Source organism: Amycolatopsis minnesotensis, assembly GCF_039529815.1.
In the GTDB taxonomy this organism is placed as follows: domain Bacteria; phylum Actinomycetota; class Actinomycetes; order Mycobacteriales; family Pseudonocardiaceae; genus Amycolatopsis; species Amycolatopsis minnesotensis.
This window is the reverse complement of the sequence record NZ_BAAANN010000007.1, coordinates 228866-282893: the sequence shown is the minus strand read 5'-3', so window position 1 is coordinate 282893 and position 54028 is coordinate 228866. Positions and strand designations below refer to the sequence as shown.

At 71.3% G+C, this 54028-nt stretch carries 55 protein-coding genes (1 of these 55 only partly in view); 35 read left to right on the top strand and 20 right to left on the bottom strand.

Annotated elements, in window-relative coordinates; translation table 11 throughout:
- Positions 1-206 precede the first annotated feature (206 nt).
- Together ABD256_RS11655 and ABD256_RS11650 are read left to right on the top strand one after the other, a co-directional pair.
- The gene (locus ABD256_RS11655; RefSeq protein WP_344416649.1) at positions 207-563 is read left to right on the top strand and encodes a rhodanese-like domain-containing protein; all 357 of its coding nucleotides are present in this window, start codon (positions 207-209) and stop codon (positions 561-563) included.
- 3 nt (positions 564-566) lie between these two features.
- Positions 567-1541: a DUF4328 domain-containing protein gene (locus ABD256_RS11650; RefSeq protein WP_344416647.1), complete on the top strand. Its 975-nt coding sequence runs from the start codon at positions 567-569 to the stop codon at positions 1539-1541.
- Between the two features lie 6 nt (positions 1542-1547).
- Here the strand turns inward: ABD256_RS11650 and ABD256_RS11645 are convergent, their stop codons facing one another.
- Positions 1548-2714, bottom strand: coding sequence for a cytochrome P450 (locus ABD256_RS11645; RefSeq protein ID WP_344416645.1), 1167 nt, complete (start codon positions 2712-2714; stop codon positions 1548-1550).
- Between the two features lie 44 nt (positions 2715-2758).
- Positions 2759-3322 carry a TetR/AcrR family transcriptional regulator gene (locus ABD256_RS11640; RefSeq protein WP_344416643.1) on the bottom strand — a complete coding sequence of 188 codons (564 nt, stop codon included), beginning with the start codon at positions 3320-3322 and terminating at the stop codon, positions 2759-2761.
- A gap of 96 nt (positions 3323-3418) precedes the next feature.
- Here ABD256_RS11640 and ABD256_RS11635 point away from each other — a divergent pair, with 96 nt between their 5' ends.
- From ABD256_RS11635 to ABD256_RS11615, 5 genes are all read left to right on the top strand, one after another.
- On the top strand, positions 3419-4624 hold the full coding sequence (locus ABD256_RS11635; protein WP_344416641.1) for an MFS transporter: 1206 nt from the start codon (positions 3419-3421) through the stop codon (positions 4622-4624).
- Positions 4625-4658: 34 nt separating this feature from the next.
- Positions 4659-5534, top strand: a complete 876-nt coding sequence (locus ABD256_RS11630) for a DUF5926 family protein (RefSeq protein ID WP_344416639.1) — start codon at positions 4659-4661, stop codon at positions 5532-5534.
- On the top strand, positions 5531-5878 hold the full coding sequence (locus tag ABD256_RS11625; RefSeq protein WP_344416637.1) for a DUF952 domain-containing protein: 348 nt from the start codon (positions 5531-5533) through the stop codon (positions 5876-5878). Before ABD256_RS11630 ends, ABD256_RS11625 begins: the two co-directional genes overlap by 4 nt.
- Before the next feature lie 212 nt (positions 5879-6090).
- Complete coding sequence (locus ABD256_RS11620; protein ID WP_344416635.1) at positions 6091-6603, top strand: SigE family RNA polymerase sigma factor; 513 nt, start codon at positions 6091-6093, stop codon at positions 6601-6603.
- The gene (locus tag ABD256_RS11615) at positions 6600-7439 is read left to right on the top strand and encodes a hypothetical protein (protein WP_344416633.1); all 840 of its coding nucleotides are present in this window, start codon (positions 6600-6602) and stop codon (positions 7437-7439) included. Before ABD256_RS11620 ends, ABD256_RS11615 begins: the two co-directional genes overlap by 4 nt.
- Before the next feature lie 84 nt (positions 7440-7523).
- Here ABD256_RS11615 and ABD256_RS11610 read toward each other — a convergent pair whose 3' ends face one another.
- From ABD256_RS11610 to ABD256_RS11600, 3 genes are all read right to left on the bottom strand, one after another.
- Positions 7524-8075 carry a ferritin gene (locus tag ABD256_RS11610; RefSeq protein WP_344416630.1) on the bottom strand — a complete coding sequence of 184 codons (552 nt, stop codon included), beginning with the start codon at positions 8073-8075 and terminating at the stop codon, positions 7524-7526.
- Between the two features lie 211 nt (positions 8076-8286).
- Complete coding sequence (locus ABD256_RS11605; protein WP_344416667.1) at positions 8287-9471, bottom strand: arginine deiminase; 1185 nt, start codon at positions 9469-9471, stop codon at positions 8287-8289.
- Positions 9472-9537: 66 nt separating this feature from the next.
- Positions 9538-10350, bottom strand: coding sequence for a CPBP family intramembrane glutamic endopeptidase (locus ABD256_RS11600; protein WP_344416628.1), 813 nt, complete (start codon positions 10348-10350; stop codon positions 9538-9540).
- A 22-nt stretch (positions 10351-10372) separates the two neighbouring features.
- On the opposite strand from ABD256_RS11600, the gene ABD256_RS11595 reads away from it, so the two are divergent.
- A complete protein-coding gene (locus ABD256_RS11595; RefSeq protein ID WP_344416626.1) occupies positions 10373-10837 on the top strand; it encodes a PPOX class F420-dependent oxidoreductase in 465 nt (154 codons plus the stop codon).
- Here the strand turns inward: ABD256_RS11595 and ABD256_RS11590 are convergent.
- The gene (locus ABD256_RS11590; RefSeq protein WP_344416623.1) at positions 10824-11621 is read right to left on the bottom strand and encodes a DUF2470 domain-containing protein; all 798 of its coding nucleotides are present in this window, start codon (positions 11619-11621) and stop codon (positions 10824-10826) included. The genes ABD256_RS11595 and ABD256_RS11590 overlap by 14 nt on opposite strands.
- A 336-nt stretch (positions 11622-11957) precedes the next feature.
- Between ABD256_RS11590 and ABD256_RS11585 the strand changes: the two genes are divergently transcribed.
- A complete protein-coding gene (locus ABD256_RS11585) occupies positions 11958-12635 on the top strand; it encodes a LysE family translocator (protein ID WP_344416621.1) in 678 nt (225 codons plus the stop codon).
- A 62-nt stretch (positions 12636-12697) separates the two neighbouring features.
- On the opposite strand, the gene ABD256_RS11580 is transcribed toward ABD256_RS11585, so the two are convergent.
- Positions 12698-13867, bottom strand: a complete 1170-nt coding sequence (locus ABD256_RS11580) for a homogentisate 1,2-dioxygenase (RefSeq protein WP_344416619.1) — start codon at positions 13865-13867, stop codon at positions 12698-12700.
- A gap of 84 nt (positions 13868-13951) precedes the next feature.
- Here ABD256_RS11580 and ABD256_RS11575 point away from each other — a divergent pair, with 84 nt between their 5' ends.
- The gene (locus ABD256_RS11575; protein ID WP_344416665.1) at positions 13952-14806 is read left to right on the top strand and encodes a hypothetical protein; all 855 of its coding nucleotides are present in this window, start codon (positions 13952-13954) and stop codon (positions 14804-14806) included.
- A 186-nt stretch (positions 14807-14992) separates the two neighbouring features.
- Positions 14993-15622: an IclR family transcriptional regulator gene (locus ABD256_RS11570; RefSeq protein WP_344416617.1), complete on the top strand. Its 630-nt coding sequence runs from the start codon at positions 14993-14995 to the stop codon at positions 15620-15622.
- On the opposite strand, the gene ABD256_RS11565 is transcribed toward ABD256_RS11570, so the two are convergent.
- Entirely contained in the window at positions 15619-16269 is a 651-nt protein-coding gene (locus tag ABD256_RS11565; RefSeq protein ID WP_344416614.1) for a DUF998 domain-containing protein, read from the bottom strand. The genes ABD256_RS11570 and ABD256_RS11565 overlap by 4 nt on opposite strands.
- Positions 16270-16399: 130 nt before the next feature.
- Positions 16400-16999, bottom strand: coding sequence for a TMEM165/GDT1 family protein (locus tag ABD256_RS11560; RefSeq protein ID WP_344416610.1), 600 nt, complete (start codon positions 16997-16999; stop codon positions 16400-16402).
- A gap of 167 nt (positions 17000-17166) precedes the next feature.
- Here ABD256_RS11560 and cutA point away from each other — a divergent pair, with 167 nt between their 5' ends.
- Positions 17167-17484 (top strand): divalent-cation tolerance protein CutA, encoded by a 318-nt coding sequence (cutA, locus tag ABD256_RS11555; protein WP_344416608.1) that lies wholly within the window; start codon positions 17167-17169, stop codon positions 17482-17484.
- Position 17485: 1 nt separating this feature from the next.
- Here the strand turns inward: cutA and ABD256_RS11550 are convergent, their stop codons facing one another.
- The gene (locus ABD256_RS11550) at positions 17486-18352 is read right to left on the bottom strand and encodes an NmrA family NAD(P)-binding protein (protein WP_344416606.1); all 867 of its coding nucleotides are present in this window, start codon (positions 18350-18352) and stop codon (positions 17486-17488) included.
- A 166-nt stretch (positions 18353-18518) separates the two neighbouring features.
- On the opposite strand from ABD256_RS11550, the gene ABD256_RS11545 reads away from it, so the two are divergent.
- The 5 genes from ABD256_RS11545 (at position 18519) to ABD256_RS11525 (ending at position 27816) form a co-directional block, all read left to right on the top strand.
- A complete protein-coding gene (locus ABD256_RS11545) occupies positions 18519-20015 on the top strand; it encodes a cytochrome ubiquinol oxidase subunit I (protein ID WP_344416604.1) in 1497 nt (498 codons plus the stop codon).
- 164 nt (positions 20016-20179) lie between these two features.
- Positions 20180-21187: a cytochrome d ubiquinol oxidase subunit II gene (gene cydB, locus ABD256_RS11540; RefSeq protein WP_344416602.1), complete on the top strand. Its 1008-nt coding sequence runs from the start codon at positions 20180-20182 to the stop codon at positions 21185-21187.
- Positions 21184-24426: a thiol reductant ABC exporter subunit CydC gene (cydC, locus tag ABD256_RS11535; protein ID WP_344416600.1), complete on the top strand. Its 3243-nt coding sequence runs from the start codon at positions 21184-21186 to the stop codon at positions 24424-24426. The genes cydB and cydC overlap by 4 nt, the downstream gene beginning before the upstream one ends.
- A gap of 14 nt (positions 24427-24440) precedes the next feature.
- Positions 24441-25580: a GAF domain-containing sensor histidine kinase gene (locus ABD256_RS11530; RefSeq protein WP_344416663.1), complete on the top strand. Its 1140-nt coding sequence runs from the start codon at positions 24441-24443 to the stop codon at positions 25578-25580.
- A gap of 64 nt (positions 25581-25644) precedes the next feature.
- Entirely contained in the window at positions 25645-27816 is a 2172-nt protein-coding gene (locus ABD256_RS11525; protein ID WP_344416598.1) for an AAA family ATPase, read from the top strand.
- Here the strand turns inward: ABD256_RS11525 and ABD256_RS11520 are convergent.
- Together ABD256_RS11520 and ABD256_RS11515 are read right to left on the bottom strand one after the other, a co-directional pair.
- On the bottom strand, positions 27794-29398 hold the full coding sequence (locus tag ABD256_RS11520) for a hypothetical protein (protein WP_344416596.1): 1605 nt from the start codon (positions 29396-29398) through the stop codon (positions 27794-27796). The genes ABD256_RS11525 and ABD256_RS11520 overlap by 23 nt on opposite strands.
- A gap of 26 nt (positions 29399-29424) precedes the next feature.
- Positions 29425-30051, bottom strand: coding sequence for a response regulator (locus tag ABD256_RS11515; protein ID WP_344416594.1), 627 nt, complete (start codon positions 30049-30051; stop codon positions 29425-29427).
- Positions 30052-30227: 176 nt separating this feature from the next.
- Between ABD256_RS11515 and ABD256_RS11510 the strand changes: the two genes are divergently transcribed.
- The 4 genes from ABD256_RS11510 to ABD256_RS11495 all read left to right on the top strand — a co-directional run bounded on the left by ABD256_RS11510 (position 30228) and on the right by ABD256_RS11495 (position 35600).
- Entirely contained in the window at positions 30228-31835 is a 1608-nt protein-coding gene (locus tag ABD256_RS11510) for a sensor histidine kinase (protein ID WP_344416592.1), read from the top strand.
- A gap of 83 nt (positions 31836-31918) precedes the next feature.
- Positions 31919-33274, top strand: a complete 1356-nt coding sequence (locus ABD256_RS11505; protein ID WP_344416590.1) for a DUF6880 family protein — start codon at positions 31919-31921, stop codon at positions 33272-33274.
- A 30-nt stretch (positions 33275-33304) separates the two neighbouring features.
- The gene (locus ABD256_RS11500) at positions 33305-34885 is read left to right on the top strand and encodes a hypothetical protein (protein ID WP_344416588.1); all 1581 of its coding nucleotides are present in this window, start codon (positions 33305-33307) and stop codon (positions 34883-34885) included.
- A 106-nt stretch (positions 34886-34991) separates the two neighbouring features.
- Positions 34992-35600 (top strand): glycoside hydrolase family 25 protein, encoded by a 609-nt coding sequence (locus ABD256_RS11495; RefSeq protein WP_344416585.1) that lies wholly within the window; start codon positions 34992-34994, stop codon positions 35598-35600.
- Here the strand turns inward: ABD256_RS11495 and ABD256_RS11490 are convergent.
- The 3 genes from ABD256_RS11490 to ABD256_RS11480 all read right to left on the bottom strand — a co-directional run bounded on the left by ABD256_RS11490 (position 35597) and on the right by ABD256_RS11480 (position 37644).
- Positions 35597-35752 carry a hypothetical protein gene (locus ABD256_RS11490; RefSeq protein ID WP_215548472.1) on the bottom strand — a complete coding sequence of 52 codons (156 nt, stop codon included), beginning with the start codon at positions 35750-35752 and terminating at the stop codon, positions 35597-35599. The two genes, ABD256_RS11495 and ABD256_RS11490, sit on opposite strands and share 4 nt — an antisense overlap.
- A 145-nt stretch (positions 35753-35897) precedes the next feature.
- Positions 35898-36830 carry a type I pantothenate kinase gene (coaA, locus tag ABD256_RS11485; protein ID WP_344416582.1) on the bottom strand — a complete coding sequence of 311 codons (933 nt, stop codon included), beginning with the start codon at positions 36828-36830 and terminating at the stop codon, positions 35898-35900.
- Between the two features lie 190 nt (positions 36831-37020).
- Positions 37021-37644, bottom strand: coding sequence for a macro domain-containing protein (locus ABD256_RS11480; RefSeq protein WP_344416580.1), 624 nt, complete (start codon positions 37642-37644; stop codon positions 37021-37023).
- Positions 37645-37734: 90 nt separating this feature from the next.
- Between ABD256_RS11480 and pheA the strand changes: the two genes are divergently transcribed.
- The 3 genes from pheA to ABD256_RS11465 all read left to right on the top strand — a co-directional run bounded on the left by pheA (position 37735) and on the right by ABD256_RS11465 (position 40371).
- Positions 37735-38640 carry a prephenate dehydratase gene (pheA, locus tag ABD256_RS11475; protein ID WP_344416578.1) on the top strand — a complete coding sequence of 302 codons (906 nt, stop codon included), beginning with the start codon at positions 37735-37737 and terminating at the stop codon, positions 38638-38640.
- Positions 38637-39251, top strand: a complete 615-nt coding sequence (locus ABD256_RS11470) for a histidine phosphatase family protein (protein ID WP_344416575.1) — start codon at positions 38637-38639, stop codon at positions 39249-39251. Before pheA ends, ABD256_RS11470 begins: the two co-directional genes overlap by 4 nt.
- A 484-nt stretch (positions 39252-39735) precedes the next feature.
- Positions 39736-40371 carry a DUF4232 domain-containing protein gene (locus tag ABD256_RS11465; protein WP_344416573.1) on the top strand — a complete coding sequence of 212 codons (636 nt, stop codon included), beginning with the start codon at positions 39736-39738 and terminating at the stop codon, positions 40369-40371.
- Here ABD256_RS11465 and ABD256_RS11460 read toward each other — a convergent pair.
- From ABD256_RS11460 to ABD256_RS11450, 3 genes are read right to left on the bottom strand one after another with little or no spacing between them, the layout of a single operon-like run.
- Positions 40350-41306: an SDR family NAD(P)-dependent oxidoreductase gene (locus tag ABD256_RS11460; protein ID WP_344416571.1), complete on the bottom strand. Its 957-nt coding sequence runs from the start codon at positions 41304-41306 to the stop codon at positions 40350-40352. The two genes, ABD256_RS11465 and ABD256_RS11460, sit on opposite strands and share 22 nt — an antisense overlap.
- Positions 41307-41311: 5 nt before the next feature.
- Positions 41312-41662: a metallopeptidase family protein gene (locus tag ABD256_RS11455; RefSeq protein WP_344416569.1), complete on the bottom strand. Its 351-nt coding sequence runs from the start codon at positions 41660-41662 to the stop codon at positions 41312-41314.
- Positions 41662-42630, bottom strand: a complete 969-nt coding sequence (locus tag ABD256_RS11450) for a septum formation family protein (RefSeq protein WP_344416567.1) — start codon at positions 42628-42630, stop codon at positions 41662-41664. The genes ABD256_RS11455 and ABD256_RS11450 overlap by 1 nt, the downstream gene beginning before the upstream one ends.
- A 112-nt stretch (positions 42631-42742) precedes the next feature.
- On the opposite strand from ABD256_RS11450, the gene ABD256_RS11445 reads away from it, so the two are divergent.
- From ABD256_RS11445 to ABD256_RS11410, 8 genes are all read left to right on the top strand, one after another.
- Positions 42743-43336: a hypothetical protein gene (locus ABD256_RS11445; RefSeq protein WP_344416565.1), complete on the top strand. Its 594-nt coding sequence runs from the start codon at positions 42743-42745 to the stop codon at positions 43334-43336.
- A 1-nt stretch (position 43337) separates the two neighbouring features.
- On the top strand, positions 43338-44504 hold the full coding sequence (locus tag ABD256_RS11440; RefSeq protein WP_344416563.1) for a glutathionylspermidine synthase family protein: 1167 nt from the start codon (positions 43338-43340) through the stop codon (positions 44502-44504).
- Between the two features lie 58 nt (positions 44505-44562).
- Positions 44563-45012 (top strand): DUF350 domain-containing protein, encoded by a 450-nt coding sequence (locus ABD256_RS11435; protein ID WP_215548462.1) that lies wholly within the window; start codon positions 44563-44565, stop codon positions 45010-45012.
- A gap of 54 nt (positions 45013-45066) precedes the next feature.
- Positions 45067-45972: a haloalkane dehalogenase gene (locus tag ABD256_RS11430; RefSeq protein ID WP_344416558.1), complete on the top strand. Its 906-nt coding sequence runs from the start codon at positions 45067-45069 to the stop codon at positions 45970-45972.
- A gap of 47 nt (positions 45973-46019) precedes the next feature.
- Positions 46020-47285, top strand: a complete 1266-nt coding sequence (gene serS, locus ABD256_RS11425; RefSeq protein WP_344416556.1) for a serine--tRNA ligase — start codon at positions 46020-46022, stop codon at positions 47283-47285.
- Positions 47286-47334: 49 nt separating this feature from the next.
- Positions 47335-48333, top strand: a complete 999-nt coding sequence (locus ABD256_RS11420; RefSeq protein ID WP_344416553.1) for a DUF3558 family protein — start codon at positions 47335-47337, stop codon at positions 48331-48333.
- Positions 48334-48487: 154 nt separating this feature from the next.
- A complete protein-coding gene (locus ABD256_RS11415) occupies positions 48488-49399 on the top strand; it encodes a DUF3558 family protein (RefSeq protein ID WP_344416550.1) in 912 nt (303 codons plus the stop codon).
- A 99-nt stretch (positions 49400-49498) separates the two neighbouring features.
- A complete protein-coding gene (locus ABD256_RS11410) occupies positions 49499-50503 on the top strand; it encodes a DUF3558 family protein (RefSeq protein WP_344416547.1) in 1005 nt (334 codons plus the stop codon).
- Here the strand turns inward: ABD256_RS11410 and lhgO are convergent.
- Positions 50478-51677, bottom strand: coding sequence for an L-2-hydroxyglutarate oxidase (gene lhgO, locus ABD256_RS11405; RefSeq protein ID WP_344416544.1), 1200 nt, complete (start codon positions 51675-51677; stop codon positions 50478-50480). The two genes, ABD256_RS11410 and lhgO, sit on opposite strands and share 26 nt — an antisense overlap.
- Before the next feature lie 192 nt (positions 51678-51869).
- Positions 51870-52814, bottom strand: a complete 945-nt coding sequence (locus tag ABD256_RS11400; protein ID WP_425546435.1) for a helix-turn-helix transcriptional regulator — start codon at positions 52812-52814, stop codon at positions 51870-51872.
- A gap of 62 nt (positions 52815-52876) precedes the next feature.
- Here ABD256_RS11400 and ABD256_RS11395 point away from each other — a divergent pair, with 62 nt between their 5' ends.
- The 3 genes in view from ABD256_RS11395 to ABD256_RS11385 are tightly spaced (at most 58 nt apart) and all read left to right on the top strand, a layout consistent with a single transcriptional unit that may run on beyond the window.
- Positions 52877-53449, top strand: a complete 573-nt coding sequence (locus ABD256_RS11395; RefSeq protein WP_344416540.1) for a DinB family protein — start codon at positions 52877-52879, stop codon at positions 53447-53449.
- Positions 53446-53907 carry a VOC family protein gene (locus ABD256_RS11390; RefSeq protein WP_344416537.1) on the top strand — a complete coding sequence of 154 codons (462 nt, stop codon included), beginning with the start codon at positions 53446-53448 and terminating at the stop codon, positions 53905-53907. Before ABD256_RS11395 ends, ABD256_RS11390 begins: the two co-directional genes overlap by 4 nt.
- 58 nt (positions 53908-53965) lie before the next feature.
- Positions 53966-54028 carry the 5' end (the start) of a TetR/AcrR family transcriptional regulator gene (locus ABD256_RS11385; protein WP_344416535.1) on the top strand. The gene runs 558 nt beyond the window's last position, so only the first 63 of its 621 coding nucleotides appear in the window; the start codon lies at positions 53966-53968; its stop codon lies beyond the right edge, outside the window.

Below are 54028 nucleotides of genomic sequence, written 5' to 3'. Positions count from 1 at the left end.
CCGCCGGCACCCTGCTCTCCACAGAACACAACAAAGCCAAATACGCCGAAATGGAAGTCCGCGCCCTCACCGGCGCCGGAGCCGAAAAAGCCACCCCCCACTGACACTCCCGCACTCCCGCACTCCCGCACTCCCGCACCCGCGCCCCGGGCCTCGAACGAGGTCCGGGGCACTTTCACGCGCGCCTGACGTGCTCGCATGGCAGCATGAACGCCGTGGTCTACCCAGAAGAAGTCCCGACGGCGTCGGTGCGGGACCTCCCGCTCGACGGCATGCTGCTGGACGTGCGCGAAGACGACGAGTGGGCTGCGGGGCACGCCCCCGGAGCCGTCCACATCCCGCTGGGCGACCTGCCTGCCAGAGTCGAGGAGCTCACCGAGTTCCCCGAGCACCAGCCGGTCTACGTGGTGTGCCGCACCGGCGGCCGCTCCGCCCGCGCCGCCGCCTGGCTCAACGCCAGCGGCTGGGACGCGGTGAACGTCGCGGGCGGCATGAAGTCGTGGCTGACCGAGGGCCGCCAGGTCGTCACCGATCGCCAGGACGCCGAGCCGGAGATCCTCTGACCCATGCAGCCCGGTCCGCACCCACCGCCCCCGCCGCAGACGCATCGCGGCGGGCCGGTGGCGTACCCCGGGCGACCGGCCGACCAGCCGCGGCCGCGGCTGCGGTGGGTGGCCTCGCCGCCGCCCGGCGCCGGGCCGCCGCGGCCCCGGACGCCGGACAACCGCTACCACGGCCCGCCGTCCTACCCGGTGCCGCCGCGCTGGGGGTTCCCGAGCCTCGTCTGGCGCCAGCCGACCGTGGTGCCCGGCACCGCGTCGAACGCCGTGCACCCCGCCCAGCGGGTCCGGCTGCTCTCGCGCAACACCGCGGCACTGCTGTGGACCGTCGGCTCGCTCGCGCTGATCGCGTCGGGCGGCGAGTTCTGGCGGTACGTGCTGCTCGTGCAGAGCCGGAACTCCGCGCTCAGCACGGGCGTGGTCGGCGCCTCCGACGCACTCGTCATCACCGCATCCCTGCTGACCAGCAGCTTCGGGTTGATCGCGCTCGTCACCACGCTGTGGTGGCTCTACGTGGCGCGGATGGCGGCCGCCGACGCCGTCGGTGAGGACCCGCCGCGGCCGCCGTGGCAGGTGGCGGTCGCGGTGCTGGTGCCGGTGCTGAACCTGGTGCTGGCCGGATCGGTGGTCGCCGAACTGGAGCACACCGTGCTGCGCAGGCCCGCCACCGAACGGCCGCGCCCGTCGGTACTGGTGCGCTGGTGGTGGGCGGCGTGGGGGGTCAACGGGCTGCTGCTGATCGTCACGCTGTGGTTCCGCTTCCGCGACGGCATCCAGGCGCAGGCCGACGCCGTGCTGATGAGCGGGCTGCTCGACCTGGCCGCCGCCGCGTTCGCCGTGCTCACCGTGCTGGTCGTGCGGCGGATGACCGAGCTGCTGGCCCCGATCGACGACACCGGGCTCCGCCGCATGCGGGTGCTGAAGGTGACCGGCGCGCCCGAACCCGCGCTGCGCGCCCGCCCGGCCGGTGCCGCGCGCTGACGAGGCTCAGCGCCGGGTGACCGGCAGCGTGCGCAGCCCCCTGATCACGAACTCGGGCCGCCGCGACGGTTCGCCCGCGAACCGCAGGTCAGGAAGCCGCCGGGTGAGCGCGTCCAGCGCGGAGGCCAGCTCGATCCTGGCGAGCGGCGCGCCGACGCAGTAGTGGATGCCCGCGCCGAACCCGAGATGCGCGTTCGGCGTCCTGGTCACGTCGAGGCGGTCGGGCTCGGTGAACACGAGCGGGTCCCGCGCGGCCGCGCCGAGCAGCGCGGCGATCTTGTCGCCCGGCGCCAGCCGGTAGCCCGCGATCTCGACGTCCGCGGTGGCGGTGCGTTCGAAGAGCTGCAGCGGCGCGTCGAACCGGATCAGCTCCTCGACCGCGACGTCGCGTGGCGCCCCGTCGACGAGCGACTGCCACTGGTCGCGTCGCCGCAGCAGGGCGGTGACCCCGTTCCCGAGCACGTTCACGGAGGCTTCGTGACCGGCCATCAGCAGCAGCGCACCGGTCGCCACCACTTCGTCGCCGGAGAGATCGCTCGCGGCCAGGTCGCTGATCAGGTCGTCGCCAGGGCTGGCCGCGCGGACGCGGGTGAGGTCGCGGAGGTAGCCGGCGAACTCGGCGGCCGCCTGCTCCGCGGCGCGCTTCCCGTCGTCGCTCAATCCGTACTCGTACATCCGGACGATGGCGTGCGACCAGGGCACGAGCAGGCCGCGGTCCGCCTCGGGCACGGCGAGGAGTTCGGCGATGACCTGCACCGGCAGCGGTTCGGCGACCTCGGTGAGCAGATCGCCAGCGCCGTCGGCGTCGATCTTCTCGGCCAGCCGCGCGACCAAGCCGTCGGCGAGCGCTGCCACGGTCGGCCGCAGCCGTTCGACGTGCCCGCGACCGAAGGCGCCCGCGATCGTGCGGCGGAGCCGGGTGTGCGCGGGCGGCTCGTTCTCGAGCAGGGAGTTCCGGTGCAGCAGGTTGAACGACGCGAACCGCTCCAGCGGCGTCGCGTCGGCCCAGATCCGGCCGAGCGACCGGTGCCGCAGCACCGCCGAGCAGGCGGCGTGCGAGACCGCGATCGCGAGCCCGAGCCCGTCGTGCCAGTGCACCTCGCCCCGCTCGCGAAGCTCGGCGAAGCGCGGGTACGGATCGGCCAGGAACCCGGGATCGCTCGTGTCGAACACCCGGCGAGCCTAGCCCCGGCCTGCGGTTAGCGGGCTAAACGTCGTCAGAGGACGTGGGTGACCAGGGTGCGCGCCCAGGCGGGGTCGCCGGGCTGCGCGGTGTAGGTGGCCCGGTAGTACAGCGGGCCGAGCACGAAGTCCTCGACCTGCTCGACCGACGGCGGCCGGCCGCCGCGTTCGGTTTCGCGCGCGAGCATCGCGGCGAGCTGCGCGCGCCGGTCGACGACGCACACGTCCGCGGGCCCGTTCTTCGACGCGCCGACGGTGGCCCGCATGAGCGCGGACACGTCGGGGTCGGCGAGGTCGGTGGCGACGTCGGTGGCCCACTGCTCGAGATCGCCGCGCAGCGTGCCGGTGTCCGGGACGACGAGGTCGCCGCTGAACCGGTTGATCGCGACGGCGGCGAGCAGCTCACCGACCGAGCCCCAGCGCCGGTAGACCGTGGTGGAGTGCACCCCGGCCCGGTCGGCGATCACGGGAATGGTCAGCGCTTCGACGGTGGACTCCGCCAGCAGCTCCTCGACGGCTCGGTGCACGGCGGCACGGACCCGCGCGGAGCGGCCGCCGGGGCGCGCGTCGCCGGGTGCCTTCTGGCTCGTCGGACTCACGGACATCTCCCCATTGTTGCACCGGTCAGCTAACGCAGCGATCGCTGCGCTCGTGCTATCTTCGCACCTAACGCAAAGATCACTGCGAGGAGTGGCATGACCGCCGTCACCGAGACCAGAACGACGACCAGCTCGCCGAAGGCCTTCGCCGCCGTCGCGGCGATCGTCGTGCTCTTCCTGGCCGCTTCCAGCGCGCCGTCCCCGCTGTACGTCGTCTACCAGCGGCAATGGGGTTTTTCGGCGAGTGTGCTGACGCTCGTCTTCGCCATCTACGTGGTCGGGCTGCTCGGCTCGCTGCTGGTGGTCGGCGCGCTTTCGGACCACGTCGGCCGCCGCCCGGTGCTCGCCGCGGCGATCCTGCTCGAAGCGCTTTCGCTCGGCGTCTTCCTGGTCGCCGGCGACGTCACGGTGCTCTGCGTGGCGCGCTTCCTGCAGGGCGTCGCCACCGGCGCCGCGACGACGACGCTCGGCGCCACCCTGGTCGACCTGAACCCGCCGCACGCACCCGGCCGCGCCGGGGTCGTCAACGGGATCGCGCCGGCCACCGGGCTCGCGCTCGGCGCGCTTGGCTGCGGCGCGCTCGTCGAATACGCGCCGGCGCCGACGCATCTCGTCTACGCGGTGCTGCTGGCGGGCATGATCGTCGCCGGGATCGTCATCCTCGCGATGCCCGAACCCGCGCAGCGCCGCCCCGGCGCGCTCGCGTCGCTGCGCCCGCGCGTCGGCGTGCCGTCGCACCTGCGCGCCGAGGTGCTGACCGTGGTGCCGGTGCTGATCGCCACCTGGGCGCTGGGCGGGCTCTACCTCTCGCTCGGCCCGTCGGTCGCGGCGGAGCTGTTCGGCCTGCGCAACCACCTCGTCGGCGGCCTCGTGGTGACGCTGCTGTGCGGATCGGCCGCGATCAGCGCGTTCCTCCTGCGCAAGCGGCCCGTGACCCGGCTGCTCGGCCCGTCCGCGGCGATGCTGGCGGCGGGCACGCTGGTCACGCTCGGCGGGATGCTCGCCGGGTCCGTGGTGCTCGGCGCGGCCGGGACGGCCATCGCCGGTGCCGGGTTCGGCGCCGCGATGCTGGCCTGCTTCGGCACCTTCGGGCGGATCGCGGCGCCGCACGAGCGCGGCAAGCTGTTCGCCGTCGCCTACGTGCTCGCCTACCTCGCGTTCAGCGTGCCCGCGGTGGCCGCCGGGTTCGCCAGCACGGCCGCCGGGCTGACCGGCACCGCCGAGGTCTACGGCCTCGGGGTGGCCGTGCTCGCCGGGGTGGCGCTGCTGGCCCGCCGCCGTGTGCCGTCGCCGGTTGGGTAGCGTCTGGCGCGAGCGGAACACGAGGAGGAACGCCGTGGGCAAGGCAGCGCGCAAGAAGGGCCCCAAGAAGGACCGGGCGCCGAAGGTACGCGACGTTTTCGTCGGCCAGCCGTTCGAGGGCCTCGCGGCCGAGCCGGAGCTGATCGCGCTCCGCGAGTTCATCCCCTCCGCCACCGTCGAACTGTCGCTTGTGGACAGTACCGATCGGACGGTCACGCTGGGCACCGTGCTGCCGATGGCCGCGGCCGCGTTCGTCCGCTCCGACGGCAGGGCCTACATCGGCACGCAGGTGCAGACCAGGTCCTCCGACATCAGCCGCGATCTCGGCAGGGCGATCCGCTGGGTGCTCGACGCGAAGCCGGGCGACGTGCTGTCCGTGCCGGACACCACCACCCCGCCCGCCGAGGGCGAGCGCCTGCAGGACCTGCTCGTCACCGGCGCCGAGCTGGAGCCGGAGCTGCACAAGGACTTCTCGTGGTGGCTGCCGGAGGACGCCGATTCCAGCGGTGAGGTCGGCGCGTCGCTCGAGCGCGCGAACGAGGCGATCATGCCGACCGAGCGGATCGGGCCCGGCGCCTACTGGGTGGACGCCGGTGAGAAGGCGCACCTGCGCTGGGTGCGCCCCGAGCAGGAGAACCTGCTGCTGCAAGCGCTTGCGCGGCTGTCCGCGGCAGGCGAGATCGGGCTCGGCGAAGGCTCGCGCTACGCCGGGTCGTTCCGGGCGCACGGCCTGCTGGTGCCGGTGTGGGACCTCGACCCCGAGGCGCACGCCCGCGAGTGGGAAGAGGGCGCGAAGCAGCTCGGCGAGCGGCTCGACGCCGCGCTGAAGTCGCTCGGCACCGAGCCGCTCAACGCCGCCGAGCGCCGTGCGCGCGACGGGCTGATCGGCCGCCAGCTGACCCTGCGGTGATCCTCCACATCTGCACGCGGGACGACTGGGCGGCCGGGCAGGACCCGTACCGCCCGGCGTCCCTCGACGACGCCGGTTTCGTGCACTGCTCGGATCCGGGCACCGCGCACCTCCCCGCCACCGCGCTTTTCCGCGGCCGCGAGGATTTGCTGCTGCTCGAAATAGATTCGTCAAGAATAGACGCACCTCTGCGGTGGGAAGTGGGTGATCCACCGCATCCGGCCGGAATCTGGTTCCCGCACGTGTACGGGCCCATTCCCCGCGAGGCCGTGGTCGCCGTCCATCCCTTCCCGCCGGACCAGGACGGATCCTTCTCGCTGCCGTCTTCGATCGCGAACAGGTAACCGCGAGCAACGAATATCTCCCCGGTACGTCCCCTGAACGAATTACCACCAGGAGACAACCCGCGAGGTTTGTGATGCGTTCTGCACGTGGAGCACGTGTAAAGCCAGGCAAACGTTCCGCGGAAGGGGGCGCTACCGTGACCGCAATGCTGCCTGTCGTCTCAGGGGGAGAGGGCGGGGCGGTCACAGCGTGGAGCGGGAGGGAATCCTCGGTGTCCGGCGACCTCGTGGACTTCTCCGAGTTCGTGCAGGCGAGCCTGCCCGGACTGCTCCGCTACGGGCACGCACTGACCGGGAACCCGCACGACGCGGCCGATCTCGTGCAGACCGTGCTGGAGAAGATCGGCTCGCGCTGGACGCAGGTGCAGCGCAAGACCGGCGATCCGCTCGCCTACGTCCGCAGATCGATGGCCAACGCCCACATCAGCCGGTGGCGGCGTACGAAACGGGAGAACCTGGTCGCCGACCTCCCGGAGACCAGCGCGGTCGCGGCGGTCGACCCGTTCGAACACGAACCGCTGTGGCAGGCGTTACGGGATCTGCCGCCGAGGCAACGCGCCGTCATCGTGCTGCGTTACTACGAAGGACTGTCCGAGGTGGAAATCGCCGCCGCCCTCGGCGTGAGCCAGGGCACCGTGAAGAGCCAGGCGAGCAAGGCGCTGGCTTCGCTTCGGGTGAAGATGACTTCCGTGCGCACGGACGCCGGAGGGAGGGACGACGGTTGAGCACTCCGGACGAGGAGCTCGACACCGAACTGCGCAGGCTGTTCGGTGACGAGCGGCTCGACGTCAGGCCGCAGGCGGGTGCCGAGCACGCCATCCTGGACGGCGCGCGCCGCATCCGGCGACGCCGGTCCGCGGTGACCGCGGGCGCCGGCGCGCTGACCGCCGCCATGCTGGTCGGAGGCGGGTTGGTCTTCGCGACCGCGCCCAGCCAGAACGCGGCCGCGCCCTCGGCGGAGGAGCTCGCCCGCGCGCAGGCGTCGTCCGCGTCCTCGGTCGCGCTGCCGCCGCAGGTGCCGTCGGTCGCGCCGCCGTCGAGCGTGAACATGCCGCCGGTGCCCCCGCCCGCCACGCCGCCCAGCACCGCGGCCGGGAAGCCGCCCGCGAAGGGCAAGCCGTCCGCTGGCGCGACCACACCGTCGAAACCGCAGGCAAGGTCGACCGGTGTGCTCGGGCCCAGCGGCTACGGCGCGTTGAAGATCGGGATGTCCTTCGACGACGCGATGACCACCGGCCTGCTCGGCGCGACCGCGAAGGCCCCGGTCGGCTGCGCGACCTACGACCTCGCCGAGGGCGCCGCCGCGGTGGACAGCGTCCGGATCTCGGCGACGGCGGGGGTCAACCAGATCTGGGCGACCGGCGCGGCGACCCCGGAGGGCATCGGCGTCGGCTCCACCGAGGAGGCCGTGAAGAAGGCGTACCCGTCGGCGGCGATGAACTCGTCCGGCCAGTACGTCGTGCCGTCCGCGCCCGGCGTGACCTACGAACTCGCCGTGCACAGCGGCACTGTGAACCAGTTCCACCTGACCAGCGAGAACCAGGACTGCTCCGCAGGCTGAGCCGTACTCGCGAACGGAAGAACCCGCGCTTTCCACAGGGGGAGAGCGCGGGTTCTTCGTGTGGTGGGAGCAGTGGCTTCGGTGTTACAGCTTGCCACCCGCGACCGGCGGCATGGCGGCGTCGTCGCCACCGTCGCCGACGCTTTCGCGGTGCAGGAAGTTCTCCACCTCGAACAGGTTGCCGTTGGCGCGCTTGATGATCGTCAGCAGCGTGCTCATCTGGGAGATCTCCTCGACCTGCTCGGAGATGAACCACTGCATGAACTGCTCGCCCTGGTAGTCGTCCTCGGCGCGGGCCGCCTTCGCGAGCGTCTTGATGTCCGCGGCGACCTCCTTCTCCTGGTCGAGCGCGAGCTGGATCAGCTCGGCGGCGTCGGAGAACTCGTTGCGGACCTCGCCGGTGCCGGGGATGTCCACGTGGTGGTCGGTGTCGAGCATGTACTGGACGAGCGCCATCGCGTGGTTGCGCTCTTCGACCGACTGCTTGTAGAAGTGCTTGGCCAGCTGAGGAAGGTCCGCGTTGTCGAACCACACCGCGAGCGCGATGTACTGCTGGGAAGCGTTGAACTCGTTGTGGACCTGCCCCTGCAGTAGTTCGTAGAACTTGGAGCGCGGTTCCTTTTTCGTGAGGGCCATGTCTTTAACGGTACGTCACACGAGTGCATTTCTCCACTGGGATCTGGTGATGTACCCCCCAATTGTGTAGCATTCTGAGCATAGGTATATCTAATTTCACTTAGGCTTTCCTAATAAATGCGGCCACTGCTTAGGCAAGCCTTTCTTTTGGTTAGGTAAGCCTTGATTGAATACGGCGGGGCGGTTGCCGCCCTCGTCTCACCCCGGTGGGTTACACCGGGTCGCGCAGCACCGGGCACGACATGCACCGCGGCCCGCCGCGGCCGGAGCCCAGCTCGGAGCCCGCGATCGCGAGCACTTCGATCCCGGCCTCTTCCAGCCGCGCGTTCGTCTCGCTGTTGCGCTCGTAGCCGACGACCACGCCCGGCGCGAGCGCGAGCGTGTTGTTGCCGTCGTCCCACTGCTCCCGTTCCGCGGTCACCGGGTCGAGGCCGGTGTCGATCACGCGGAGCCGGTCGATCTTCATCGCCTCCGCCGCCGCGGTGAGGAACGGCGCCGGCCCGTCCACGCGCACGCCGCCGCCGTCGTCGGGCCGCATCGTGTAGGCGACGAGCGAATCGCGCGCCAGCGGGTACATCACCACCGCGTCCGCGCCGACCATCGTGCACACGGTGTCGAGGTGCATGGTGGCGCGCTCCTGCTCGATCGGGACCGCGAGCACGGTGTGCACGACGTCGTCGGCGAACAGCGACCTGGCGAGCGACTCGGCACCGGCGGGGGTGGTCCGCTCGCCGACGCCGACGGCCAGCACACCCGGCGCCAGCAGCATCACGTCGCCGCCTTCGATCGGGGCGGAATGCGCGCCGTAGGCACGGGCCGCCTGCCGGAAAAGCGGGTGGTAGGCGTAGACGAGATCGAGGACCGCGGTTTCCCGGCGGCGCGCCGGCATGGTGAGCGAGGAAATGGCGACCCGGTCGCCGATCCACGCCGAGGAATCGCGGGTGAACAGCAGGTTGGGCAGCGGGTCGACCGCGAAGTCGTGCGGGGAATGCATTTTCCGCACCAGTGACGCGCCGTCGGTGGCGGGCAGTTCCTCGAACGTCACGCCCGACATCAGCACCTCCGCGAGCGCGCTCGCGCCGACGCCGGAAAGGTGCGAGCGCAGCGAGTCCGCGAGGTCGTTGCCGAGCCGCCGGTCGTCGACCGCGGCGTGCACCCCCGCCGCGTGCGCCCTCGGATCGGCCAGCGCGGCGCGCAGCGCGTCGGCGAGCAGCAGCACCTCCACGCCGCGGCCGCGGAGCACCTCGGCGAACGCGTCGTGCTCCTCCTGCGCGCGGTCGACCCAGGGGATCGAGTCGAACAGCAGCTGGTCGTTGTTGCGCGGCGTCAGCCGTTTCAGCTCGTTGCCGGGCCGGTGCAGCAGAACCGTGCGGAGCGGACCGACCTCGCTGTCCACCCTCGGGGTGGCGGATTCACTGATCACCCCCCGACCCTAATCAATGCGGGCCTGCCACGACACGTGCTAAGGGAGCCAGGACACGTGCCCGCGCAGCAGCGCGTACCCGACGAACGCGACCACGTCGAGCAGCGTGTGCGCCACGACCAGCGGCCACAGCCGGTTCGTCCGCTGCCACAGCCTGCCGAACACGAGCCCCATCACCAGGTTCCCGAAGAACCCGCCGATGCCCTGGTAGAGGTGGTACGAACCACGCAGCGCGGCCGCGGCGAACAGGGACGAGTTCTCCCGGAAGCCGAGCTGGCGCAATCTGGTCAGCAGGTAGCCGATCACCAGCACCTCTTCGGCGAAGGCGTTGCCGAACGCCGAGACCGCCAGCGAGATCGGCCGCCACCACGTGTCGTCCAATGTGGACGGTTGGACCTGGAGGTTGAACCCGAGCTGCCAGCCGACGAAGTACAGCGCCAGCCCCGGAATCCCGATCAGCGCGGCGAGCCCGGCGCCCCACAGGGCGTCGCGGCCCGGCCTGCGCCGGTCGAACCCGATCTCGGCGAGCCGCGTCCCGCCGCGCCAGAGCAGGTAGGCGCCGAGCGCGCCCCATCCGATCAGCTGCGCCGCGCTGAGCAACTGCTTGAGCAGGTCGATCAGATCCATCGCGGCCTGCGGCACGTTGAGCGCGACCTGCTGTCCCGACAACGGTTCCGGCCGGAGCAGGGAGTCCACAAGGGACAGCAGGCTGCGGGCGCCGGACAGGCCGAGGGTGATCGAGAAGACGATCAGGACCTCGATCTTGAGCCGGCGCCGCTCGGCGGGGTCGGTGACCACTTCCGGTGCGCCGGGACGGTCGGGGCGCAGCCAGGAGCGCACGGCGGAGGTCATGCGCGCACGCTACCGTCCCCTCATGCCGAGTATTGCTACTAACACCTCCGTGGAACGCGCCGAACTGGTCGAGTTCCTGCGTCCCCGCCACCACGCGATCCTGACCACCACGAGGGCCAGCGGGGGAGTGCAGCTTTCCCCGGTCACCTGCGGTGTCGACGAAGAAGGCCGCATCGTGATCGCGACCTACCCCAAACGTGCGAAGGTGCGCAACGCCCGGCGTGACCCGAATGTCTCCCTCTGCGTGCTTTCCGACGAATGGAACGGGCCGTGGGTGCAGGTCGACGGCACCGCCGAAGTGCTCGACCTGCCCGATTCGGTGGAGCCGCTGGTCGACTACTTCCGCGCCATTTCCGGCGAGCACCCGGACTGGGACGAATACCGCGAGGCGATGCGCAGGCAGGGCAAGAGCCTGCTGCGCGTGACGATCGAACGGTGGGGACCGGTCGCGACGGGCGGTTTCCCGCCCGAGCTCACTGCTGACTGACCACCGGGGCGGACAGGAACGGGCACCCGATCAGCCTGCGCAGTTCGACCGCGAGATCGGGCGGGCTCTCCACCGGACGAGAGAAGGCGAGCCGGACGTCGTGGTCGCCGGTGTCGGATTCGACGCGCAGGCGCAGCCCGTGGCGGTCGAGGCCGAGCGGGCGGATCCGGCCGTCGCGCAGTTCCTCCGGCAGGTGCCTGGCGAGCTGGCACACCACGTCCGCGTGATCGGTCTCCAGGTGGCGCAGCCAGTCGCGCTCGTAGCCGTGGAACGGGTCCGGCGCGGCGGCGGAGAACATGTGCGGGCGCAGCGACTGCGTGCCCTCGGCGTCGGCGAGCACGAGCGAGGCCGGTGTCAGGCGCAGCAGGCTGAGCCCGTGACCGAGGTCGAGCAGGCGCGGATCCGGTCGCTCGTCGGCGATGGAGACGGCACGCGCCCGCGCCGAAAGGTCGCTGAGCGGGCGGAGCCAGCCGGTGATCCAGAGCAGGCCCCTGATCGGTTCGCGCAGCTCGACCGGGGCGTGGTCGGCCAGCTCGAACATCACCGCGAGCTCGCCGCGCCCGGCCTGTTTCGCCGTGGCGACCAGCGCGTGGTCGTCCGGCAGCATGATGCTCACGCTGCCGCTGGCGTGGACGTGGTGGAGCACCGGCTCGACGCGTTCGGCCGCCGGGTCGCCGTGGCCCGCGGTGGGCACGAGCGTGGCGGGGCCGCCCCGTTTCGCGATCGTCTTGGCGCGTTCGGCCGCGGTGGGTGCGGGCGGGCGCCGGGTGGATGTCTCGGTCAAGGCTCACCTCCTACTTAGGTGAGCCTAAGCTATGTAGCCCTCGGTGGGAAGACGGTCACGGGATGATCGCGACTATCGTCTCGCCTGCTGGATATCGCCTTCCGCGAAGACCTTCAGGGAAGCCGTGCGCACCACGCCTTCGAACCGAGTCCCGTGCCGGGTTGTCCACAGACGGCCGGGTTGTCCACAGATTCGCCCAGCGCGCGCCCCACCGCGTGGGGCGCCGATACGCTGGAAGCGGGGCCGCCCCCCAGTGGCGGGTGGGGGGTGCCCGGTACTGGCTGTGATCGGGATCGACCAGCTCACGGCCCGGCCGGAACGCCGTAGGCTGCGGTCATGGCGGTCATGGCGGTCATGGCGGTCATGGCGGTCATGGCGGTCATGGCGGTCATGGCGACCTGGGGGCAGCTTCTTCCGTTCGGCGGCGTGGTGGTTCTCGGCGCCATGGCGCCGGGGCCCGATTTCGCGATGGTGCTGCGGCATTCGGCGATGTCGGGCAGGCGCGCCGGGTTCGCCGCCGCGCTCGGGATCACCGGCGGGATCATGGTGTGGTCCGCGGTCGCCGCGCTCGGTCTCGCGAGCCTGCTCGCGGCGTCGGCCACCGCGTACACCGCGGTGAAGCTCGCCGGCGCCGCGTACCTGGTCTACCTCGGCGTGCGCGCGCTGCTCGCCGCGAGGAGGGGCGAGGGGTACGAGGAACCGGAGCCCGCCGCGTCGCCGGGGGTGGCGCACGCGTTCCGGCAGGCACTCGTCACCAACGTGCTGAACCCGAAGTGCGCGGTCTTCTTCGTCGCGCTGCTGCCGCAGTTCCTGCCCGCGCACCCGACCGCCGGCGACAGCGTGCTGCTCGCGCTCATCCCGATGGGCATCACGCTGCTGTGGTTCACCCTGGTCGCGAACGTGGTGGGCGCGATGCGGAAGCTGCTGTCCGCGAAACGCGTGCGCAGGACGATCGACGCGGTGACCGGAACCGTCTTGGTGGCGCTCGGCATCCGGATCGCGTCGACCGCCTGACGGCACTACCGGACTTTCGGCAATGGCTTGCTCGCGGCTACGCCGCTTAGGAAACCCGACAACTACCCGGGTGCGCGGCCCGACCACGTCCAGGCGTAGCCCGGATCCTCCGAAGCGCCGGCGGCTTCCCCGAGGTCGAGCGGGGCGAACGTGTCGACCATGACCGCGGTCTCGTCGAAGTAGTCCGCGCCGATCGACGCCTCCGCGGCACCGGGCTGCGGCCCGTGCGTGAACCCCGACGGGTGCAGCGAAAGCGAGCCGATGCCGATGCCGGAGCCCTTGCGCGCCTCGTAGTTGCCGCGCACGTAGAACATCAGCTCGTCCGAGTCGACGTTGGCGTGGTTGTAGGGCACCGGGATCGAGCCGGGGTGGTAGTCCACCTTCCGCGGGCAGAACGAGCACACCACGAAGTTCGGGCCTTCGAACGTCTGGTGCACCGGCGGCGGCTGGTGCACGCGGCCCGTGATGGGCTCGAAGTCGTCGATGTTGAACGCCCACGGGTACAGGCACCCGTCCCAGCCGACGACGTCGAACGGGTGTGTCGCGTAGGTGTAGCGGGTGAGCCCGGCGCGGTGGCGCACCAGCACGTCCACGTCGGTGCCGTCGACCACGTGCGGTTCCACCGGCCCGCGGATGTCGCGCTCGCAGTACGGCGAGTGCTCCAGGAACTGCCCTTTCGCGGACAGATAGCGCTTCGGCGGCCCGATGTGCCCGCGCGCTTCGAGGATGTACAGGTTCACCGCGCCGTCGGGGACGACCCGGTAGGTGCACGAGGTCGGGATGACGACGTAGTCGCCGTCCCCGACGGTCAGCACGCCGTAGACGGTCTCGACGGTGGCCGTGCCCCCGGAGACGTACAGCAGCTCGTCACCGGCCGCGTTGCGGTACAGCGGGCTCGGTTTCGTTGCCACCACGAAGCCGATCGACACGTCGGCGTTGCCGAACAGGCGCCGCCGGTCGGTGACCGCGTCCGCGTCGGCGGTGAACTTCAGGTCGCCGGTGCGGAAGTGCCTCGGCTTGAGCGGGTGGTTCGGCTGCAGCTCGCCGCGCTCGTCCGGCACCGCGACGGCGTCCACGATCGCGGTCGGCAGGCCGCGGTGGTACAGCAGTGCCGAGTCGGCGGAGAAGCCCTCGACGCCCATCAGCTCCTCGGCGTAGAGCGCGCCCTCGGGGGTGCGGAACTGGGTGTGCCTCTTGTGCGGGATCTCGCCTACCCGTCGGTAGTACGGCATTCGGCCCTCCTGCTAGGTGTCCGCTGGTCGAACAAATTTGTCCCCATGTCGTACGCTACTAGCGTGTCAGTCGTGTCAAGCGCTGTGGAACTCACACCCCCCGGCCCCCGTGGAATCCCGCCCCTGTTCACGCGGCTCGTCGACGACTCCGCGTTGTTTCCCCCGGGGGAGGCGACCATGCCCGAGGCCCTCCGGGCGCACTTCGAGTCGAAGGCCGGTGAACACGCCGGCGTGCTCGGGGTGTTCCTGTGCCAGGCCTCGCGGTTGCCCGAGCTGATCACCGAGTTGATCAAGCTCAAGCCGAAGGAGCCACTGCCGTTGTCGTTGATCATCGACACCGGCCTCGGCGGGGTGCCGAAGGCGATTTCGATCGTCGAATCCCGCAGTGAGCTGCTCGCGCTGCGGATGGTCGAGATGCCCGCCCCGTCCGACGTGGACGAGGTTTGGCTGGAGCGGGTCTCCGAGTTCGTGCCGGAGGACGTGGTGCGCGTCGTCGAGCCGCGGCGCGGCGTCGGCTGGCTCGACGGGGTCCGCAAGGTCATCGAGCACGGCAGCTGGCCGAAGATCCGCTGCGGCGGGCTCGCCGACGCGAACTTCCCCAGCGTGGACGAGGTCGCCGACTTCCTGTCCGTGGTGAGCACGTTCAGCGGCGCGTCGTTCAAGGCGACCAACAGCCTGCACCGCGCGGTCCGCCACGTCGACGGGACGAGCGGGTTCACCCACCACGGGTTCCTGAACCTGCTGGTCGCCTCCGGCCGCTGCCTCTCCGGTGGTGACGTGCGCGCTGCGCTCGAAATCACCGACGGCGCGGAGCTCGCGAAGGAGGCGTCCGCGCTGTCCGAGCCCGCGGCCAAGGCGGTTCGCGCGCTGTTCGCGTCCTACGCGGCCGCGTCGTTCGACGAGCCGGTGGATGACTTGAAGGACCTTGGCCTGTTGTGAGTGCCGACGACGTGATCTTCCCAGCGGAGGAGCCATGGGTACTGACGACGTGATCTTCCCAGCGGAGGAGCCATGGGTACCGACGACGTGATCTTCCCAGCGGAGGAGCCATGGGTACCGACGACGTGATCTTCCCAGCGGAGGAGTCATGGGTACCGACGACGTGCGTTTCCCAGCGGAGGAGCCATGGGTGCAGAGGGGTCGTTGACGCTCGACCGCGGGCTGGCGCTGCTGCAGGCGGTGGCGGACGCCGGTGGTGAGGCGGCGACCATCTCGGAGCTCGCGGTGACGATCGGGGCGAGCAGGGCGGCGGTCTACCGCCTGCTCGTACCGTTGTCCGAACGCGGGCTGGTGTGGCGCGACGGCACCAAGGTCCGCCTCGGTGTCGGGGTGTTGCGGCTCGCCGGCCAGGTGCTGCCGCAGCTGCGGCAGGCCGCGCACCCGGTGCTGCGGGGGCTGGCGGAGAAGGTCGGCGCGACCGCGCACCTGTCCGTCGCGGAGGGCGATCACGTGCAGGCCGTCGCGGTGGTGGAGCCGTCGTGGACGAACTTCCACGTCGCCTACCGGGCGGGCAGCAGGCACCCGCTCAGCTCCGGCGCCGCCGGCAAGGCGATCTCGCTGCGCCAGGACGGCCCGCGGTGGGTGTCGACGCGGGGGGAGCTGCAGCCGGGCGCCTCCGGCGTCGCGGCGCCGGTGCGCGGGGTGCCGGGGCTGAAGGCGAGCGTCGGCGTGGTCTCGCTCGACCCGATCGTGCCGGACGAGGTGGGCCCGCTGGTCGTCGCCGCGGCCGCCGCGCTGGCCGAGGTGCTGCGCTAACGGGGTTTGAGCAGCGGGCGGACCATCGTCAGCAGCAGCATCAGGTCGACGGTGAACAGCACCCGTTCGAACAGGCCCATGGTCAGTTCCTCGCCGGAGGCGAGCTGCCAGATGAAGCTGCCGAGGAGCACGCCCACCACCAGCGCGCTCGCGGCGGCGAGGCGGCGGATCGTGGTGCGGCGCGGTTCCCACGGGCATTCGGCGTTCGTGCGCCGGGTGAGCACCCACGCCGCGGCGGGCAGCGCGAGGAACGCCAGCAGCGCCGCGTAGTTGTGCACCTGTCCGCTGAGCGAACGCGCCTCGCCGTGCGGGTCGACGGGGAAGGCGGCGCACACCGCCAGCCCGGTGCACCACAGCCCCAGCAGGGCGGGCACCGCGCGCGGGCGCTTCGCCTTCACGATCCCGGCGAGCAGGGCCAGCGAGCCGAGCGCGAGCGCGAGGCACATCGCGTTGAACAGCGGCGCCGCCGAATCGGTCGCGCCGAACCGGCCGTAGACGTATTCGGACAGCGTCTGCCAGATCGGGCTGACCTGTGCGGACAGCCGCAGGTGCAGGTCGACGGAGATGGCGATCGCGACCGCGATGCCCGCCACGGCGACCTTGCCGTGCAGCGGAGACACCGCGCGGACCGGTGGCAAGGTGGTCACCCTGCAGTACCTCGGCTCTCTGCTCGACCTGAACGCGGTAAGGACAGGGCAACCGCGGCGACATCGCCGGTTCACCCTGTCCTTGCCGAATGGTCATACAGGATTGCCGATAACGGGACGGTGAAGCAACTCAGACGAGCGTCTGAACCACCGCGAAGAGTGCGAGCCCGGCGAACACGAACCCGGCGACCCGCTGGATGAGCTTGGGCCGGATGCGGCTGCGGATCTTGTGGCCGATCGCCACCGCGATCGCGGCGACGCCGACGAGCGCGAAGAACGCGCCGAGGCCGACCGCCACCGGGTGCCCGCCCCGCGCCGCGAGCCCCGCCGTCGCGAGCTGCGACGCGTCGCCCCATTCGGCGGCGAACAGCACGCCGAACGAGGTCAGCGCGGCGCGGAGGAAGGTGACCGGGCTCGGCCCGGAGCGGGCGGCGTCCTCCTCGCCGTCGGCGTCCGGGGCGAACCCGTCCTTGAGGAGCAGGAACGCGCCGAGCGCGAACAACGCCGCGACCACGAGGGAAACCGCCGTTTCCGGGAGCAGCGTCAGCACGCGGCCGAACAGCACCGCGACCACGCATTGCACCGCGAACGCCGCGCACACGCCGGCGAACACCGGCCACGCCCGGAACCTCGTGGTGAGCACGAGGGTGGCGACGAGCGTCTTGTCCGGCAGTTCGACCGCCAGTACCAGGCCGAACGCGCTGATGAACGCGAGAAGTGTGGCAGACATCGGCAGAAACACGCCCCTTTCACTGCAACGATAAAGGGCGTGTTCAGAAAAGGGCAAGATGATCGCTTTTACGAATTGCCGTTTTCGGTTTCGTCGGCGCCCGGAACCGGGGCGGCTGATAATTGATTTCGGTGCGCCGAAACTATTTGTGCGTTACGGTTGCGGGTATGGCCGACCACGTAATCGTCACCACGACCACCGACTCGGAGGAGTCCGCGACGGCACTCGCCACCGGCGCCGTCGAGGTGAACCTCGGTGCCTGTGCGCAGGTCACCGGTCCCGTCACGAGCGTGTTCCGCTGGGAGGGCGAGGTGCGGACAGAGCCGGAGTGGCGGGTCGACGTCAAGACCGCCGCGGACCGGGTGTCCGACCTCACCGACTACCTGCGCGCGAAGCACGGCTACGACGTGCCCGAGGTGATCGCCACGCCGATCACCGGTGGGAACACCGAATACCTGGCCTGGGTGACCGCCGAAACGAGGTAGCTCAGCTCGCCGCCCGCTTGACCAGCGCGGCGCCCTTCGCGGCGAGCCAGCCGTCGAAGGTCAGCAGGCCGGGGTGGCGTGCCCGCAGTGCCGCGACGTCCGCCCTGCTCCCGACCTCGCCGCTGTTGAGCAGTTCGAATCCGCGCGCGCCGGTCTCGCTGCGTGCGCGGATGGCGTCGAGCGGGACGGGTTCGTAGGTGATCGGCAGCCCGGTCATCTCGGCCATGGCGGCGGCCTGCTCGATCGGGGTGCGCACGTCACCGGCCAGTTCGAGGGTCTCGCGGAAGTCGCCGGGATTCGCCAGTGCGAGCGCGGTGAAGGCGGCGATGTCGTCGAGCGCGATCAACGGCTGCCGCAGGTCGCCGCGGATCGCGGTGGTCAGCTTGCCGTCGTGCAGGCCCCACACCGGGTGCACCAGGTTCTCCATGAACGAGGCGGGGCGCAGGATCGTGGCGTCGTCGCCGAGGTACTGCTCGAGCGCCCATTTCGCGGGCTGCAGCCCGAAACTCGAGGTGCGTTCGGCGTCGGCTCCCGAGCTGTACACGATGTGCTCGACGTCGGCCTCGCGCGCGGCGTCGATGACGTTCTTGCCCGAGGCGTACTCGTCCTGGCCGGGTGCCATCGGCCCGGCTTGGACGCTGAAAACGCCGTAGGCGCCGCGCATCGGCGGCGCGAGGCTGTCGCGGTCGAGCTGGTCGGCCGCGACCACTTCGGCGCCCGCCGCCGCCAGCTCCCGAGCCTTGGCCGCGGCCGGATCGCGCGTGATCGCCCGGACGCGCCAGCCGTCGGCGAGCAGGCGCGTGGTGACGGCCCCGCCCTGCTGGCCGGTCGCGCCGGTGACCACCACGATCCTGTCGTTCCCGTTCATCGGTTCTCCGTATCGTCGTAATCGGAACGTTGAGCCCGGTTACAACGATACGGAACGTGCGCCCCGTTTGTCGAGCGGACCTGGGAACCGGGCGGGACCTAGGTCCCGCCGAGATCGGGACCGCGGGACCTGACGCCGCCCGCCCGCCCGGCGAAGACTCGGAGTCGTGGAAGTCCTGGAACTAGCGCGATGGCAGTTCGGCATCACGACCGTGTACCACTTCCTGATGGTCCCGTTGACCATCGGACTGTCCGTACTGGTCGCGGGGATGCAGACCGCCTGGGTGCGCACCGGCAACGAGCGCTACTACAAGATGACCAAGTTCTGGGGGAAGCTCCTGCTGGTCAACTTCGCGATGGGCGTGGTCACCGGCATCGTGCAGGAGTTCCAGTTCGGTATGACCTGGAGCGCGTACTCGCGGTTCGTCGGCGACGTGTTCGGGGCGCCGCTCGCGATCGAGGGGCTCGTCGCGTTCTTCGTCGAGTCGACCTTCCTCGGCCTGTGGATCTTCGGGTGGGACCGGCTGCCGAAACGCGTGCACCTCGGCTGCGCCTGGGCCTTCTCGCTCGCGACGATCACGTCGGCGTACTTCATCCTGGCCGCGAACTCGTGGATGCAGCACCCCGTCGGCGTCGAATTCGTCGACGGCAAGCCGACCATGAAGTCGATCGGCGCGGTGCTGGGCAACAACACGGCGCTCGCCGCGATCCCGCACACCGTCGCCGGCGCGTTCGCGGTGGCCGCGGCGTTCCTGGTGGGGGTGGCCGCGTGGCACCTGTGGCGCAAGCGGCACGAGCCGGACGAGCACCGGTCGGTGTGGCGCTCGTCGTTGCGGCTCGGCGGGTGGACCGGGATCGTCGCGTTCGCGGTGCTCGCGATCACCGGCGACTTCCAGGGCAAGCTGATGTTCGAGCAGCAGCCGATGAAGATGGCGTCCGCGGAAGCGCTGTGCCACACCGAAAATCCCGCGAGCTTCTCGATCATGGCGATCGGGGACGTGGCGGACGCGGACTGCGAGGACGTCAAGACGTTCACCGTGCCCGCGCTGCTGTCCTTCCTCGCGCACAACGACTTCTCCAGCGAGGTCAAGGGAATCGAGCCGCTGGTCACCGAGTACCAGGCGAAGTACGGCACGAACTACCCCGACGACCCGCAGCTCGGCTCGCTGGCCGGGAAGCCGATCGACTACGTGCCGAACCTGCCGGTGACGTACTGGGGATTCCGGCTGATGATCGGGTTCGGCGCGATCTCGGTGGGAATGGGCCTGCTGGCGCTGTGGTGCACGCGCCGCGGCCGGATCCCCGGCGGCAAGTGGTTCCCGCGGCTCGCGCTGCTCGGCGTCGCGACCCCGTTCCTGGCCAACAGCGCGGGCTGGATCTTCACCGAGATGGGCAGGCAGCCGTTCGTGGTGGTGCCCAATCCGTCCGGTGTGGACGGTGTGTGGATGTTCACCGCGCGGGCCGTTTCGCAGCTCTCCGTCGGCGAGGTGTGGGCGTCGCTCATCTCGCTGACCGCGATCTACGCCGCGCTGGGCGTGGTGGAGGTGTTCCTGATGCGCAAGTACGTGCGCGGCGGCATCGAAGGCGTGATACCGCCGGAGAAACCGAAGCAGGACAACGACAACAGCGAATCCGACGGCGAACCACTGGCCTTCGCCTACTAGGGGATCGAGATGACCGTGATCTGCGCACCCCCCGCCCGTCCCTGGGGGCGGCCCCGCTTCCAGCGTATCGGCGCTGGGGGGTTGCGGGGGCGGGGCGGGCGAATCTGTGGACAACCCGCCCGCCTGTGGACAACCCCGGCACCGGGCTTCGGGAGGCGAGTGTAATGGGCCTCGCGACCGTCTGGTTCTGCGTCGTCGTGTTCTTCTGGCTCGGCTACCTCTTCCTCGAAGGGTTCGACTTCGGGGTCGGCATGCTCCTGCCGGTGCTCGGCAGGGACAACACCGAGCGCCGCGTCATGGTGAACACCATCGGCCCGGTGTGGGACGGCAACGAGGTGTGGCTCATCGTCGCCGTCGGCGCCACCTTCGCCGCCTTCCCCGGCTGGTACGCCGCCCTCTTCTCCGGCGCGTACCTGCCGGTGCTGCTCATCCTGCTCGCGCTGATCGGCCGCGGCGTCGCGTTCGAGTACCGCGGCAAGGTCGACTCCGCGCGCTGGCGCCGCGCCTGGGACACCGTCATCGTGCTCGGCTCGTGGATCCCCGCGCTCGGCATCGGCATGCTCCTCGCCACCACCGTGCTCGGCCTCCCGCTCGACGCGCAGGGCAACCGCGTCGGCGGCCCGTTCGAAGCGGTCCGCTGGGACACCGTGCTCGGCGCGCTCGCCGTCGTCGGGTTCTCCCTCGTCCACGGTGGCGCGTTCCTGACGCTCAAGACCTCGGGCGAATTCCGGGCCCGCGCGCATCGCCTCACCCTGCGCCTGCTGCCGATCGGCCTGCTCCCGCTCTTCGCGCTCCTCGTCGTCGTTCAGCTACGCGAAGGTGCACTGTGGACACTGATCACGCTCGTGATCGCGGTCCTCGCCGCCGTTGTCGCGTGGCTCCGATCGACAGCAGGACGCGACGGCCAGGCGTTCGCGTCGCTCGGTGTGGTGATCGCGGCCGCCGTGCTCACCCTGTTCGGCGCCCTGTACCCGGACGTCCTTCCGTCCACAACGGACACCGCGAACTCACTGACGGTGGCCGGAGCGGCATCCAGCTCCTACACGCTGACCGTGATGTCGTGGGTCGGCGCGTTCGGTGCCCCCGCCGTGCTCGTCTACCAGTGCTGGACCTACTGGGTGTTCCGCAAGCGCATCGGCACCGCGCAGATCCCGGCGGTGCACACCCCATGACCGGACTTTCCCGCCGCGCACCCCTTTCCGCCTCGGTGTCCACCGTGGACACTGCGCGGACGGGAAAGGGCCCGCTCGGCGCGCTGCCCGCGCTTTCCGCGGCAGCGCGCCGGGCGCTCGCCCTCGCCGGGGCGATCGCCGTGGTGCGCGCGGGTTCGGTGGTGGCACAGGGGTTCCTGCTGGCATCCGTGCTGGCTTCGATAGTCCAAGAAGGAACGGGGGAACCGGGGGACTTCAGCGCCCGGCTGGCCGCACTGCTCGGCGTGCTCATCGTGCGGTCGCTGGCCGGCTGGGCGCTGAAGGTCGTTTCCGCCCGCGCCGCCGCGGGCGCCGGAGAGGAACTGCGCGGGAAGGTCGTCGACCGGACGCTGCGCCTCGGTCCCGAATGGATCGCCGCCCGCGGCACCGGCGAGCTGACCGCGCTGAGCACCAGGGGTCTCGACGCGCTCGACGCCTACTTCACCGACTACCTCCCGGCACTGGTCACCGCGGCCGTCGTGCCGCCCTCGGTCGGGTTCGCGATCCTGGTCGCGGACTGGCCCTCGGCCGCCGTCATCGCGCTGACCGTGCCGCTGCTGCCCGCGTTCGCGATCCTGATCGGCAAGTACACCGCCGACCGCGTGTCGACCGCCACCGACGCGGTCCACCGGCTGGCCGGCCACCTGCTCGAACTCGTCCGCGCGCTGCCCGTGCTCACCGCGTTCCGCCGGGCGGGCGCGCAGGAAACCGCGGTCCGCCGCGTCTCCGACCGGCACCGCAAGACCACCCTGAGCACGTTGCGCATCGCCTTCTCGTCGGCGTTCGCGCTGGAACTGGCGGCGACCCTGTCCGTCGCACTGGTCGCCGTGCTCGTCGGAATGCGGCTCGTGTCGGGCGATCTCACGCTCGCGATCGGGCTCGGCGTGCTGATCCTCGTCCCCGAGTGCTACCAGCCGATCCGTACCGTCGGCGCCGCGTTCCACGCCAGCGAAGACGGCGTCGAAGCCGTCCGCCGGGTCGCGGAAATCCTCGACGAGGAGGTCCCGGAATCCGGGCACCTGCCGCCCCGCCGCGGCGAGGTGCGAGTGGACGGTCTCCGCGTCGCACGGCGCGGCGGTTTCGCCCCCGACGGCGCGGCGTTTTCCGCCCGCCCCGGCGAAACCACCTGGCTGGATTCCCCGAGCGGCGCGGGCAAATCGACCACGCTGGCGGTGCTGCTCGGGTTCGTCCGGCCCGCGGACGGCACCGTCACGGTCGACGGGACCCCGCTCGCCGACCTCGACCTCGACGCGTGGCGCCGCCGGATCGCCTGGGTGCCGCAGTCCCCGGTCTTCACCGGCGGGACCGTGCGGGACGAAATCGGCGGCTACGAAGGCGACCTGCTGGGCCTCGACGGGCTGCTGGACCGATCGGTGGACCGGTTGTCCCTGGGGCAACGGCACCGCGTCGCCGTGCTGCGGGCACTCGCGCGCCTCCGCGACGGCGCATGGCTCCTGCTGCTCGACGAACCGGCCGCCCACCTCGACGCGACCGACGCGGCACGCGTGCTGGCCGCGGTGGACGAGGCGCGGCGCGCGGGCGCGGCCGTGGTGATCGCGGCGCACGATCGGGACGCGGCCGCGCACGCCCCCGCCGAGCCGGTGCCCGCGGAACAGGTCGACGAGCCCGAGCGCCGAGGCGAACCGATCCGTCTTCGCGCACTCGTGAACCGGCGGTTCGTCGCCGGAGCGCTGCTCGGCGCCGCCGCGCTGCTTTCCGGGCTCGCGCTCACCGCGACCTCGGGCTGGCTGATCGCGAAGGCTTCGCAGCACCCGCCCGTGCTGACCTTGACCGTCGCGGTCGTCGGGGTCCGCGCCTTCGGACTCGGCCGGGCCGTGCTGCGCTACGCCGAGCGCCTCACCACACACGACGCGGCGTTCCGCACGGCGACCGAGCTGCGCGCGTGGCTGTGGCGGCGGCTCGTCGCGCTCGGCCCGGCGCGCACACTCGGCCTCCGCCGCGGCGAAGGCCAGCGCAGGCTCGTCGGCGACGTCGACACGGTCCGCGACCTGCTGCCGCGCGTGCTGACGCCGCCGATGGCGGCCGCGATCGTGCTGGCGGGCGCGATTGCCCTGCAGGCAATCGTGTTGCCGAGAGCCGGACTCGCGCTCGCGATCGCCGTCCTGCTCGCCGCCGCGCTCGCGCCGTGGCTCGCGGTGCGGATGGAACGCCGCGCCACCGCGACCATGGCCGCGCTGCGCCGGAACGTCGAAACCGAGGTGCTGCGGCTGACCGAGTCCGCCGCCGAACTGATCGCCTACGGCGCGGCGGCCCGCCGACGCGCCGAGCTGGCGGACGCCGACCGGGAACTGGCGGTGGCCGCGCGACGGCAGGCGTGGGGCGCGGGCGCCGCGGACGCGGTGATCACCCTGCTCACCGGCGCCGCCGCGATCGCGAGCGCGGCCTTGTCCGTCGGGGCCGGGATCGACCCGGTCCTCGCCCCGGTGCTGGCGCTCGTCCCGCTCGCGCTGGCCGAACCACTCGCCATGCTGCCCGCCGCCGCGGTCAACTGGGCGCCCCTGCGCCGCGCGCGCGAACGGCTCGGCGCGCTGACCGGGGAAGCGCACGAAGCCGCGCCGGAGAGTGCGGCGGTCGACCTGCGCGACGCCGCGTTCCGGTGGCCGGGCGCCGCGCACCCGGTGCTCACCGGCGTGGACCTGCGGATCGAGCCGGGCACCACGGTCGCCGTCGTCGGCGCCTCGGGAGCGGGCAAGTCGACCCTGCTCGCCGCGCTGCTCGGCTTTCTGCCCGCCGAACACGGCCGGGCGAGCCTGCCGCGCGACATCGCGTGGGCACCGCAGGAACCCCAGCTCGTGGCGACGACGATCGCCGAGAACCTGCGGCTGGCCGACCCGGACGCGAGCGACGCGCGCCTGCGGGAAGTGCTCGACTCGGTCCTGCTCGGCGACCTCGCGCCGGACACCGTGCTCGGCAGCGGCGGCGCCGGGCTCTCCGGCGGCCAGGCGCGGCGGCTCGCCGTCGCCAGGGCACTGCTCGCGGCACCCCGGGCCGGTCTCGTCCTGCTCGACGAGCCCACCGCGCACCTCGACGGCCCGACCGCGGACGCCGTGTCGGCCAACCTGCGGGCCGCGCTCGCGGGCCGCACGGTCGTGCACGTGACCCACCACGCCGGCGAAGCGGCGGACGCGGACCTCGTGCTCGAAGTGCGCGAAGGGCGTGTCACGGCAGGCGAGCCAGCCCACGCCGGGAGCCGGTCGTAATGTTGGCAGTGCTGATGGAACCGACACTCGCCGCGCGCGCACTGTCCGCGGCCACCGAGATCACCACGACCGCGCTCTCCGGCGACGAACCGAGCGCGGTGCTCGGCTCTGTCGTGGCACGGGCGGCCGAACTCGCCGAAGCCGATCTCGGCGTGGTGATGGTCCGCGCGGACGACGGCACGGTGTCGATCGAAGCCGCCTGCGGCGACACCACGCAGACACTGGTCGGGCTCGTGCTGGCGCCCGAATCCGCCGCGGGCAAGGTCGCGCGCGGCGGCGAAACCGTGGTCGCCGCCGACGTCACCACCGACCCGAGGACCGCGCCGTACGTGCCGGACGAGCTGAAGCGGTTCGGCCCGTTCGCCGCCGCGCCGTTCGGGGCGGGCGGCCGCGTGCTCGGCGCGCTCACCGTCTACCGGCGCCAGGGCGCGGAGCCGTTTTCGGCGGCGACCATCGAGGTGCTCACCGCGTTCGCCGCGCAGGCCGGGGTGGTGCTCGCGCTCGCGGAAGGCGCCAACGCGCGGCACCGGGTGACGCTGTACCAGGAACGCGAACGCATCGCGCGCGAGCTGCACGACGTCATCGTGCAGCGCCTCTACGCGGCCGGCATGCAGCTCGACCGGGTGCGCAGGCGCATGCGGAAGCGCTTCGCCCAAGGCGACGCAGAACGCCTCGGCGAAGCCGTCGACCAGCTCGACCAGACGATCGAGGAAATCCGCGGCACCGTCCGCGCGCTCCGCTCACCCGACCCGGAACACGCCCAGGCACCCGCGACCGACCTGGCCGAATCGGCCAACGGCGAGGTGCGGATCGCGGGCGAGCTGCTGGGCTTCCCGCCCACCCTGGAACTGTCCGGCGACCTCGGCGACATCCCCGCCGAAGGCGCCGACCACATCCGCGCCGCACTGCGCGAGGCACTGTCCAATGTGGTCAGGCATTCGGGGGCGAGCGAATGCCGCGTCACGCTCAGCCGCGACGGCGAAGGCGTGAAACTGCGCGTCCGCGACAACGGATCCGGCGTCCCCCAGGGCGTCGCCACGCGCGGCCTGCGCCACCTGTCCGAACGCGCCGACGCCGCGGGCGGGAAGTTCTTCGTGAACTCCTCGCCCAGCATGGGCACCCTGGTCGCCTTCGACCTCCCGCTCCCGCACTGACCGGTTCCCCGCGCACCCCGGAATTGCTACCGTGGGTGACCTACAGTGCTGAGGGGGACACGTCGTGTGGGAGATCCTCGCGGTCGAAGTGGCCAAGGCCGTGGTCACCGGCGCCGTCGGCGGCCTGAAGGAGGTCGTGACCGGCGCACTCGCCCGCGGCAGGGACGAGGAACAGGTCACCGCACTGCTCGGCGACCAGCCCGGCCTGGAAACCGCGATCGTCGAAGCTGTCCGCGCCGACCCGGAATTCGCGGCACGCCTGTCCGAGCTGGTGTCCGTCCACTCCGGACCGCCGGGAACGGCGCGCTCCATGCCGAGGCTCGCCGACCCCTTCGTCGACCGGACGTCCGCGCTGACCGGTGGCAGCGCGCCCGGCCTGCACCTGGTCACCGGCAGGCGCGGTGTCGGCAAGACCTCGCTGGTGACCAGGATCGCCGCCGAAACGGCGGACCGGTTCCCGGACGGGCAGGTGTACGTCGACTTCACCGAGTGGCGGACCGGCAGCGTTCTGCGCCGCACCGAGATCGTCACCCACATCCTCGCCGAACTCGGCGTCGACAACGCCCTGCTGACCGCGAACGCGCCCGAACTGTGGGCGCAGTACCGGCGCGTGACCGCGCGCCGCCGGTTCCTGCTCGCGCTCGACAACGCGGAAAGCCTCACGGACGTGCGGGAACTGGTGCCGCCGTCGCCGCACAGCCTGGTGCTGGTCACCGCGATCCGGCCGGACGACGAACTGCTCGCCGAGTACCCGTCGGCGGAGATCAAGCTGGACGCGCTGGACGAGGAGTCCGCGCTCGAACTGCTGGCGCACATCACCGGCCGGGCGGTCGTCGATGCCGAACGCCCGCGGTCGAAGGAGCTGATCGAGGCGTGCGACCGGATGCCCTACGCGATCCGCCTCGCGGCGGTCCGGATCGCGAAACGGGCCCGGCGCTCGAAGGAGCCGATCGCTTCGGTGCTCGCCGATCTGCGGTCGGGCGGCGCGCTCGGCGGCACGGACGTCATCGCCGCCGCGTTCGCGGAGACCTTCGGCGAACTGTCCGGTGACGCCGCCGAACTGTGCCTGCTGCTCGCGTCGCATCCGGGCGGCGACTTCACCGAGCGAACGGCGCGCGTGCTGCTCGGACGGCCGGTCGGCGACGCACTCGACGAACTCGATGACGCCGGATTCCTCGCACCCGTGCGGGAATCGCGGCTCAAGCTCTACAACCTGGTCCGCGAAGGCGCGCGCCGCCGTGCCGACGAAGAGTCCACTGTGGTCGATCGGCTGCTCGGGTTCTACCGCGACCAGGCGGTCGCCGCGGACTTCCGCGCCGGGGCGGACCGGCTGCGGTGCTACCGGGTCCCCGGCGCGGTCCCGGCAGGGGACTTCGACGGGCCGAATCCGATCGACGCGCTGAACTGGGTCGACCGCGAGCGCGAGGCGTACGCGTCGCTCGTGCGATCGGCGTCCCGGCGCGGCCGTGACGTGGAGGTCGGCCAGATCTGCGGCGCGCTCGAAATCCTGATGATCAACCGCGGGCACCTCCGCCTGTTCGCGGAGATCACCAACTGGGGCATCGAAAGCGCGCAGCGGCTGGGAGAGGACGCGCTCGAAGCGCGCATCCGGAGCCAGCAGGGGCGCGCGTACCTGCTGTCGCACGAGTTCGCCCGCGCCAGGCCCCAGCTCGATCGCGCGCTGGAACTCGCACGGGGCCTCGACAACCCCGGTCTCGAATCCTCCGTGCGCGAGTTCTTCGGGCGGTTCTTCGAGGAGCAGCGCGACTACGAGAACGCGAGCGACCTGTTCGCGTCGTCGATCGCGCTGGACCGGGCGATGGCGCAGGCGGGCTCGCGGGCACTGGGCCTGCACACCCGGATGCAGGCCAACGTGTTCGTCAAGCGCGGGGCCTACGACCGGGCGCTCGCGGCGCTCGACGAATCGGCCGCCAACACGGCCGACGTGCGGAACCTGTCCAGGGTGTGGACCGTCCGGACGAAGGCGCTCATCGGACTCGGCCGCGTCGGCGAAGCAGGGCACGCGTTCCAGCACTCGTGGCGGCTCGCCGAGGAAGCCGGTGCGACCCAGTACTCCGCCGAGCTGAACGACCTCTACGGCGATTTCCTGGCGGCGAGGGGCGACTGGAAATCGGCGCACGACTACTGGCTGCGGGCGTACAAGACCTATTACGACGCGGGGCACCCCAAGCAGTTCGAACTCCAGCCGAAGGTCAGCCCCGTCGCGTCGAGGTGACGTCGAAGACCCGGCCGCCGATCCGCAGCCGGTGCCTTCCCGCCACCGGTTCGCGCCGCGTGACCAGTGCGTAGGCGAGTGACGCGAGCGCGATCGGAGCGACGCCGGGTGCGGTCAGCTCGTACGAATCGCCCTCGCGCAGGAGAACCGCGCACCGGGTGTCGTCCGTGGCGGCGGCAAGGCGGGCGGCGGGCCATCCGGCCAGCAGCGCGGCGGGATCGGAACCGTCCATTTCGGACCAGACAACGGCCGCGCCGTCCAGTTCGCGGAGTTCCGCCTGTTCGGCGTGCGCCACCACGTGACGCATCGGGAGGGTGGCCGAGGTATGGGGGAACCGCTCGACGACGGCGACCGCGCCGTCGAAGTCCACGGACGCCACGAAACTGGCGAGCCGGGCCTCCGGGACGACCGGAGCGTGCACCGGTGGGAAGGCCGGGTCCTCCGGCTCGGTGAGGTCGAGGAAGCGGTAGAGCAGGCCGGTGAGGCGATCCGCCGATCCGCCCTCGTGCTCGATCGCCTGCGCGACGACGGCCTGATGCGAGCCGGCGCGATGACTGTCGCGTATGGACTCGATCTGCGCGCGCAGGTCGCCACCGGGATCCAGGCGGTGCGCCTGCCCGGCGAGCGCGGCGAGCGGGGAACCGGCCACCGTGGTCCGGCTCTTTCCCGCCGCCAGCAGCAACGGCTTGTCGACGGCCGCCGCGTACAGCGCGGCGGAGCCTTCGTCCGAGAGCACGCAGTCCGCCGCCACCAGCGTCGCCTGCCAGCCGCGTTCCGGGGCGATCAGCGCGAGACCGCGGCCGATCGCCTCCCCGAGCCAAGCCCTGATCTGCCACGGCCCGTGCGCCGCCCAGACGCCGGGATGCAGGATCACCGCGACCTGGTACTCGTCGACCGGCAGCGCGTTCACCAGTAGGCCGGGAAGTTCCGGGGTGGTGCCGAACAGCGAATGCCGCCCCCACGTCGAAGCCAGTGCCACCAGGGTCCGGCGGCCGGTGCCGAGCGCGGCCCGGTAGTGCGCGGCGCGGTGCACGCTCGCCAGCATCCGGTCGTGGCACGGATCGCCGACCACGACGGCGCGTTCGAGGACCGCCGGCGCCGCGAACCGGAGCTGTTCCCGTTGGATCCCGTGCGACAGCGCGAGCGCCGCGGGCACCACCTCGCCGTCCCGGAGCAGCCGCGACGGATTCATCCCCGAGGTGATTTCGCCGCCGGGGTAGTACTTCTGGAACCCGATGCCGTGCGGCACGAGGACGACCGGCCCGTCCAGTTCGTGCAGCGCGTCGTTTTCGCTGGCGGCCAGCACGAGGTCGAACCGGGTCTTGGCGGCCAGCGCCCACGGCACGACGGCGGCGCCCAACCGGTCGAGCACCTGGGGCACCCCGGCGTGGAAGATCGCCGGGTTCTCTTCGTCGCAGGTGAACACGACCTGGATCCGGTGGTCCCGCTCCACCAGGGAGAGGATGTCCAGCAGGCGCGTCAGCGCGGTGATCGTCCTGACCACGACCAGCAGCCGCCGCTCGAAGCCGACGGTCAGCCAGGCGTGGTACGCGTCGTCAACCGGGACCTTCCGCCAAAACATCGGGGGGGGGGTTACGTTTTCCGGCACTACTTGCCCCGGCGCGCGACCCAGGCCGCCGCCTGGGTGCGCCGCTGCATCCCGAGCTTCGCCAGCACCGACGTAACGTAGTTCTTGACCGTCTTTTCGGCCAGGAACAGCCGTTCCGCGATCTCCCGGTTGGACAGCCCGTCACCGATCAGTTCGAGCACCGCGCGTTCGCGTTCGGTGAGCGCGCCGAAGTCGTCCTCCGGCGGCTTGCGGAACTTCTCCAGCACGCGCGCCGTGGTCACCGGGTCGAGCAGCGAGCGGCCCGCCGCGACCTCGCGCACCGCGGTCACCACGTCCTGCCCCCGCACCTGCTTCAGCAGGTACCCGGACGCGCCCGCCATGATCGCGCCGACCATCGCCTCCTCGTCGTCGAACGCGGTGAGCATCAGGCACTGCGGCGGATGCGGCCGCGACCGCAGCTCGCGGCACAGCCCGACCCCGTCCCCGTCGCCGAGGCGCACGTCCACCACCGCCACGTCCGGCTCGAGGTGCAACGCGACCGCCAGCGCCTCGTCGACGCTGCCCGCCTCCGCGACCACCACGATGTCCGGCTCGTCGCCCAGCAGCTCCCGCAACCCGCGACGCACCACTTCGTGATCGTCGACGAGCAACACCTCGATGGCCATACCCCGAGGTTACGGCGCATCGTCACGCCGGGTCGCGGGGGCGGACGGTGGTTACGCACCGCGAGCGGCCGGTCGGTGGAACGGTATTGACCTGCAAATTGCAGGGTGCATAGCGTTCCGGGGCGGGCGCGGGGACCCCTCGAACGGCGAGTCGCGGTGAAAGGGTTTGGGTCGCCTTGAAGCAAACACGCACGCCTTCGTTCCGAACTCGTGCCAGGGCGGTCGCCTTCGTACCCGCGGTGGCGCTGCTGCTCGCCGGTGCCGGTGTGGTCGCGTGGGCGGGGCAGTCGGCGGAGCGGGCGCATTCGTTCGCCACGCGGGCGTCGGCGTCGGCCACGTCGGCGTCCGTCGTCGTCGGCGTGTCCCAGAACGACGCCGACGCCATGGTGGGCCGGGCCCGCGAGCTGGCGGGTGACGCTCCGGGCGCCGAGATCGCCGTCGAGCAGGTCACCGCGTTCGAGCTGCTTTCGCTCGCTCACGTGATTTCCCGCGCGGACGCGCCGGTCCAGTACGTCGAGCACAGCCTCGACGCGCTCGCGGGCAGGCTCGCGCCGGATGTTCGCCACGATCTCGACACCTTGCGGGCGGGTGAAGCCTGGCACCGCGTGAGCGCGGGCCAGGCTGCAGGTGCCGGTCATCAGGCCGCCGACCAGCTCGTGGGGCTCTACCTCGAACAGAGCGTCCGCGTGGCGAGGCTCGCCGACCGCGCGGCCTGGCTGGCGCTGCTGGTCGCCGTGTTCGGCGGCGGCGCGCTCATCGCGGGCGCGGTCGCCGCCTACCTCGCGGTCACCCGGTTTTCCGGGCGGCTCGCGGGCAGGCTCGACCGGCTGCGCGTCCAGACGGCCGGTGTCGCCGACGTCCAGCTCCCCGAACTGGTCGCGAGGGTGCGCGCGGGCGAGCGCGTCGACCCCGCCGCCGAGCTGCTGTTCCTCGATCACGGCGACGACGAGATCGCGCGGCTTGCGGACGCGTTCACGCTGGCACAGCAGTCGGCGGTGTCCGCCGCGGTCGGGGAAGCCACTTCCCGCGCGGGCGCCAAGCACGCGTTCGCCGAACTGTCCTGGCGCACCCAGCTCCTGCTGGACCAGCAGCTCCGCACCCTGGACGAGGCCGAACGGGCGACCGCCGACCCGGCCGCGCTCGGCCTGCTGTTCGACGTCGACCACCTGAGCACGCGCGCCCGCCGCAACGCGGAGAACCTGGTGGTGCTCGGCGACCGGCGGCCCGCTCGCCGCTGGCGGAGCCCGGTGCGCCTGTCCGAGCTCGTCCGCGGCGCGGTCGCGGAGGTCGAGTCGTACACCCGCGTCGGCGTCGGGGCGCTCCCCGATGCCCACCTCGAGGGCGCCGTCGTGGTCGATCTGGTGCACCTGCTCGCCGAGCTGCTCGACAACGCGATTTCGGTGTCGCCGGCGGAAACCCGCGTCGAGGTGTGCGGTTCGGTCGCCGGCCGCGGGATCGTGCTCGAGATCGAGGACCGCGGCGCCGGGATGCCGGCCGCGCGGCTCGACGCGATGAACGCGCTGCTGCGGGAACCGCGGGACTTCGGCGAGCTGGTCGGCTCCGGCGCGGGGGTCGGGCTGTTCCTGTGCGGCAGGCTCGCCGCCCGGCACGGGATTTCGGTGACCCTGCGTGGTTCCCCGTACGGCGGGACGACGGCGATCGTGCTCGTGCCGGAGGCGGTGATCGCCGACGAGGTGCTGGCGCAGATCCGCGACCAGGCGCCGTTCGTGCCGAGCCCGCAGCCACGGCGGATCGCCGCGAAGCTGAACGGCGCCGCGCGATGAGGCGGACGACTACTCGTCGTAGCCGATTGGGCCGAAAAGAGTACGCAGTTGGCCGACGTTGTCGGCCGACCGGGTGCGGCAGTATGGACCGCGTGCCCCTGCCCCCCGCTCTTTCCGCGTACCTGCGGTCCCTGGACGCGGAGACGCTCGCGGAGTTGCTGCTCGACCGCGCCGAGCGCGATCCCGGGCTGCGCGCGGAACTGGAGGCGCGCGCCTCGGCGAACACCGAAGAGGTCGCCGAGGTGCACCGCATGCTGGCCGGCGGCCCGGACGGCGAGTCCTTTTCCTACGCCACCAAGGTCGGCTCGGTGCTCGACACGCTGCAGCGCCTGCTCGACGGCGGCACCCGCGCGGACGTGGCGCCGCTGGCGCGCCGGATGATCGACCAGATCGGCGCCGCGCTGGGGCGGATGGACGATTCCGGCGGCCTGGTCGGCGGGCAGCTGGAGCGCGCGGTGACGCTGTACGCCCGTGCCTGCGCGGCGCGCCCGCCGTCGCCGCCGGAGCTGGCCGAGTGGATCGCGCGCACCGAGTTCGGCCCCGGGCTGGCGGAGATCGAGCTCGCCGATTTCGCCGACGCGCTCGGCGAAGCGGGCCTCGCGCATCTTAAGTCCATTGTGGACGAAGTGCTGGCCGGGGCCGCCGACGACCCGCGGCGGGGCGCCGCGGAGCGGTTGCAGGAGTCACTGGCCGAAGTGTCCGGGGACGTCGACGCGCTCGTCGCGATCCTGTCCGCGAAACCGCAGCGGCTCGACATCAGCCTGAAGATCGTGCGCGTGCTGCGCGGTGCGGGGCGGCACACCGAAGCGATCGCGCACGCGGCGAAGGCGCTCGCGCACGACAAGGGTGCCGCGCGGGCGCCCGTCGTCGACGAACTCGCCGGCGCCTACCGCGAAGCCGGTCAGGGCGACGAGGCGTTGACGTTGCGCCGCAACGAGTTTCAGCGCGTCTCGACCCACGCCGCCTATCTCGCGCTGCGCGAGTCGGCGAGCGCGCTCGGCCGCTGGGACGCCGAACGGGAGACCGCGATGGAGCTTCTGCGGGTGCGTGCCGAGCAGGACCCGGCCGCGGCCGACGAGCTCGTGCGGGTGCTGCTGACCGAGGAGCGCACGGACGACGCGTGGGAGGTGTCCTGCCGCCTCGGCGGGTCGCTGCCGCTGCGGTTGGAGCTGGCCGAACTGCGCGAAGCCGAGCATCCGGTCGACGTGATCCCGGTGTACCGCGTGCACGTCGAAGAGCTCATCGCGCACAAGGACGCGTTCAACTACCGCGAGGCGGCCAAGCAGCTGCGGAAGCTGCGCGCCCTGCACAAGCGCGCCGACACCGCCGAGGAGTTCAGCAGTTACCTGGCCGAACTGGTCGAAACGCACAAGCGGAAGACCCGCCTGCTCGCCGAGGTCCGCAACGCGCGGATCGCGCTGCCCAGGGTCGGCCGCTGAGCCGTTCGGCTCGATGGAAACATGGTGCGCATGAGCCCGGTGAGCCGTGTACGCAAAAAGCAGTCGTCGTCCGAAGAGCCCGAGCCGCAGAGCTTGACCGGATTCTTCAAGGACGTGCTGGGTGACTACGCGAACCTCGGCACCGAGCCGGGGCACCTGGAGGTCGAGCTGCTCACCTCCGAGCTGATGGGCCAGTGGTGGGAGACCGGCGACGACCTCGGCCCCGAGCTGGTCGAGCTGGCCGCGGACAAGGGCACCGCGCCCGCCGCCGCGTTCCTGGCCGCCTTCGCCAGCCTCGGTGACGACGAGGGCCAGCGCGCCGACGCGGGCGAGGCGCTCGCGGGCGTGGTCAAGCGCGGCCTGCCGGAACCGGAGTGGGCCGCGACGCTCGGCGAGTTCGGCGTCGGCGAGTGCTGGCGGACCGCCGACGTCTACGGCGACGCGTCGTCGCTGCTGTGCGTCTTCGGCGAGGGCGACACCGCGCACGGTGTGCTCGCACTGCTCGACTTCGTCGAGTTCGACGGCTGGGTCAAGGACGTCGTGGTCGTCGAGGCCCCGGACGAGGTGCTGGCCGAGATGCGCGGCCAGGCCGCCGAAGGCGGTGAGCTGATGGTGTTCGAGCAGGTGCCGCCCGGCCGCGCCCGCCTGCTGCTCGAAGACGGCATCGCGATCACGGACTCCATCGAGGACCCCGAGGTGAGTGCCGACTTCTCGCGGTTCCGCGCGCTGGCGCTCTCCCGCGCGCGCCTGCTCGGCGAGCCCGAGCAGGCCGAGGAGACGCCGGAGTTCGGCGAGCAGGAGCAGGCGGACGCGATCGCCGCGTTCTTCGCCTTCGCGGCGGACGAAGGCACCGCCGCTGAACTCGACGACGACGAGGCGACGAGGGCCGTCGCCGAGATGCTCGCCGAGTTCGGGGCCGAGCACGATCCGCGCCGTCCGCTGCGCGTGGGCCCGGAAAAGCTCGCGTTCTTCCTCGACACCGTGTTCGACGGCGACGACGATCTCGGCGAGGACATCGAAGCCGCGCTGCCCGACGTCGTGCGCGCGTGGGCGGAATGGGGCGCGCGCCGCGATGGCTTGTCCGAGGAAGCCACCGGGACCCTCCTCGGCGCCATCGACGAGGTCCTCGAAGAACTCGCCGAGGACGATTCCGAAGTGGACAGTGCGGATGTCTACCTCGACGGCACCGAGAACGTCGACGATCCCGAGGCGCTCGTGGACCTGTTGGCGCGCCGCATGTTCGCGATCCCGGACACGGTCACGGTGATCGGCGACGACGAGCTCGAACTCGACCCGACCGACGCCGAACAGCGCAGGCTGCTGGTGGTCGGCGAGTTCCCCGAATACCACGAGTCTCTCGCCGGTGACGATTTCGACGAGCAGGAGCGGATGCGGCTCGCGATGCGCACGACGATCGTGGACCAGTTGTGGGACAACGATCCCGCGGCCGTCTGGGAGGCCGCGAAGCGGCTCGGGGGTAAGGGGCTGGAACGCGAAGAAGTGTTGTCGCAAGTGGAACAGGTGCTCGCCAAGCACCTCGAACCGGCGACCGAGTCCAGCATGGAATTCGATCTCGACGACTACGAAGCGGGGTTGTCCTCGCTGGGCTGATCGTGAACTGCTGGGCCACCTGTGTGAAATCGGGTCGTTCAGCGGGGCGTGCTCGCCGCCTGCTGGGACAGTGGAAGTCCGGCTGTCGCGCGGGAGGAGCATTCCGATGACCGACTACGGCGTCGACATTTCGCACTACCAGACCGTGCAGGACTGGAACGCGGTACACGGCAACAACATCACGTACGCGTTGCTGAAGGTCACCGAGTCGACCGACTACGTGGACCCGAAAGCGGCGGGGTTCGCCGACGGCGCCCGCGGCGCCGGTGTCGCCGCGGGCGGCTACCACTTCGCGCGCCCGGTCGACGTGGGCGCGCAGGTCGCGCACTTCGCCGACCGGTTGAACGAACGCGGCCTGCTCACGCCGGGAAGCGTGTGGCCCGCGCTCGACATGGAGGCGAGCGGGTTCGGTGACGCCAACGCCTTCGTCAGGGACTTCATCGCCCAGTTCCGGCAGCGCACCGGCGTGCACGGGGTACTGGTCTACGCCAACCTCAACTGGTGGACCACGATCCTGCGGCCCGACGAGTGGGCCGACGACGGCGTGCTGCTCTGGATCGCGCGCTACAACGGCGATCCCGGCAATCCCGGCTGGGGGCACCCGCGGCTCGCGGTGCACCAGCACAGCAACAAGGGCACGGTGCCCGGTATCGCGGGTGCGGTCGACCGGAACGCCACGGTCGGCTCGTTCGGCCTGGGGAACTTCCGGCTCTAGTGGCCCTGCGGGGCGGTCGGTTCCGTCTCCCGCGGCGCCGACCGCTCGCGCTTCTCGTCGAAGAGGTCGAGGGCGAACGCGCCAACGGCCGTGGCGAGCAGGATCGTCACGCCGAGCATGGCGCCGATCCAGGTCATGATCGTCGAGAACATGGTGCGCCTCCTCCCTGGTCAGGAATGGTTTCTCCGCACACCAGGGTCGCTGGGAGGCCGCGCCGGGGGAATCGGCCAACCGGTTACTGCTGACCGCGCCCCCTCGGCCGAACGGCCGAGGGGTGACGCCGGAGAGTGGCGGAGCTCAGAGCTTGCGCAGCCGGACCCGGTTGATGGAGTGGTCGGAGTCCTTGCGCAGCACGAGCGTCGCCCTGGGGCGGGTGGGACGGATGTTGTCCACGAGGTTCGGTTCGTTGATGGTGCGCCACAGGTGCCGCGCCTCGTCGCGCGCCTCGTCGTCGGGGAGGCCGGCGAAGTGGTGGAAGTGCGAGGCGGGGTCGGAGAACGCGGTGTGCCGCAGCTTGAGGAACCGCTCGACGTACCAGTGCTCGATGTCCGAGGTGTGGGCGTCGACGTAGATCGAGAAGTCGAACAGGTCCGAGACGGTCAGCCTCGGGCCCGGCTGCAGGACGTTGAGCCCTTCGATGATCAGGATGTCCGGCTTCTCCACGACCTGCTCGTGGCCGGGGAGGATGTCGTAGGCCAGGTGCGAGTAGACCGGCGCGCTCACCCGGTCGGCACCCGATTTCACGTCCGCGACGAACCGCAGCAGTGCCCTGCGGTCGTAGCTCTCCGGGAAGCCCTTGCGGTGCATGATCCCGCGGCGGGTCAGCTCCGCGCCCGGGTAGAGGAACCCGTCGGTGGTCACCAGGTCGACCCTGGGGTGGTCCGGCCAGCGGGCGAGCAGCGTGCGCAGCAGGCGCGCGGTGGTCGACTTGCCGACCGCGACGCTGCCCGCGATGCCGATCACGAACGGCACCTTGGTGTTGCGGCAGTCCTCGCCGAGGAACGTCGTGGTGGCTTCGTAGAGCCGTTGCCGCGCGGCGACCTGGAGGTTGATCAGTCTGGACAGCGGGAGGTAGACCTCGGCGACCTCCGCGAGGTCGACCTGTTCGCCGAGCCCGCGCAGGCGGAGCAGTTCTTCGGCGGTCAGCGGGAGCGGGGTGGCGCGCCGCAGCTCCCGCCACTGTTCCCGGTGCAGTTCCACATAGGGACTGAGCTCACGCACCCGCGGCATCGCATACTCCTCGCCCGTCGGTGGGCTGGTGCTTGGTCTTTCTGCGTAACGCGGTTCCAACGGTAGGGCTTACCTGGCGTGAACGCGCTGTGACGTAGTACACGCCGTCGAAGTCGTGACCTTGGGTGAGGAACGAACTCGCGTCTCCGTCGGGTTTTCCCAGTACGGACACCGATTTCGTGACTATGTGTTACGGAGTGGGGAAGACCTCGCGCCACGCCGCCGCGACCTGGCGCGCGCAGGCCTCCGGTGGCACACCGCCGATGCCGGTGCCGAGCCCCGGCATCGCGATCACGTCGACCGCTTCGCGCACCCCAGGCCCGTGTTCGAGCCTGCCGTCGCGCCAGAGCAGGAAGACCGCCCGCGCCGCGAGGTAGGGGTGCACGGTGTCCGCCGGCAGCAGTTCGCCCGGCTCGCGCATGGTCGGTGCGCTGATCAGCCACGGCGGCGACGGCGCGCCGGTCGGCACCACCACCGCTTCCCCGATCGGCACCTCGCCGCCGTGGTAGGCGAGCACCGCGCTGCGCACGTTCTGCTCGACCTCGGGGAAGGTGCGCGCGTAGACCGCGTCGATACCGCCGCGCATCCAGCCGTGGGAGTTGGCCGGGCTGACCACCGCGTGCGCGAGCACGTCGAGCACCGAGCCGCGGTGGACGCGCACCGCCGAGTCCGAACGGGACAGTGCGTCCACCACGGATTCCCACGCGCGGGCGAGCGGTTCGTCGACAGCGCACAGCACCAGTTCCGGCGTGCGGAGCACGCCTTTGCCTTGTGCCGTCCCGTGGGTGGTGTGCGTGCCTGGTTCGGCGGTCACGAGTACAGCATGGCAAAGAACCCCGGCCCGCGTCATCGATTCACCTACCGGCTGTCTGAGTGAAACTCCGCCGGTGCGTAGCCTGGCGACGTGACACGGATCGCTTATTTCGGGCCGCGGGGGACCTTCTCGGAACAGGCCGCGCGCACGTTCGCCGGAGCCGAAGAACTGGTGCCCGCCGAGACCATTCCGAAGGCGCTCGCCGCGGTGCGCGCCGGGGACGCGGACGCCGCGTGCGTGCCCGTGGAGAACTCCGTCGAGGGCCCGGTCACCGCCACCCTGGACGGCCTCGTCGAAGGGCAGCCGCTCGTCGCCGTCGCCGAAGCGCTGCTTCCCGTGCACTTCAGCGTGCTGACCCGCGGGGACGGCGCGCCGATCCGGACGGTCGCCAGCCATCCGCACGCGCTGGCGCAGGTGCGGCACTGGCTGGAAGCGAACCTGCCCGATGCCCAGCCGCTGGCGTCGTCGTCCACGGCGAGCGCCGCGGTCGGCGTCCAGGACGGCGAGTTCGACGCCGCCGTGACGGCGCCCGTCGCCGTCGAGCACTACCCGTTGACCGTGCTGGCGACCGGGGTCGCGGACGTGGCCGACGCGCGCACCCGGTTCCTGCTGCTGCGCCCGCCCGGCCCGTTGCCGGAGCCGACCGGCGCGGACCGCACGTCGGTGGTGGCCTCCGCCGCGAACCGGACCGGCACGCTCGCCGCGCTGCTGAACGAGCTCGCGACCAGGAGCATCAACCTGACCAGGCTCGACGCCAGGCCGACGAAGAGCAACTTCGGCGAATACCACTTCTTCATCGACTTCGAAGGCCATCTCGCCGAGCCGCGGATCGGTGATGCCGTCGCCGCGCTGCGGCGGCGGTGCGCCGTCCGGTTCCTCGGCTCGCACCCGAGGGCGGACGGGCTGCCGGGCACCCGGGAACCCGGTGCGGAGAACGCCGACTTCGTCGCGGCAGGCGACTGGGTGGCGGCCGTCCGGAAGGGTGGTGTCGCGTGAGGCTGCACCTCGTGCGGCACGCGCAGAGCACCGCGAACGTGCGCCAGGTCCTGGACACCGCGCTGCCCGGCCCGCCGCTGACCGAGCTCGGGCACGAGCAGGCCGGGGCGCTGGTGCAGGCGTTCGACGGGCACGACGTGGCCGCCGTCTACGCCTCGTACGCGACCCGTGCCAGGGAAACGGCCGCACCGCTGGCCGCGTCGCTCGGGTTGGACGTGCGGCTCGTCGAGGGCGTGCACGAGGTGCAGGCAGGCGATCTCGAAGGCCGCAACGACGAGGAAGCCATCGCGACCTACCTCGCGGTGGTGCACCCGTGGACGCAGGGCGACCTCTCGGGCTCGATGCCCGGTGGCGAGAGCGGCGAACAGGTGCGGTCCCGGTACCTCGCGGCGGTCGCCGACCTGCGCGCGAAGCACGAGGAAGCCGACCCGGCCGGTGACATCGTGCTGGTCAGCCACGGCGGTGCGATCCGGCTCGGCGCCGAATGGCTGTGCGACAACGTGCGCTCCGAGGTCGCGGACCACGAACTGCTCGCGAACACCGCCCGCGTCGTACTGGAATCCCGCCCCGGCGGCTGGCACTGCGTGAGCTGGGCCGGCACCCCGATGTAGCCCGCGCGACGGTTGTCCACAACGCCCCCAAACCTGTGGATAACTCGCCTTTTCACCCGCCCGGCCAGAGGGGGCCCGGTAGACTGGAGCGGGGTCGCCCCCCGGGATGGGTGGGGGCTTTTCTGGTACCGGTATAGGCGAGGTTGTTGCTGGTCAGGGGTTTGGTTTCGGGTTTTGGGCACCCGGTGCCGAGTGGGGTTCGGGGGCTGTCATACTGCTCGGCCGCCGGCGCTTCCGGGGCTGTCCACAGTCCGTGCCGGTTGTCCACAGCGAGGGTGATTTCCACACACTCTGGGTGGTCTTCGCGGCGGGGAAATCCGGCCGGATCTCACCCGGACGAGATGGTCGCCGGGCGACCCGCCACACCTTCCGTTGTACTTTCACCGCATTCCGCCACGGCTGGTGACAAAGATGCGGCGCAACCGCCGGTGTGGACCGCACGTCCATCGGGGTACTCGGCACAGGGAGGCGGTGACATGGTGACATGGTGACCAGGGTGCGAACCTCGAAGATCGCACTCGCGGCGACGGGCGCGGCGCTGGCCGCCATCCTGGCCGGGTGCGGCACCACCCCTGATCCGGGGTCCAGCCCTGCCCCGCCGCCGGAAAGCAGCGCCCCGAGCGGTCCGGCACCCACGTCGGGCAGCCCGGCACCCACGTCGGGCAGCTCCGCGACCAAGCCCGACGACGGCCTCTGCACGGCGAAGGACCTCAAGCTCGCGCTCGGCAGGGGCGACGGCGCCGCGGGCACGGTCTACCGGCCGCTGCTGTTCACCAACATCAGCGACCACGCCTGCACCGTCCAGGGCTTCCCCGGCGTCTCCTACGTCACGGGCGCCGACGGGCGCCAGGTCGGTGCCGCCGCGTTCCGCGACGGCTCGAAGGGGCCCGCGGTCAAGCTCGGCAAGGGCCAGAGCGCCGCGGCCGAGATCGGGTTCGTCAACGTCGGCAACTACGACGCGGCGGCCTGCAAGCCGGAACCCGTCCGCGGCCTGCGGGTCTTCCCGCCGCAGGAGCGGGACTCGCTGTTCGTCGAGGCACCGGGCACCGGGTGCGCGGGCGACCAGATCCCCGGCAACCAGCTCACCGTCCGCACGATTCAGAAGGGCGCCGGCGAGTAACCGGTCCGTTCGACGCAGTAGGCCCACAGCCGCTCCCGCTGCGCCCGGCTTTCCCGCGTCGACGACAGGTAGTGCGGCGGGCGCGGCGCGCGGTCGTGCCAGAGCCGGCCCCCGGCCCGGCCTCCGGGCACGGCGGCCAGCCACACGACGGTGTCCGCGCCCTGCTCCGCCGACCGCAGCAGCGGTGCCATCAGCTTCGCGAACCGCGGGAGCGAGTCGGTGACACCCGGCGTCGACGCCCAGCCGGGGTGCATGCTGTGCACCGCGACGCCGTCCAGCTCGCGATCCCACAACCCGGCCAGCACCACCTGCATCCGCTTCGTCCTGGCGTAGGCCGTGGCGCCGCGGTACTCGCCGACGGTGTACTGCGGGTCGTCGTCGCGCAGCTTCGCCCGGTACATCCCGCCCGAGGAGACGAACACCACCCTGCCGTCCCCGGACCCGCGCAGCGCGCCCGCCAGCAGACCGGTCAGCAGGAACGGGCCGAGCACGTGCGTGGCCAGCGTGATCTCGTCGCCGTCCGGGGTTTCGCGCCGTTCCGGCGGCAGCACCCCGGCGTTGTGCACGAGCACGTCCAGCGCGTCGTGCCCGGCGAGGAAGCCCGCCGCGAACGCCCGCACCGAACCCGCGGAGGACACATCGCAGACGTCGACGGTGAGCTCGGCGCCCGGCACCCGCTCCGCGATCTCGTCACGCGCCACCGCGCCCTTCGCGGCGTCGCGCACCACCAGGTGCACGGCGGCGCCGAGTCCGGCGAGACCGGCCGCGGTGGCCTTGCCGAGCCCGGAGCCCGCGCCGGTGACGATCGCGCGCTTGCCGCGCAGCGCATTCGCCGGAAGGTCCTCCCACCCGCCGCGGCGCAGGAGGAAACCGAGCTTCGAATAGCCAGGCACGATCAAGCGGTCGGCGAGCGCGTCGGCGAGTTTCGCGGCCATCGTCATCATCCCCAGCCCAGTTCGTGCAGCCGCGCGTCGTCGATGCCGAAGTGGTGTCCGACCTCGTGCACCACGGTGATCAGGACCTCTTCCACGACCTCCGCCTCCGAGTCGCACATGTCCAGCAGCGGTTCGCGGTAGATCGAAATGCGGTCCGGCAGCACCCCGCCGTAGCTGGAGGTGCGTTCGGTCAGCGCGATCCCGTGGTAGAGCCCGAGAACGCCGGGGTCCTCCTCGTTGTGCGGCTCGACGAGCACGACGACGTTGTCCATCGCGTTGGCGAAGTCCGCGGGCACCTGGTCCAGCGCGTCCGCGACCAGCTCTTCGAACTTCTCCGGGCTCATCTCGACCGGCATCAGCCGCCACCGGCGCTGCTCGGCGGGGCGGCCGGCTTCGACGGCGGGGCGGCGGCCTTCCGGATCGTGCCGGTGACCGGCGCCAGCCCGGTGTTGTCGGGCAGCTTCGCGGCGACCTTGCAGTTCACCTTCGTCGACCCGGCGGTCCAGCTCTCCTGCTCCCGCACGTCCCAGCTCAGGATCAGCTTCTGCGCCGAGTAGTCGTCACCGCCGGTGTAGTCCATGACGGCCTTCGAGCACTCGGTGTCGAGCCACGCCTTCTGATCGGCCTGGGACGGGTAGTCCTTGAACTTCGTCTTCAGGTCCAGCACGCCCACCATCTCGTACGAGTGCGGCTGCGCGCAGTCGATCGGGTCGCCGACCGTCTTGCCGGCCAGCGCCAGGCAGGTCCCGGCGTCCCAGACGTTCGCCTGCTGTTCGTCCTTCGCCGACCCGGACAGCTTCTGCAACTGCCCGCCGGGCCCCGCCCACTGCAGCACGCACCGCAGCTCACGGGCGCCGTCGTTCCATTCGTCCTCGCCGGGGCGCAGCGCGCTCACGGTCAGGCGGCCGTACGGGTCGAGCGGCTTGCCGAGGTACTTTTCCGCGCCGTCCGTGCAGCGCTCCTGCGCCAGGCCGCGCCACTGCGTGAGATCCGGGGACGGCGCGCCCTTGGGGTACCGGTCGCCGATGTCCACCACGCCGGTCACCTCGAACTGGTGCGGCTGGGGACACGGCACGAGGTGGATGTCGCCCGCGTCCTGCTGCTCCCACAGCAGGCAACTGCCCGGCGGCGAGTGGAACGCGGCCCGCGCGGACTCGGAGTCGCCCGGCTTCCCGCCGCCCGCGCCCCCCTTCACGTCGCCGCCCCACGAGAACGTCACGCTCAGCGCGAGCGCGAGGATGGCGCCGACGAAGACACCGCCCATGACCAGGCGGGTACCCAGCGTTGTGTCGGCAAGACGAAACCGATCGGCGAATTTCGACATCTACACCATGATGCCCGCGCCGCCGGTCCCCGCCACCCCTCGGGTGGATAGGCTGGGATTCTGGGGGCAGGGCAGCGCCCGAATGTGGTGGCCAGCGGTTACGGAGCGCGGAATGACGGAAGACAACACTCCCGAGGAGCAGCAGGACACTCCCGGTGACCAGCCCAAGCGCGGCGCGATGCGGTTTCAGGACGCCGAGAACACCACGCCGAGGGAACCCACACTCGCCGAGCAGCGCGCCCGCAGACAGGCACTGATCGCCGAGCAGGAGGAAGAGGCGGCGAACAAGGAGCTCGAGCGCAAGGCCGGGACGCGCCGCAAGGTCCTGATCGGCAGCGGCGTCACCGTCGGCGTCGTCGGCCTGGTCGCGGCCTGGTACGCGGTGGGCACGCCGGAGGACGTCAGCGCGACCTGCACCGACAAGGACGGCACCGTCGTCGACGACAAGTACTGCGACCCGGACTACGTGACCAGCCAGACCGGCGGCTACCACCCCGGCGTCGGCGGGTTCATCTTCCTCGGCGGCAACTCCTACCGGTACAACTACGGCGGCACCGGCGCTATCGGCAGCCACGTCTCCGGTGGCAGCTTCGACAAGCCGTCCAACGCGAACGTCACCACCAAGTCCGGCAAGTCCGTGCAGCGCGGCGGCTTCGGCATCAGCGGCAAGAGCAGCACCGGCACCGGCAAGAGCGGGGGATCCTGACGTGCACAGGGAGACCGGCACGCCGCGGCGTGACTGGGAGCGCATCGTCGAAGACCAGGGCCTGGTGTTCGGCACCCCGGCGCGCTACGGCTCCGGCCAGTCGCGGCCGTACTGGGACGAGTCGGTGCACTACGTCCTCGAGATGGACGAGGTGCTCTCCGTCGAGGCGGACGTCGAGGTCCTGCATTCGATGTGCCTCGAAGCCGTCGAGAACGTGATCCTCACCGAGCGCTACCGCGACTTCGGCATCCCGGAGTGGGTGTGGCCGCACATCGCCGAGTCGTGGAAACGCCAGGACCCGCACGTCTACGGCCGGTTCGACCTGCGCTACGACGGCAAGAGCCCGGCGAAGCTGCTCGAGTACAACGCCGACACCCCGACCTCGCTGCTCGAGGCCGCCGTCGTGCAGTGGCACTGGAAGACCGACGTCCACCCGGACGACGACCAGTGGAATTCGATCCACGAGCGGCTGGTGGAGCGGTGGGGCGAGGTCAAGGACCTGCTGCCGTCGAACGAGCTGCACTTCTCGTGGTCGACGGCCGATCCGACCGGCGAGGACCACGTCACCACCGCCTACCTGCAGGAGACCGCGGCCGAGGCCGGGCTGGACACGGTCGGCCTCGCGATCGAGGAGATCGGCTGGGACCCGGTGCTCAAGCGGTTCGTCGACCTCGAAGAGGCGCCGATGAACACGGTCGTGAAGCTCTACCCGTGGGAATGGGTCATCGAGGAGGAGTTCGGCAAGTTCGCCGTGCAGACGCTCCCGAAGACGCTGTGGGTCGAGCCGCTCTGGAAGATGCTGCTGTCCAACAAGGCGCTGCTCGCCGTGCTGTGGGAGAACTACCCCGGCCACCCGAACCTGCTGCCCGCCTTCGTCGACGACCCCGGCCTGCTCACCGAGTACGTGCGCAAGCCGAAGCTCGGGCGCGAAGGCGCGAACGTGCAGATCGTGGCCACCGGGTACGAGACCCAGACCAGTGGCGTCTACGGCGCCGAAGGGTACGTCTACCAGGCGTTCGACCCGCTGCCCGAGTTCGACGGGTTCCGCCCCGCGCTCGGCGCGTGGATCGTCGGCGACAACGCCGCCGGCCTCGGCATCCGGGAAACGGCGGGGCTGGTGACCGACGACGGCGCCGCGTTCATCCCGCATCGCATCCCGGAGTCGTGAGCAAAACGCCCACCAGGCACAATCCACTCGCGACTCTTGACGACCACTGGGAGACCCTGTGACCACCCTCGCGCTGTCGGACACCTTCGGCCACGACCTCGTCCGCGGGATCGGGGCGGTACTGCTGTACGGCGTCGTCGGCCTGGTGCTGATGTTCGCCGGCTTCTACGCCATCGACTGGACCACGCCGGGCAAGCTGTCCGAGCTGGTGCGCCGCGGTCTCCCGAACGCCGTGATGGTCACCGCGTCCGGGCTGCTGTCCATGGCGTTCATCGTGGTGGTCGCGATCGCGAACTCGGCGAGCGATCTCACCGAGGGCCTGATCACCTCGCTGGTCTACGGCCTGGTCGGGATCATCGTGCAGGTCCTCGCGGTGCGGCTGCTCGAATGGGCGACCCGCATCGACATCAGCTCCGCGATCGAGAGCGAGAAGTTCGCGCCCGCCAGCATCGTGGTCGCCGCCGCCCACCTGGCGCTGGGCCTCGTGGTCGCGGTCGGCGTCAGCTGACGTCACCACGAAGGACGGTGGCCGTCGGTCGGCGCGGCCACTAGCGTTGGTCCCGTGCGCCTGCTGAGGACACCGGACGACCGGTTCGCCGACCTGCCCGACTTCGACTTCGAGCCGCATTACGCGGATATCGACGACCCCGCGGACGGGATCGTGCGGATGGCCTGGGTCGAGGCGGGCCCCGCGGACGGCAGACCCGTGCTGCTGCTGCACGGCGAGCCGTCCTGGTCCTACCTGTACCGCCGCATGCTGCCGGTGCTGGCCGCCGCCGGGTTGCGCGCCATCGCGCCCGACCTCGTCGGCTTCGGCCGGTCCGACAAGCCGAACGACATCGCCGACCACTCCTACGCCAAGCACGTCGAATGGGTCCGCGCGCTCGCGTTCGACCACCTCGACCTGCGCGAAGTGACCCTCTTCGGGCAGGACTGGGGCGGCCTGATCGGGCTGCGGCTGGTGGCCGAGCACCCGGAGCGCTTCGCCGCCGTCGTCGCGGGGAACACCGGCCTGCCCGCCGGCGACACCGACATGCCGAAGGTGTGGTGGGCCTTCCGCGAAGCCGTCGAAAACGCGCAGGTCCTCGACATCGGCAGGCTCGTGCAGGCCGGCTGCAAGACCACGCTGAGCGACGAGGTCAAGGCCGCCTACGACGCGCCGTTCCCGAACGAGATGTACAAGGCGGGCCCGCGCGCGATGCCCGGCCTGGTGCCGGTGCGGCCCGACGACCCGGCGAGCGCGGACAACCGGCGCGCGTGGTCCACCCTGACCGCGCTCGACCTGCCGTTCCTGTGCGCGTTCTCCGACGGCGACCCGATCACCGGTGCGATGGCGCCGATCCTGCAGCGCTCGATGAAGGGCGCCGAGGGCGTCGAGCACCCGACGATCGCCGGTGCGGGGCACTTCCTGCAGGAGGACGCCGGGGCCGAACTCGCCGAGGTGATCGCCCGCTTCGTCGCGAAGTAGGAAACTGCCTCGAACCCGGTCCGCTCGGGCGGCTAACCTCTGTTCTCGTGATTGACCCCAGGATCCTGCGCGAAGACCCGGACACCGTGCGCGCCTCGCAGCGCGCACGCGGTGAAGACGAGGGAGTGGTCGACAAGCTGCTCTCCCTCGACACCCGGCGCAGGTCCGCGATCGCCAGCGCCGACAAGCTGCGCGCCGAGCAGAAGCAGCTCGGCAAGCGGATCGGCAAGGCGAAGGGCGAGGAGCGCGACGCACTGCTCGCGACGGGCAAGACGCTGGCCGCCGAGGTCAAGGCGGCCGAGGCCGAGCAGGGCACGGCGTCGGAGGAGTTCGAGGAGCTGCACCGGCTCGTCCCGAACCTCGTGCACCCGGACCCGCCGGTCGGCGGCGAGGACGACTACGAGGTGCTCAAGCACGTCGGCACCCCCCGCGAGTTCGGCTTCACCGTCCGCGATCACCTGGAAGTGGCCGAGGGGATCCGCGCCATCGACATGGAGCGCGGCGCGAAGGTGTCGGGTTCGCGGTTCTACTTCCTCACCGGCGTCGGCGCGCAGTTGCAGCTCGCGATGCTGAACATGGCCGCCGCGCAGGCCACCGCCAACGGCTTCGAGCTGATGATCACCCCGTCGCTGGTGCGGCCGGAGATCATGGCCGGCACCGGTTACCTCGGCGCGCACTCGACCGAGGTGTACCGGCTCCGCGACGACGACCTGTACCTCGTCGGCACCTCCGAGGTCCCGCTCGCCGGCTACCACGCCGACGAGATCCTGGACCTGTCGGCGGGATCGCGCCGGTACGCGGGCTGGTCGTCGTGCTACCGCCGCGAAGCGGGCTCGTACGGCAAGGACACCCGCGGCATCATCCGCGTGCACCAGTTCGACAAGGTCGAGATGTTCGTGTTCTGCCGCCCGGAGGACGCCGAAGCCGAACACGCGCGGCTGCTGGACTGGGAGGAGCAGATGCTCGCGAAGATCGAGGTGCCCTACCGCGTGATCGACACCGCGACCGGTGACCTCGGCGTCTCCGCCGCCCGCAAGTTCGACTGCGAGGCGTGGGTGCCGAGCCAGCGGGCCTACCGCGAACTCACCTCGACCTCGAACTGCACCACGTTCCAGGCGCGCAGGCTCAACATCCGCTACCGCGACGAAAACGGCCGCCCGCAGGCCGCCGCCACGCTCAACGGCACCCTCGCCACCACCAGGTGGATCGTCGCGATCCTGGAAAACCACCAGCAGGAGGACGGCTCCGTCCGCATCCCGGCGGCGCTCCAGCCGTTCATGGGCGGCCGGGAAGTGCTGACCCCGGCGGGCTGACTTCCCGGCTCCGCAAGCACCGGCGTGGACGACAGGGGAGGATCGTGCCATGGGGTGGAGGAAGGTCGCGGGGGCTCTCGCACTGCTGTGCGCGGTCACCGGCTGTACATCGTCGGTTACCGGGTCTCCTGCCGGACCGGATTCGAAGACCGCGACGGGGGCAGGCGATCCGTGCGGTTTGCTGACACCCGAGCAGGCGGCGGGGCTGGGTCTGGTGCCGCAGGGAAAGCCGGAGCAGGGGGACCCGCAGCGGACGTTGCCGCCGTACTGCCGGTGGAACCCGGACGAACCAGACCCCCGCAAGGTGAACATCTACGACGGCCTCGCGGTGATGTACAGCACGACGGTTCCCGTGGACCGGTTCCACCCCGGTGAACCGCCGATCGGGCAACTGCGGTCGGGCGGCCTCGCCTGGGCGCGGTACGAGACGATCGTCGGCCCGAACAGGTGCTCGCTCGCGGTCAAGCTCGGGGGCGCGTCGTTCGTCGAGGTGACGAGCGAGGACTACACGGACCAGGCGAAGTCGTGCGATCGGGCGAAACTGGCGTTGCCGCAGGTCGCCGCGCACCTTCCCGGCGGCCTGCCCGCTCCGCCGTTGCGGGGGAAGCCGAAGTCGTCGGCGAGCCCGCTGATCGGCATCGAGCCCTGCGACCTGTTCGCACCCGCGGACCTCGTGCGGTTCCAGCTCCAGCCGCCCGGTGAAAAGACCGGTACCGGCCGCGGCGCGATCGGCGGCGCCCCGGGGTGCCAATGGGAGACCTCGCCCACCTCGGAGTACGAGATGATCTACCTGTACCTCGATCCCGCCAGGTCAGCGGACGAAGCCGCGGGGGACGAGTCCGTGGACGAACAGGTCAGGGCCGCGGACCGGATTTGGCGCCTCTACACGAACGTGAGCGGCAATCCGCGGAACTGCGAGGCGGTTCTCCCCGTCGCCGCCAAGTCGGCGGTAGCCGTCACCGGCGGCAGCAGGAACGATCCGACGAAGGCGTGCGACCTGGTGCGGCAGGTGATCGAGTTCCTGACGCCGAAAATCCCGCCGGGATGATCGTGCTCCGGTCGAGGACGGGGAACCGGTAATGCCGGGTACGGGGAGGGGAATTGTGCGGACGTGGCGAGTGGTGGCGCTGTGCCTGCTGCTGAGCACGTCGGCGGCGTGCGCTCCAGGTGTCGTCGCGGGCGGGCCGGTACCGGCGCCCGGGGTGAAGGCCGTGTTGCCGTCTTTGGGTTCCCACGATCCGTGCGGGCTGCTGACGCCGGACGAGGCCGTCGTGCTGGGGATGGTTCCGCGAGGGGTCTTCGTGCCAGGGAGCCCGGAACAGCACGCGCCGCCTGGCTGCTACTGGGATCGCGATGATCCGGAGGCCGAGATGCACGACTCGGTGAGCGTCGACTACAGCACGGACATCACGATGGAGGACTACACCAACAGCGCGGCACCGCTCGAACAGGCGACGATCGGCGGCCTGGCATGGTCGCGCATGGCCACGTTCGCCGACGCGGGTGGTTGTACGTTCCTGCACAAGCTTTCCACCACGTCCTTCGTGAGTGTGTCCAGTTCGAACTTCAGCGATCCCGCGCTTTCGTGCGGTCCGGTGAAGCGGGTGCTGCCCATGGTTTCCGCCCGTTTGCCGGGTGGTGCGCCGGCACCGCCGTTCCTCCCGAAGCTGCCTCCCGGCAGGGCCTCGAAACTGCTTGCCAGTGTCGAGCCCTGTGACTTGCTGGCCGCGGCGGAACTGCGGCAGTTCCGGTTGGGCACCGGTCAGAAGACGGGCCGGGAGGAGCGTTCGGCGGAAAACGGTCCAGGGTGCCAATGGCGCCCCCTCGACGGGAATCGGATGAAAGCGGTCTCCGTTCAGCTGCTGACCGACGATCCGGCCGGTAACCGGCGTTTCGACATGGAACGGAAAAAGGAAACCTTCTACTCCGGCATGCGCAGCGTGTTTCTTTACCCCGCTCCGAGCGGAGAGCCCGCGGACTGCTGGGCCGTCGACGCGTATTCGGATGGCGCCGAAGCGAAACTGGCGGTCACCGATACCGAAAACCCCGCCACTGCTTGTGACCAGGTCAAGCGGGTCGCCGCGGCCGTCCTGCCGAAACTGGCCGGCAAGTGAGGATCGGGCCGCCCGCGAAGTGGGCATCTGCGGGATTCGGCGGGGCTGGGCTCTTGATCGCGGTTAGACTCCCCGCGGAGTGACGCGAGGAGTGTGTTCGTGAAGGTAAGGCTCGGCCTGCTGGCCGCCGCGGTGCTGCTCGCCGGGGGTTGTACGTCGACGGTGGCGGGGGTCGCCGCGCCGGCGCCGGGGGCGAAGCCGGTGCCGCCGCCGAAGGACCCGAACGACCCGTGCGGGTTGCTGTTGCCGGATCAGCTCGCCGGGCTCGGCTTCCCGCCGAACGGCAAGCTGATCCCGGAGCGGAAGGCGCAGGACGTCCCCGCGTCGTGCACGTGGAAGCCCGACGACCCGGACGCGAGCGTCGACGACTCGCTGGGCGTCTACTACACGGTGGACATCGCGCTGGAGGACTTCTTCGGCGGCTCGCAGCCGAAGGAGCCGGCGACCTACGGCGGCCTGCAGTGGTCGCAGTACGAGAGCCTCGCCGGGCCCGGGAACTGCCTGTACGCGACGAAGCTGGCGGACGCCTCGTTCGCGCTGGTGGAGAGCAACAACAACAAGGACACCAGCAAGGCGTGCGACCTCGCGAAGCTCGCGATGCCGCAGGTGGCGGCGCATCTTCCCGGCGGGTCTCCGGCACCTCCGCTGGCGCCGAAGCCGAAAAAGGCACCGAGCGCGCTCGCCGGCGTCGAGCCGTGCGATCTGCTGAGCGCGGCCGAGCTGGCCCAGTTCCAGGTCACCGCGCCGGGCCGCAAGACCGGCAAGGACCGGTCGCCGAAGAGCACGACGCCGCCGGGCTGCGAGTGGGAGCCCGCCGAAGCGAGCGGGTTCCAGCTCCTCTACGTGTCGCTGGACCCGGAAAAGTCCGAGGCCGAGGTCAACTACACCGACGAGCAGGCCGACGAGCAGATCAAGGCGGGCACGCGCTCGTGGGACCTGTTCACCAACCCCGACGGCAACCCGAAGCAGTGCTCGGCGATCCTGCCGTTCTCGGAGAAGTCGTCGGTCAAGATCACCAGCGGCAACAACAACGACCCGGCGAAGGCCTGCGAGCAGCTCCGCGCCGCGATCCCGCTGATCAGCGCGAAGCTGCCGACTGGCTGACCTCGTCCGCGACGTGCTTCGCGATCTCCAGCGCGCTGGTCGCGGCCGGTGACGGCGCGTTGAGTACGTGCACCTGGTTCGGCGCGGTCTCGATCAGGAAGTCGTCGACCATCGAGCCGTCGGGGAGCAGCGCCTGCGCGCGGACGCCGGAGCCGTGGCGCACGATGTCGCCGGGGCCGACGGCGGGCACCAGCTTCGCGAGGCTCGCGGCGAAGCGCCGTTTCGAGAACGAGCGGCGGACTTCGTCGAGGCCGATCGGGTAGGCGTACTTCTTCGCGAGGTTCCAGGAGCCGGAGTACCTGGCGACCTCGGCGAGGTCCTTCACGGACACGTCGCCCCAGCGGTAGCCTTCGCGGCGCAGCGCGAGCACGGCGTTCGGGCCCGCGTGGACGCTGCCGTCGAGCATCCGCGTGAGGTGCACGCCGAGGAACGGCAGCGACGCGTCGGGCACCGGGTAGATCAGGCCGCGGACGAGGTGGCGCCGTTCGGGGCGGAGCTCGTAGTACTCGCCGCGGAACGGGACGATCCGGGCGCGCGGGGTGACCCCGGCGAGGCGGGCGACGCGGTCGGAGTGCAGGCCCGCGCAGTTGACCAGCGCGTCGGCGCGCAGCACCTCGCTCCCGGTGGCGATTTCGACGCCACCGGTGGCGCCGGGCCGGATGCCCAGCGCGGGGGTGGACAGCCGCAGATCGGCCCCGGCTTCCTCCAGCAGGCGCACCAGCGCGGCGCAGATGCCGGGGAAGTCGATGATCCCGGTCGACTCGACGCGCAGCGCGCTGACGCAGGCGACCTCGGGCTCGTACTCGCGGGCCTCCGCGGCACTGACCACCTTCGCCGGGACGCCGTTCGCCTCGGCGCGTTCGGCCAGTACGGCCAGCGCGGGCAGTTCGGACTCCGAAGTCGCGACGACGAGCTTGCCGCACACCTCGACGCCGACGCCGTGCTCCTTCGCGAAGTCGACGATGGACCGGTTCCCGGCCACCGACATCCGCGCCTTGAAGGAGCCCGGCTTGTAGTACAGCCCGGCGTGCACCACGTTGGAGTTGTGGCCGGTCTGGTGGGCCGCCCAGTGGTCTTCCTTTTCCAGCACGGTCACGCCGACACCCCGCTGCCGCAGCTCCCAGGCCACGGCAAGGCCGACGATCCCGCCACCGATCACAACGACTTCGCGCACGGGATCCGAGCCTACGCACGTCGGCGCGGCGGCGGAAAAGGGGGAGCGCGCGGCCCGGAACTGTCGGTGCTTCGCGGTAGCGTTGAAATCGGGGGACCCCTCCGGGGGCCGAACGAAAGGGACTCTTCGTTCGATCCTGGAGCGCCGGGGTGTCCGTGGGAGGGACTGCCGCGCGCCGCGGAGATTCAGGGATCAGGGATCCGGCGCCGGTGCGCCCGCCGCCAGCAGTTTCGCGGCCAGCGCGCGGCAGCGCTGCCCCAGCTCCGGGGGATCGAGCACCTCGAAGTCGTGGCCCAGCAGCAGCACGTGCATGAGCACGAAGTCGAGATTGCCGCCGCCGCTGAGCACCTCGCAGAGTTCGCTGCCCCGCGGTCGTACGACGGCCGCCGACGCCGAAATCTGCGCGCCCACCGTCTCGGCCGGAGCGTGCACGAGGAAGCGCGCCTGGTGCGGGTAAACCCGGCTCGCCACGCCCTCCTGCACGTATGCCGCCGCGTCGGGCGCGGCGCGCGGGCGGAAGCGCCAGGTGCGCGCGGACACGTCGCTCATCCGGTCGACGCGGAAGCTGCGCCAGTCGTCGCGGTCGAGGTCGTAGGCGAGCAGGTACCAGCGCCGGTCGGAGGCGACGAGGCGGTAGGGCTCGACCCGCCGCGTTTCGGCCGCTGAACGGTAGGCGAAGCCGATCTCGACCTCGTCGCGGCACGCCCTGGCCAGTGTCATGAGCACCTCGGGGCCGACGGGTGTGCGGCCGCCGCCGAAGGACTCCACCGAGCCGGAGAGCGCGCGCACCTCGTGCCGCAGCCGGGTGGGCAGCACGCGGTCGAGCTTGGCCAGCGCCCGGAGCGCGGCCTCGCCATCGCCGATGCCGCCGAGCAGGGAGACCGTGGTGGCGATCGCCTCTTCGTCGTCGAGCAGCAGCGGCGGCAGGTCCTGCCCGGCGCCGAGCTGGTAGCCGCCGCCGATGCCCTGGCTGGCGTGCACCGGATAGCCGAGCGTGCGCAGGCGCTCGACGTCGCGCCGCACCGTCCGCGCCGTGACCCCCAGCCGGTCGGCGAGTTCGGGGCCGGTCCACACCTGCCGCTGCTGCAGCAACCCGAGCAGGGTGAGCACCCGCTCCGCGCTTCCGGACACGTCCACGCCACCCACCTTGGCAGAGATAGCGGACCGGATCTGTCCGCTAGGGGTGCCAGGGTGACCCCATGACCGACAACGACTGGAACCGGGCGCTGCGCGAGCAGTGGGAGTTCCACTGGAACCACCAGCTCCGAGCACGGCTCGACGGCCTCACCGACGACGAGTACTTCTGGGCGCCCGCGCCGGATGCCTGGAGCGTGCGGCCGCGCGGCAGTTCGGCGGCGCCCGTGCAGGCCGGTGGCGGCGAGTTCACGATCGACTACGCCTTCCCCGCGCCGGACCCCGCGCCCTTCACCACGATCGCCTGGCGGCTCGGGCACGTCATCGTCGGCGTGCTCGCCATGCGCAACGCCGCGCACTTCGGCGCACCGGCGGCGTCGTACGAAACCTGGGAGTACGCGGGCGACGCGGCCACCGCGCTCGACCAGCTCGAGACGCAGCTCGACGTCTGGCTCGCCGGGCTGCGCGGCCTCGGCGAGGCCGGGCTCCTGGTCCCGGTCGGTGAGAAGGAGCCCTACCCCGAGGCGTCCACGGCCGATCTGGTGCTGCACATCCACCGCGAGCTGATCCACCACCTGTCCGAGGTCTGCCTGCTGCGCGACCTCCACCCGCACACGAAAACCGGAGCGACCCGATGAGCCGCCAGTTCCAGGTCACCTTCGACGCCCACGACCCGAAGGCGCTGTCCACCTTCTGGCGCGACGTGCTGGGCTACGTCCACCCCGGTCCGCCGGGAGTCGAGCTGCCCGAGGGCGCGGACCCCCTCGCCGCCTGGGACGAGTTCCTCGCGCGCGTCGGCGTGCCGGAGGCGGAGCGCGCCACGCGATCGGCCATCGAGGACCCGGACGGGCACGGCCCGCGGGTCTTCTTCCAGCAGGTTCCCGAAGAAAAGGTCGCCAAGAACCGCGTCCACCTCGATGTGCGCGCGGCTCCCGGACTGCACGGCGAGGAACGGATGGCGGCGTTGGAGGCCGAATGCGCCCGCCTCGTCGCGCTGGGCGCGACGCGGGTGCACCGCGAGGACCCCGAACCGCCGATGGGCGGCGGCCACATCGTCATGACCGATCCCGAGGGCAACGAGTTCTGCCTGGACTGACGCGGAATCCGGGGCGGCCCTCGACAACCTGACATCGGTTAGGTATCGTACCTAACCGATGTCAGGTAAGCGTTTGAGCAGGCAGGAGCGCCGCGAGCGGATCCTCGCGGCGGCCGGTGAC

What these genes read in the sequence shown, in the direction of transcription:
- ABD256_RS11655 (WP_344416649.1), top strand. Translation starts at nt 207, where the DNA reads ATGAACGCCGTGGTCTACCCAGAAGAAGTCCCGACGGCGTCGGTGCGG.
- ABD256_RS11650 (WP_344416647.1), top strand. Translation starts at nt 567, where the DNA reads ATGCAGCCCGGTCCGCACCCACCGCCCCCGCCGCAGACGCATCGCGGC.
- ABD256_RS11635 (WP_344416641.1), top strand. Translation starts at nt 3,419, where the DNA reads ATGACCGCCGTCACCGAGACCAGAACGACGACCAGCTCGCCGAAGGCC.
- ABD256_RS11610 (WP_344416630.1), bottom strand. Translation starts at nt 8,075, where the DNA reads ATGGCCCTCACGAAAAAGGAACCGCGCTCCAAGTTCTACGAACTACTG.
- ABD256_RS11600 (WP_344416628.1), bottom strand. Translation starts at nt 10,350, where the DNA reads ATGACCTCCGCCGTGCGCTCCTGGCTGCGCCCCGACCGTCCCGGCGCA.
- ABD256_RS11595 (WP_344416626.1), top strand. Translation starts at nt 10,373, where the DNA reads ATGCCGAGTATTGCTACTAACACCTCCGTGGAACGCGCCGAACTGGTC.
- ABD256_RS11585 (WP_344416621.1), top strand. Translation starts at nt 11,958, where the DNA reads ATGGCGGTCATGGCGGTCATGGCGGTCATGGCGGTCATGGCGGTCATG.
- ABD256_RS11580 (WP_344416619.1), bottom strand. Translation starts at nt 13,867, where the DNA reads ATGCCGTACTACCGACGGGTAGGCGAGATCCCGCACAAGAGGCACACC.
- ABD256_RS11570 (WP_344416617.1), top strand. Translation starts at nt 14,993, where the DNA reads ATGGGTGCAGAGGGGTCGTTGACGCTCGACCGCGGGCTGGCGCTGCTG.
- ABD256_RS11560 (WP_344416610.1), bottom strand. Translation starts at nt 16,999, where the DNA reads ATGTCTGCCACACTTCTCGCGTTCATCAGCGCGTTCGGCCTGGTACTG.
- cutA (WP_344416608.1), top strand. Translation starts at nt 17,167, where the DNA reads ATGGCCGACCACGTAATCGTCACCACGACCACCGACTCGGAGGAGTCC.
- ABD256_RS11550 (WP_344416606.1), bottom strand. Translation starts at nt 18,352, where the DNA reads ATGAACGGGAACGACAGGATCGTGGTGGTCACCGGCGCGACCGGCCAG.
- cydB (WP_344416602.1), top strand. Translation starts at nt 20,180, where the DNA reads ATGGGCCTCGCGACCGTCTGGTTCTGCGTCGTCGTGTTCTTCTGGCTC.
- cydC (WP_344416600.1), top strand. Translation starts at nt 21,184, where the DNA reads ATGACCGGACTTTCCCGCCGCGCACCCCTTTCCGCCTCGGTGTCCACC.
- ABD256_RS11530 (WP_344416663.1), top strand. Translation starts at nt 24,441, where the DNA reads ATGGAACCGACACTCGCCGCGCGCGCACTGTCCGCGGCCACCGAGATC.
- ABD256_RS11520 (WP_344416596.1), bottom strand. Translation starts at nt 29,398, where the DNA reads ATGTTTTGGCGGAAGGTCCCGGTTGACGACGCGTACCACGCCTGGCTG.
- ABD256_RS11515 (WP_344416594.1), bottom strand. Translation starts at nt 30,051, where the DNA reads ATGGCCATCGAGGTGTTGCTCGTCGACGATCACGAAGTGGTGCGTCGC.
- ABD256_RS11505 (WP_344416590.1), top strand. Translation starts at nt 31,919, where the DNA reads ATGGACCGCGTGCCCCTGCCCCCCGCTCTTTCCGCGTACCTGCGGTCC.
- ABD256_RS11500 (WP_344416588.1), top strand. Translation starts at nt 33,305, where the DNA reads ATGAGCCCGGTGAGCCGTGTACGCAAAAAGCAGTCGTCGTCCGAAGAG.
- ABD256_RS11495 (WP_344416585.1), top strand. Translation starts at nt 34,992, where the DNA reads ATGACCGACTACGGCGTCGACATTTCGCACTACCAGACCGTGCAGGAC.
- ABD256_RS11490 (WP_215548472.1), bottom strand. Translation starts at nt 35,752, where the DNA reads ATGTTCTCGACGATCATGACCTGGATCGGCGCCATGCTCGGCGTGACG.
- coaA (WP_344416582.1), bottom strand. Translation starts at nt 36,830, where the DNA reads ATGCCGCGGGTGCGTGAGCTCAGTCCCTATGTGGAACTGCACCGGGAA.
- ABD256_RS11465 (WP_344416573.1), top strand. Translation starts at nt 39,736, where the DNA reads ATGGTGACCAGGGTGCGAACCTCGAAGATCGCACTCGCGGCGACGGGC.
- ABD256_RS11460 (WP_344416571.1), bottom strand. Translation starts at nt 41,306, where the DNA reads ATGGCCGCGAAACTCGCCGACGCGCTCGCCGACCGCTTGATCGTGCCT.
- ABD256_RS11455 (WP_344416569.1), bottom strand. Translation starts at nt 41,662, where the DNA reads ATGCCGGTCGAGATGAGCCCGGAGAAGTTCGAAGAGCTGGTCGCGGAC.
- ABD256_RS11450 (WP_344416567.1), bottom strand. Translation starts at nt 42,630, where the DNA reads ATGTCGAAATTCGCCGATCGGTTTCGTCTTGCCGACACAACGCTGGGT.
- ABD256_RS11445 (WP_344416565.1), top strand. Translation starts at nt 42,743, where the DNA reads ATGACGGAAGACAACACTCCCGAGGAGCAGCAGGACACTCCCGGTGAC.
- ABD256_RS11420 (WP_344416553.1), top strand. Translation starts at nt 47,335, where the DNA reads ATGGGGTGGAGGAAGGTCGCGGGGGCTCTCGCACTGCTGTGCGCGGTC.
- ABD256_RS11395 (WP_344416540.1), top strand. Translation starts at nt 52,877, where the DNA reads ATGACCGACAACGACTGGAACCGGGCGCTGCGCGAGCAGTGGGAGTTC.
- ABD256_RS11390 (WP_344416537.1), top strand. Translation starts at nt 53,446, where the DNA reads ATGAGCCGCCAGTTCCAGGTCACCTTCGACGCCCACGACCCGAAGGCG.